Annotated in this window: 56 protein-coding genes (1 of these 56 running past the window's edge); 33 read left to right on the top strand and 23 right to left on the bottom strand. The window is 71.4% G+C overall.

Going from position 1 to position 55,385, the window contains the following annotated elements; all coding sequences use genetic code 11:
• The 4 genes in view from ACFXOM_RS01080 to ACFXOM_RS01065 are tightly spaced (at most 12 nt apart) and all read left to right on the top strand, a layout consistent with a single transcriptional unit that may run on beyond the window.
• Window positions 1–332 carry the 3' end of an ABC transporter permease gene (locus ACFXOM_RS01080; protein ID WP_384932033.1) on the top strand. It extends 592 nt beyond the left edge of the window, so 332 of the gene's 924 nt are visible here — the last part of the coding sequence; the start codon falls outside the window, past its left edge; the stop codon is at window positions 330–332.
• The gene (locus ACFXOM_RS01075; protein ID WP_384932030.1) at window positions 325–1,329 is read left to right on the top strand and encodes an ABC transporter permease; all 1,005 of its coding nucleotides are present in this window, start codon (window positions 325–327) and stop codon (window positions 1,327–1,329) included. The genes ACFXOM_RS01080 and ACFXOM_RS01075 overlap by 8 nt, the downstream gene beginning before the upstream one ends.
• A 12-nt stretch (window positions 1,330–1,341) precedes the next feature.
• Window positions 1,342–2,316, top strand: a complete 975-nt coding sequence (locus ACFXOM_RS01070) for an ABC transporter ATP-binding protein (protein WP_384932027.1) — start codon at window positions 1,342–1,344, stop codon at window positions 2,314–2,316.
• Complete coding sequence (locus tag ACFXOM_RS01065) at window positions 2,309–3,373, top strand: ABC transporter ATP-binding protein (RefSeq protein ID WP_384932024.1); 1,065 nt, start codon at window positions 2,309–2,311, stop codon at window positions 3,371–3,373. The genes ACFXOM_RS01070 and ACFXOM_RS01065 overlap by 8 nt, the downstream gene beginning before the upstream one ends.
• Here the strand turns inward: ACFXOM_RS01065 and ACFXOM_RS01060 are convergent.
• Window positions 3,370–3,978 carry a GNAT family N-acetyltransferase gene (locus ACFXOM_RS01060; protein ID WP_384932021.1) on the bottom strand — a complete coding sequence of 203 codons (609 nt, stop codon included), beginning with the start codon at window positions 3,976–3,978 and terminating at the stop codon, window positions 3,370–3,372. The two genes, ACFXOM_RS01065 and ACFXOM_RS01060, sit on opposite strands and share 4 nt — an antisense overlap.
• Window positions 3,968–6,034, bottom strand: coding sequence for a penicillin acylase family protein (locus ACFXOM_RS01055; RefSeq protein WP_384932103.1), 2,067 nt, complete (start codon window positions 6,032–6,034; stop codon window positions 3,968–3,970). Before ACFXOM_RS01055 ends, ACFXOM_RS01060 begins: the two co-directional genes overlap by 11 nt.
• Before the next feature lie 79 nt (window positions 6,035–6,113).
• On the opposite strand from ACFXOM_RS01055, the gene ACFXOM_RS01050 reads away from it, so the two are divergent.
• Together ACFXOM_RS01050 and ACFXOM_RS01045 are read left to right on the top strand one after the other, a co-directional pair.
• A complete protein-coding gene (locus ACFXOM_RS01050) occupies window positions 6,114–6,857 on the top strand; it encodes a siderophore-interacting protein (protein ID WP_384932100.1) in 744 nt (247 codons plus the stop codon).
• Window positions 6,858–7,050: 193 nt separating this feature from the next.
• On the top strand, window positions 7,051–8,061 hold the full coding sequence (locus ACFXOM_RS01045) for a hypothetical protein (RefSeq protein ID WP_384932018.1): 1,011 nt from the start codon (window positions 7,051–7,053) through the stop codon (window positions 8,059–8,061).
• Between the two features lie 166 nt (window positions 8,062–8,227).
• Here ACFXOM_RS01045 and ACFXOM_RS01040 read toward each other — a convergent pair whose 3' ends face one another.
• The gene (locus tag ACFXOM_RS01040) at window positions 8,228–10,384 is read right to left on the bottom strand and encodes a prolyl oligopeptidase family serine peptidase (RefSeq protein WP_384932015.1); all 2,157 of its coding nucleotides are present in this window, start codon (window positions 10,382–10,384) and stop codon (window positions 8,228–8,230) included.
• 200 nt (window positions 10,385–10,584) lie between these two features.
• Here ACFXOM_RS01040 and ACFXOM_RS01035 point away from each other — a divergent pair, with 200 nt between their 5' ends.
• From ACFXOM_RS01035 to ACFXOM_RS01015, 5 genes are all read left to right on the top strand, one after another.
• Complete coding sequence (locus ACFXOM_RS01035; protein WP_093652482.1) at window positions 10,585–10,779, top strand: DUF2304 family protein; 195 nt, start codon at window positions 10,585–10,587, stop codon at window positions 10,777–10,779.
• A 24-nt stretch (window positions 10,780–10,803) separates the two neighbouring features.
• Window positions 10,804–11,703 carry an N-acetyl-1-D-myo-inositol-2-amino-2-deoxy-alpha-D-glucopyranoside deacetylase gene (gene mshB, locus ACFXOM_RS01030; RefSeq protein WP_384932012.1) on the top strand — a complete coding sequence of 300 codons (900 nt, stop codon included), beginning with the start codon at window positions 10,804–10,806 and terminating at the stop codon, window positions 11,701–11,703.
• Window positions 11,700–12,101 (top strand): DUF6113 family protein, encoded by a 402-nt coding sequence (locus ACFXOM_RS01025; RefSeq protein WP_384932009.1) that lies wholly within the window; start codon window positions 11,700–11,702, stop codon window positions 12,099–12,101. The genes mshB and ACFXOM_RS01025 overlap by 4 nt, the downstream gene beginning before the upstream one ends.
• Window positions 12,102–12,278: 177 nt before the next feature.
• Window positions 12,279–14,390, top strand: a complete 2,112-nt coding sequence (locus ACFXOM_RS01020; RefSeq protein WP_384948470.1) for a hypothetical protein — start codon at window positions 12,279–12,281, stop codon at window positions 14,388–14,390.
• A 128-nt stretch (window positions 14,391–14,518) separates the two neighbouring features.
• Window positions 14,519–15,478 (top strand): NADP-dependent oxidoreductase, encoded by a 960-nt coding sequence (locus tag ACFXOM_RS01015; RefSeq protein ID WP_384948467.1) that lies wholly within the window; start codon window positions 14,519–14,521, stop codon window positions 15,476–15,478.
• A 181-nt stretch (window positions 15,479–15,659) separates the two neighbouring features.
• Here the strand turns inward: ACFXOM_RS01015 and ACFXOM_RS01010 are convergent, their stop codons facing one another.
• Both ACFXOM_RS01010 and ACFXOM_RS01005 read right to left on the bottom strand, forming a co-directional pair.
• Window positions 15,660–16,508: a transglutaminase-like domain-containing protein gene (locus tag ACFXOM_RS01010; protein ID WP_384932001.1), complete on the bottom strand. Its 849-nt coding sequence runs from the start codon at window positions 16,506–16,508 to the stop codon at window positions 15,660–15,662.
• A 17-nt stretch (window positions 16,509–16,525) separates the two neighbouring features.
• Window positions 16,526–17,557, bottom strand: coding sequence for a GNAT family N-acetyltransferase (locus ACFXOM_RS01005; RefSeq protein WP_384931999.1), 1,032 nt, complete (start codon window positions 17,555–17,557; stop codon window positions 16,526–16,528).
• 139 nt (window positions 17,558–17,696) lie between these two features.
• Between ACFXOM_RS01005 and fdxA the strand changes: the two genes are divergently transcribed.
• Both fdxA and ACFXOM_RS00995 read left to right on the top strand, forming a co-directional pair.
• Entirely contained in the window at window positions 17,697–18,017 is a 321-nt protein-coding gene (gene fdxA, locus ACFXOM_RS01000) for a ferredoxin (protein WP_010474859.1), read from the top strand.
• A gap of 77 nt (window positions 18,018–18,094) precedes the next feature.
• A complete protein-coding gene (locus ACFXOM_RS00995; RefSeq protein ID WP_385036694.1) occupies window positions 18,095–19,189 on the top strand; it encodes a bifunctional succinyldiaminopimelate transaminase/glutamate-prephenate aminotransferase in 1,095 nt (364 codons plus the stop codon).
• A 94-nt stretch (window positions 19,190–19,283) separates the two neighbouring features.
• Here ACFXOM_RS00995 and ACFXOM_RS00990 read toward each other — a convergent pair whose 3' ends face one another.
• The gene (locus ACFXOM_RS00990) at window positions 19,284–19,895 is read right to left on the bottom strand and encodes an ATP-binding protein (protein WP_384931994.1); all 612 of its coding nucleotides are present in this window, start codon (window positions 19,893–19,895) and stop codon (window positions 19,284–19,286) included.
• Between the two features lie 380 nt (window positions 19,896–20,275).
• Window positions 20,276–21,211, bottom strand: a complete 936-nt coding sequence (locus ACFXOM_RS00985; protein ID WP_385036692.1) for a hypothetical protein — start codon at window positions 21,209–21,211, stop codon at window positions 20,276–20,278.
• 123 nt (window positions 21,212–21,334) lie between these two features.
• On the opposite strand from ACFXOM_RS00985, the gene dapE reads away from it, so the two are divergent.
• Both dapE and ACFXOM_RS00975 read left to right on the top strand, forming a co-directional pair.
• Window positions 21,335–22,423, top strand: coding sequence for a succinyl-diaminopimelate desuccinylase (gene dapE, locus ACFXOM_RS00980; RefSeq protein WP_384948464.1), 1,089 nt, complete (start codon window positions 21,335–21,337; stop codon window positions 22,421–22,423).
• Window positions 22,424–22,492: 69 nt separating this feature from the next.
• Window positions 22,493–23,275: a TIGR00730 family Rossman fold protein gene (locus ACFXOM_RS00975; RefSeq protein WP_384931985.1), complete on the top strand. Its 783-nt coding sequence runs from the start codon at window positions 22,493–22,495 to the stop codon at window positions 23,273–23,275.
• 23 nt (window positions 23,276–23,298) lie between these two features.
• Here ACFXOM_RS00975 and folP read toward each other — a convergent pair whose 3' ends face one another.
• The gene (gene folP / locus ACFXOM_RS00970) at window positions 23,299–24,171 is read right to left on the bottom strand and encodes a dihydropteroate synthase (protein WP_384931983.1); all 873 of its coding nucleotides are present in this window, start codon (window positions 24,169–24,171) and stop codon (window positions 23,299–23,301) included.
• 104 nt (window positions 24,172–24,275) lie between these two features.
• Here folP and ACFXOM_RS00965 point away from each other — a divergent pair, with 104 nt between their 5' ends.
• Both ACFXOM_RS00965 and ACFXOM_RS00960 read left to right on the top strand, forming a co-directional pair.
• Complete coding sequence (locus ACFXOM_RS00965) at window positions 24,276–24,695, top strand: hypothetical protein (RefSeq protein ID WP_384948462.1); 420 nt, start codon at window positions 24,276–24,278, stop codon at window positions 24,693–24,695.
• On the top strand, window positions 24,692–25,273 hold the full coding sequence (locus tag ACFXOM_RS00960; RefSeq protein WP_385036869.1) for a DNA-3-methyladenine glycosylase I: 582 nt from the start codon (window positions 24,692–24,694) through the stop codon (window positions 25,271–25,273). The genes ACFXOM_RS00965 and ACFXOM_RS00960 overlap by 4 nt, the downstream gene beginning before the upstream one ends.
• Before the next feature lie 27 nt (window positions 25,274–25,300).
• Here the strand turns inward: ACFXOM_RS00960 and ACFXOM_RS00955 are convergent, their stop codons facing one another.
• The gene (locus tag ACFXOM_RS00955) at window positions 25,301–26,101 is read right to left on the bottom strand and encodes an enoyl-CoA hydratase/isomerase family protein (RefSeq protein ID WP_384948460.1); all 801 of its coding nucleotides are present in this window, start codon (window positions 26,099–26,101) and stop codon (window positions 25,301–25,303) included.
• Window positions 26,102–26,436: 335 nt separating this feature from the next.
• Here ACFXOM_RS00955 and ACFXOM_RS00950 point away from each other — a divergent pair, with 335 nt between their 5' ends.
• A complete protein-coding gene (locus ACFXOM_RS00950) occupies window positions 26,437–26,604 on the top strand; it encodes a DUF3117 domain-containing protein (RefSeq protein ID WP_003966491.1) in 168 nt (55 codons plus the stop codon).
• 83 nt (window positions 26,605–26,687) lie between these two features.
• Here ACFXOM_RS00950 and ACFXOM_RS00945 read toward each other — a convergent pair whose 3' ends face one another.
• Complete coding sequence (locus tag ACFXOM_RS00945) at window positions 26,688–27,389, bottom strand: O-methyltransferase (protein WP_384932095.1); 702 nt, start codon at window positions 27,387–27,389, stop codon at window positions 26,688–26,690.
• Window positions 27,390–27,493: 104 nt separating this feature from the next.
• On the opposite strand from ACFXOM_RS00945, the gene sigE reads away from it, so the two are divergent.
• The 5 genes from sigE to ACFXOM_RS00920 all read left to right on the top strand — a co-directional run bounded on the left by sigE (window position 27,494) and on the right by ACFXOM_RS00920 (window position 32,526).
• Window positions 27,494–28,255 carry an RNA polymerase sigma factor SigE gene (gene sigE, locus ACFXOM_RS00940; protein ID WP_384931974.1) on the top strand — a complete coding sequence of 254 codons (762 nt, stop codon included), beginning with the start codon at window positions 27,494–27,496 and terminating at the stop codon, window positions 28,253–28,255.
• Window positions 28,252–29,103, top strand: a complete 852-nt coding sequence (locus ACFXOM_RS00935; RefSeq protein WP_384931972.1) for an anti-sigma factor family protein — start codon at window positions 28,252–28,254, stop codon at window positions 29,101–29,103. The genes sigE and ACFXOM_RS00935 overlap by 4 nt, the downstream gene beginning before the upstream one ends.
• 189 nt (window positions 29,104–29,292) lie before the next feature.
• Window positions 29,293–31,161, top strand: a complete 1,869-nt coding sequence (locus ACFXOM_RS00930) for a trypsin-like peptidase domain-containing protein (RefSeq protein ID WP_384931969.1) — start codon at window positions 29,293–29,295, stop codon at window positions 31,159–31,161.
• 108 nt (window positions 31,162–31,269) lie between these two features.
• Window positions 31,270–31,731, top strand: a complete 462-nt coding sequence (locus tag ACFXOM_RS00925; RefSeq protein WP_384931966.1) for a sec-independent translocase — start codon at window positions 31,270–31,272, stop codon at window positions 31,729–31,731.
• 138 nt (window positions 31,732–31,869) lie between these two features.
• On the top strand, window positions 31,870–32,526 hold the full coding sequence (locus ACFXOM_RS00920) for a hypothetical protein (protein WP_384931963.1): 657 nt from the start codon (window positions 31,870–31,872) through the stop codon (window positions 32,524–32,526).
• 72 nt (window positions 32,527–32,598) lie between these two features.
• Here ACFXOM_RS00920 and ACFXOM_RS00915 read toward each other — a convergent pair whose 3' ends face one another.
• The 3 genes from ACFXOM_RS00915 to ACFXOM_RS00905 are packed head-to-tail and all read right to left on the bottom strand — an operon-like array spanning window position 32,599 to window position 35,642.
• Window positions 32,599–33,732: an Mrp/NBP35 family ATP-binding protein gene (locus ACFXOM_RS00915; RefSeq protein WP_384931961.1), complete on the bottom strand. Its 1,134-nt coding sequence runs from the start codon at window positions 33,730–33,732 to the stop codon at window positions 32,599–32,601.
• A gap of 43 nt (window positions 33,733–33,775) precedes the next feature.
• On the bottom strand, window positions 33,776–34,381 hold the full coding sequence (locus ACFXOM_RS00910) for a DUF1003 domain-containing protein (RefSeq protein WP_385036690.1): 606 nt from the start codon (window positions 34,379–34,381) through the stop codon (window positions 33,776–33,778).
• Complete coding sequence (locus ACFXOM_RS00905) at window positions 34,374–35,642, bottom strand: magnesium transporter MgtE N-terminal domain-containing protein (RefSeq protein ID WP_385036688.1); 1,269 nt, start codon at window positions 35,640–35,642, stop codon at window positions 34,374–34,376. The genes ACFXOM_RS00910 and ACFXOM_RS00905 overlap by 8 nt, the downstream gene beginning before the upstream one ends.
• A gap of 192 nt (window positions 35,643–35,834) precedes the next feature.
• Here ACFXOM_RS00905 and ACFXOM_RS00900 point away from each other — a divergent pair, with 192 nt between their 5' ends.
• The gene (locus ACFXOM_RS00900) at window positions 35,835–36,614 is read left to right on the top strand and encodes a hypothetical protein (RefSeq protein WP_384931955.1); all 780 of its coding nucleotides are present in this window, start codon (window positions 35,835–35,837) and stop codon (window positions 36,612–36,614) included.
• A gap of 35 nt (window positions 36,615–36,649) precedes the next feature.
• Here ACFXOM_RS00900 and ACFXOM_RS00895 read toward each other — a convergent pair whose 3' ends face one another.
• Entirely contained in the window at window positions 36,650–37,240 is a 591-nt protein-coding gene (locus tag ACFXOM_RS00895) for a hypothetical protein (RefSeq protein ID WP_384931954.1), read from the bottom strand.
• A gap of 13 nt (window positions 37,241–37,253) precedes the next feature.
• Complete coding sequence (locus ACFXOM_RS00890; protein ID WP_385036686.1) at window positions 37,254–38,369, bottom strand: magnesium and cobalt transport protein CorA; 1,116 nt, start codon at window positions 38,367–38,369, stop codon at window positions 37,254–37,256.
• A 451-nt stretch (window positions 38,370–38,820) separates the two neighbouring features.
• Between ACFXOM_RS00890 and ACFXOM_RS00885 the strand changes: the two genes are divergently transcribed.
• Window positions 38,821–39,405, top strand: a complete 585-nt coding sequence (locus ACFXOM_RS00885; protein ID WP_384931948.1) for a suppressor of fused domain protein — start codon at window positions 38,821–38,823, stop codon at window positions 39,403–39,405.
• A 121-nt stretch (window positions 39,406–39,526) separates the two neighbouring features.
• On the opposite strand, the gene ACFXOM_RS00880 is transcribed toward ACFXOM_RS00885, so the two are convergent.
• Window positions 39,527–40,777, bottom strand: a complete 1,251-nt coding sequence (locus ACFXOM_RS00880; protein WP_385036684.1) for an MFS transporter — start codon at window positions 40,775–40,777, stop codon at window positions 39,527–39,529.
• Between the two features lie 172 nt (window positions 40,778–40,949).
• Here ACFXOM_RS00880 and ACFXOM_RS00875 point away from each other — a divergent pair, with 172 nt between their 5' ends.
• From ACFXOM_RS00875 to ACFXOM_RS00865, 3 genes are all read left to right on the top strand, one after another.
• Window positions 40,950–41,588, top strand: a complete 639-nt coding sequence (locus ACFXOM_RS00875; protein WP_384931943.1) for a DUF6758 family protein — start codon at window positions 40,950–40,952, stop codon at window positions 41,586–41,588.
• A 240-nt stretch (window positions 41,589–41,828) separates the two neighbouring features.
• Window positions 41,829–42,695 (top strand): PHP domain-containing protein, encoded by an 867-nt coding sequence (locus ACFXOM_RS00870; RefSeq protein ID WP_385036683.1) that lies wholly within the window; start codon window positions 41,829–41,831, stop codon window positions 42,693–42,695.
• 111 nt (window positions 42,696–42,806) lie between these two features.
• Entirely contained in the window at window positions 42,807–43,412 is a 606-nt protein-coding gene (locus ACFXOM_RS00865) for a MarC family protein (RefSeq protein ID WP_384948482.1), read from the top strand.
• Window positions 43,413–43,476: 64 nt separating this feature from the next.
• Here ACFXOM_RS00865 and ACFXOM_RS00860 read toward each other — a convergent pair whose 3' ends face one another.
• A complete protein-coding gene (locus ACFXOM_RS00860) occupies window positions 43,477–43,629 on the bottom strand; it encodes a hypothetical protein (RefSeq protein WP_384931934.1) in 153 nt (50 codons plus the stop codon).
• A gap of 138 nt (window positions 43,630–43,767) precedes the next feature.
• Here ACFXOM_RS00860 and ACFXOM_RS00855 point away from each other — a divergent pair, with 138 nt between their 5' ends.
• Window positions 43,768–44,664 (top strand): NYN domain-containing protein, encoded by an 897-nt coding sequence (locus ACFXOM_RS00855; protein WP_384931931.1) that lies wholly within the window; start codon window positions 43,768–43,770, stop codon window positions 44,662–44,664.
• On the opposite strand, the gene ACFXOM_RS00850 is transcribed toward ACFXOM_RS00855, so the two are convergent.
• Both ACFXOM_RS00850 and ACFXOM_RS00845 read right to left on the bottom strand, forming a co-directional pair.
• A complete protein-coding gene (locus tag ACFXOM_RS00850; protein ID WP_384931928.1) occupies window positions 44,655–45,500 on the bottom strand; it encodes an alpha/beta fold hydrolase in 846 nt (281 codons plus the stop codon). The two genes, ACFXOM_RS00855 and ACFXOM_RS00850, sit on opposite strands and share 10 nt — an antisense overlap.
• A 111-nt stretch (window positions 45,501–45,611) precedes the next feature.
• Window positions 45,612–47,204: a DEAD/DEAH box helicase gene (locus tag ACFXOM_RS00845; protein WP_385036681.1), complete on the bottom strand. Its 1,593-nt coding sequence runs from the start codon at window positions 47,202–47,204 to the stop codon at window positions 45,612–45,614.
• A 457-nt stretch (window positions 47,205–47,661) separates the two neighbouring features.
• Here ACFXOM_RS00845 and ACFXOM_RS00840 point away from each other — a divergent pair, with 457 nt between their 5' ends.
• Window positions 47,662–48,411, top strand: coding sequence for a ferritin-like fold-containing protein (locus ACFXOM_RS00840; protein WP_384931923.1), 750 nt, complete (start codon window positions 47,662–47,664; stop codon window positions 48,409–48,411).
• A gap of 49 nt (window positions 48,412–48,460) precedes the next feature.
• Here ACFXOM_RS00840 and ACFXOM_RS00835 read toward each other — a convergent pair whose 3' ends face one another.
• The 4 genes from ACFXOM_RS00835 to ACFXOM_RS00820 all read right to left on the bottom strand — a co-directional run bounded on the left by ACFXOM_RS00835 (window position 48,461) and on the right by ACFXOM_RS00820 (window position 50,321).
• Complete coding sequence (locus ACFXOM_RS00835; protein ID WP_384931921.1) at window positions 48,461–48,730, bottom strand: hypothetical protein; 270 nt, start codon at window positions 48,728–48,730, stop codon at window positions 48,461–48,463.
• Window positions 48,731–48,902: 172 nt separating this feature from the next.
• Window positions 48,903–49,130 carry a DUF3107 domain-containing protein gene (locus tag ACFXOM_RS00830; RefSeq protein ID WP_384931918.1) on the bottom strand — a complete coding sequence of 76 codons (228 nt, stop codon included), beginning with the start codon at window positions 49,128–49,130 and terminating at the stop codon, window positions 48,903–48,905.
• A 119-nt stretch (window positions 49,131–49,249) separates the two neighbouring features.
• Complete coding sequence (locus tag ACFXOM_RS00825; RefSeq protein ID WP_384931915.1) at window positions 49,250–49,915, bottom strand: TetR/AcrR family transcriptional regulator; 666 nt, start codon at window positions 49,913–49,915, stop codon at window positions 49,250–49,252.
• A gap of 163 nt (window positions 49,916–50,078) precedes the next feature.
• Entirely contained in the window at window positions 50,079–50,321 is a 243-nt protein-coding gene (locus tag ACFXOM_RS00820) for a hypothetical protein (RefSeq protein ID WP_384931912.1), read from the bottom strand.
• A 141-nt stretch (window positions 50,322–50,462) separates the two neighbouring features.
• On the opposite strand from ACFXOM_RS00820, the gene ACFXOM_RS00815 reads away from it, so the two are divergent.
• The 3 genes from ACFXOM_RS00815 (at window position 50,463) to htpG (ending at window position 54,879) form a co-directional block, all read left to right on the top strand.
• The gene (locus ACFXOM_RS00815) at window positions 50,463–51,422 is read left to right on the top strand and encodes an alpha/beta fold hydrolase (protein ID WP_385036679.1); all 960 of its coding nucleotides are present in this window, start codon (window positions 50,463–50,465) and stop codon (window positions 51,420–51,422) included.
• A gap of 8 nt (window positions 51,423–51,430) precedes the next feature.
• Window positions 51,431–52,717 (top strand): DUF3152 domain-containing protein, encoded by a 1,287-nt coding sequence (locus tag ACFXOM_RS00810; protein WP_384931906.1) that lies wholly within the window; start codon window positions 51,431–51,433, stop codon window positions 52,715–52,717.
• Window positions 52,718–52,977: 260 nt separating this feature from the next.
• The gene (gene htpG, locus ACFXOM_RS00805; protein WP_385036677.1) at window positions 52,978–54,879 is read left to right on the top strand and encodes a molecular chaperone HtpG; all 1,902 of its coding nucleotides are present in this window, start codon (window positions 52,978–52,980) and stop codon (window positions 54,877–54,879) included.
• The last annotated feature ends 506 nt before the right edge of the window (window positions 54,880–55,385 follow it).

Here is a 55,385-nt window from a genome sequence, read left to right as displayed (position 1 = left end):
CCGAGAACCGGCGAGCCGACTACGTCCGTACGGCCATCGCCAAGGGCCTGCCCCGCCGCCGCGTCGTCGGACGCCACCTGCTGCGCAACTCGCTGATCCCGGTGGTCACCTTCATCGGAGCGGACATCGGCGCCCTCATGGGCGGCGCCATCGTCACCGAGCGGATCTTCAACATCCATGGCGTCGGCTACCAGCTCTACCAGGGCATCCTGCGCCAGAACACCCAGACCGTGGTCGGCTTCGTCACGGTGCTGGTGCTGGTGTTCCTGGTGGTGAACCTGTTGGTCGACCTGCTGTACGCCGTACTCGACCCGAGGATCCGCTATGCCTGAGCCGCAGTACGACGACGGGGGTGCCATCGCTTCGACCGGGGCGGGCGGCACGATGGACCTGGCCACCGGCGAGGGGGTAACGCTCGAAAAGCTCCCGGGCGGTCCCGCGGGGCCCGGTCCTTCCGGGTTCGGTGAGCCTCCCGTCCCCGGCAGGCCCCGCAGCCTCTGGTCCGACGCCTGGCACGACCTGCGCCGCAACCCGGTCTTCATCGTCTCCGCAGTGGTGATCCTCTTCCTCGTGGTCATCTCCGTCTGGCCCTCGCTGATCACCTCGGGCGACCCGCTCGACTGCAACCTCGCCAAGGCCCAGCAGGGCCCCCAGCCCGGCCACCCCTTCGGATTCGACGGGCAGGGTTGCGACGTCTACACCAGGACCGTCCACGGCGCGCGTACCTCCATGACCGTGGGTGTCTGCGCCACCCTCGGGGTGGCGCTCCTCGGCTCCGTCCTCGGCGGGCTCGCCGGGTTCTCCGGACGGGCGTCGGATGCGCTGCTGTCACGGCTCACCGACGTCTTCTTCGCCATCCCGGTCGTCCTCGGCGGACTGGTGCTGTTGTCCGTCGTCACCAGCAACACGGTCTGGCCGGTGATCGGATTCATGGTGCTGCTGGGCTGGCCGCAGATCTCCCGCATCGCCCGCGGCTCGGTGATCACCGCCAAGCAGAACGACTACGTCCAGGCCGCCCGGGCCCTCGGAGCATCGCCGGCGCGGCTCCTCCTGCGGCACATCGCGCCGAACGCGGTGGCGCCCGTGATCGTCGTGGCGACCATCGCGCTCGGCACGTACATCTCCCTGGAGGCCACCCTCTCCTACCTCGGGGTCGGGCTGCGTCCGCCGTCGGTGTCCTGGGGCATCGACATCTCCGCCGCGTCCCCGTACATCCGAAACGCCCCGCACATGTTGCTCTGGCCGGCCGGTGCGCTGGCCGTCACCGTGCTCGCGTTCATCATGCTCGGCGACGCGGTCCGCGACGCCCTCGACCCCAAGCTGCGCTGAGGAGCCGCCGGCATGCTGCTCGAAGTACGTGACCTGCACGTGGAGTTCCGCACCCGTGACGGGGTCGCCAAGGCCGTCAACGGCGTCTCGTACTCCGTCGACGTGGGCGAGACCCTCGCGGTGCTCGGCGAGTCGGGCTCGGGGAAGTCCGTCACCGCCCAGGCCGTCATGGGCATCCTGGACGTCCCCCCGGGCCGGATCACCGGCGGCGAGGTTCTCTTCAAGGGCCAGGACCTGCTGAAACTCAAGGAGAACCAGCGGCGGAAGGTCCGCGGGTCCGGGATGGCGATGATCTTCCAGGACGCGTTGTCCTCGCTCAACCCCGTCCTGACCGTCGGGGAACAGCTGGGCGAGATGTTCACCGTGCACCGGGGCATGTCACGGAAGGACGCCCGCGCGAAGGCCGTCGAACTGATGGACCGGGTGCGCATCCCGGCCGCAGGCCAGCGGGTGGGGCAGTACCCGCACCAGTTCTCGGGGGGCATGCGTCAGCGCATCATGATCGCCATGGCGCTGGCGCTCGAACCGGACCTGGTCATCGCGGACGAGCCCACGACTGCCCTGGACGTGACGGTCCAGGCGCAGGTGATGGACCTCCTCGCCGAGCTCAGGCGCGAACTGGGCATGGGCCTCGTCCTCATCACCCACGACCTCGGCGTGGTCGCCGACGTCGCCGACCGGATCGCCGTTATGTACGCGGGGCGCGTCGTGGAGAGCGCACCCGTCCACGACATCTACAAGGCGCCGGCGCACCCCTACACCCGCGGTCTGCTCGACTCCATCCCGAGGCTGGACCAGAAGGGCCGGGACCTGTACGCGATCAAGGGCCTGCCGCCGAACCTGACGGCCGTCCCCTCCGGCTGCGCCTTCCACCCGCGCTGTCCGATGGCGAGGGACGTGTGCACGACCGAGGTGCCGGAGCCGCTCGAGGTGGACGAGCAGCGGAGGAGCGCCTGCTTCTTCTGGAGGGAGTGCCTGCGTGGCTGAGCCGATCATCGAAGTGCGCGGGTTGTACCAGCACTATCCGCTCACCCGCGGCATCCTCTTCAGGAAGCAGGTGGGCGAGGTCAAGGCCGTCGACGGGGTCGACCTCGACCTGTTCCCCGGCGAGACCCTCGGGATCGTGGGCGAGTCAGGCTGCGGGAAGTCCACCCTGGCAAGGCTGTTGGTCAATCTGGAGCGGCCGACGGCCGGAGCGATCCGCTTCAAGGGCGAGGACATCACCAAGCTGTCCGGCCGTGCGATGAAGGCCGTTCGCCGCAACATCCAGATGGTGTTCCAGGACCCGTACACCTCGCTGAATCCGCGGATGACGGTCGGTGACATCATCGGTGAGCCCTTCGAGATCCACCCCGAGGCGGCGCCGAAGGGCGACCGGCGCCGCAAGGTGCAGGAGCTGCTGGACGTCGTCGGCCTCAACCCGGAGTACATCAACCGGTACCCGCACCAGTTCTCCGGCGGCCAGCGCCAGCGCATCGGCATCGCCCGCGGGCTCGCGCTGCGACCGGAGGTCATCGTCGCGGACGAGCCCGTTTCCGCGCTCGACGTCTCCGTCCAGGCGCAGGTCGTCAACCTGATGGACCGGCTGCAGCAGGAGTTCGGCCTCGCCTACGTGTTCATCGCGCACGACCTGTCGATCGTCCGTCACATCTCCGACCGGGTCGGCGTGATGTACCTGGGGCGGATCGTGGAGATCGGCGGAGAGGCCGAGATCTATGACCATCCGACGCACCCCTACACCCAGGCGCTGCTGTCGGCCGTCCCGGTGCCGGACCCGGAGGCCCGCGAGCACCGGGAGCGGATCGTCCTGCCCGGAGACGTGCCTTCTCCGGCGGACGTCCCGTCGGGCTGCCGGTTCCGCACCCGCTGCTGGAAGGCGCAGGAGCGGTGCGCGCTCGAGGTGCCCGAGCTGGCGGTTCCGGCGGAGTTCCGGCTCACCGCAGGTCCGGTGAAGCACGATTCGGCGTGCCATTTCGCGGAGGAGAGACACGTGGTGCCGAACGGACCGGGCGGGGGCGGCCCCGCCCGGTCCGCCACCGGCTAGCTCGCTTCGCCCGGCTTCCGGTGGAGGAAGGCCAGCCGAGCCTTCTTCTCCGCCAGGAACACCTCCGGCAGGTCGACCTCCGGCAGGACGACCTCGGGCCCCAGCTCGAAGCCCGTCCTGGCCAGCCGTTCGACCGCTTTCGCATTGCGGACGTCCGGCTCGGCGACCACCCGGCGCACCGCCGGGTCGGCCAGGAGGAAGTCGACGAGGACGGAGAGCATGGCGCCGGTGAAGCCCGGCCGGGGCGTGCCGCCCGGGGGACCGGTCATCAGGTGGACCCCGATGTCGCCGGGTTGGACGTCGTAGCACTCGCTCACCCGGTCGGCCCGGGGTTCGTACGTCTGGAAGAGCATCGCGGGCCGGTCCCCGACGAGGATGAGGAACGCGTGGTGGGTGGTGAGGGAGTCCAGGTGCTCGTAGATTTCCCGGACCTGGGCGGGACTCGCGTCGCCCATGCCCCAGAAACGGGCCCGTTCCTCGGTCACCCAGGAGTGGACGACGCCGGTGTCGTGCTGCGGGACCAGGCGCCGGATCCACACCCGCCCGATGCCGTCGACGGTCTGTTCGTGCAGGACCTCCGCACGCTCGGTGGATTCAGCGGTCATGTCGCTCCTCTGTGCGGTGTTCGGGGGTGAGTCGGTCGAAGTCGGTGATGACGGGGACGAATCCGCCACGCAGCCACAGCGGCAGCTGGTCGCGGTGGTGGGGGTCGCCGGGGATCCCCCGCGCGCCCAGCGGTACGACCCACAGACTGTCCTCGCGCCGGGCGAGGTCCCACACGTAGCGGGCCGCGGGCCCCCGCGCGCTGTGGTCCGTGACGCCGGGCACGCTGGAGGTGGCCAGCACGCAGTCGTGGTCGCCGGACAGCCCCGGCCACTCCTCGTCCGTGCCGGCCAGCGCCTGCCAGGGGGCGAGTCGGTGGAGTTCGCCCCAGGTGCGCTGTGGGTCGTCGGCGCGCGCGACCTCTTCGAGGGCCGCGCGGACGACGTCTGCGCGGTCGATGCCCGTCAGGCGGCGGGTGGTCAGCAGGGTTTCCAGCGCGTAGGCGACCTTCACGGGCAGGTACAGCCAGGGGAGGAACACGTCGGGGTGGTCGAACGGTCCTTGGAGCGGGGCCAGCTCGGGGTGGGAAGCCAGTCGGCGCACCACCGCGGAACGCACGGCCGCGAAGCGGGCGGCAACCGTGCTGTCCGCCGCCATCCGTCGGTCCCAGGAGAGGAGTTCCCCGCGCAGCAGTCCAGCGCGGGCCGAGAGGCCGTCCAGCCCGGCGGCCAGTGCGAGGAGCGGCTCCGCGGAAGCCAGGTACGTGTCGGTGTGCACGGCGGCCATCCGGGGCGCGGTCCACACCGCGGACGCCTCCAGCAGTTCGGCGATGCGCTCGGCCCGGTGGGGCGGTGCGAACTCGACGCCGAGCGGTGTGGCGATGCCGCGGGCGTTCGCCATGACGGCGAGGTCGCCGACCTCTGCCCGGGGCATTTCGTGCCACCCTCGCCACGCGTGTTCGCGCTTCCACGCGGGCACCACCCGGAGCCGGTTGTCCCCGTGCCGTACGGGGACCCGTCCGGCGACCCGGTGCAGCAGACCGCCCTCGGTGTCCGCCGCGTGGACCACGTTGACCGGCTCGACCCAGGAGTCGAGAGCTCGGTCCACGTCCCCGGTGGTGCGGGCCCGTAGGAGGGCGGGCAGGGCCTCGAACCCCGCCTCGCCGGTCACCCGCGGCGGGTAGCGCAGGCTGACGGCACCAGCCGGATCGTCGGCACCGCCGATGACCACCGGGCCGCGGTCGGTCTCGACCACCTCGATCTCGACCGGTTCGCCGCCCGCCACCTCGATGGTCTCGTGGTGGAGCGCGACGGGGCGCCAGCCGTCCGGGCCGAGCGCCTCGACCGCGTCGCCGGTGCGCCGCAGCCGCTCGCGGTACAGGTCCTGGTAGTCGGCCATGGCGTTGGTGATGGCCCAGGCGACCGAGCCGGTGTGGCCGAAGTGGGCGAGGCCGGGAACGCCGGGTACGGCGAGGCCGACGACGTCGAAGTCCGGGCAGACCAGGTGGACCTGCTGGTAGACGCCGGGATCCTCGATGAAGCGGTGCGGGTCGCCCGCGATGAGCGGCGCCCCCGTGGCGGTGCGACCGCCGCCCACGAGCCAGCCGTTGCTGCCCGCCGTGCCCGGGCCGTCGGTGGCGAAGAGGGCGACCTCCTCGCTGCCGAGCCGGGTGGCCACCTCCTCACGCCAGAGCTTGGTGGGGAACCCGGCGAACAGGATGTGGGTGGAGAGCCAGATCCCCAGGGGGACCCACGGCTCCCAATGACCGGCCGTGAGCCCGGTCGCGGTGAACTCGGGGGCCGCGCCGCCGCCGTCCGCGAGCCCGGCGCCCACCCCGTCCGCGTAGGCCCGCACCCACTGGGCCGTGTCCGGGTCGAGTGCGTCGTAGCAGCGCCGGGCGGTGTCGGCCAGCCGGGCCTGCCGTGCGAAGCGGTCCCAGGCCGTGGCCTGCGCACCCAGGAAGGCTGCGGTGGTGCCCTGCACGCGGTGGCGTTCGACCTCGATCTGCCAGCCCCGGTCGACGGCGGCGTTGTGCCCCTGGGCGTAGGCCAGTTCCCGTGCACTGGAGGCACGCAGATGAGGGATGCCCCAGGCGTCCCGGTAGACCTCGGTCGTCACTGTCGTTCCCACTCCCCTGCGCATACTTCTTTAGGTTAGGCTGTCCTAACTTTAGCGGGTGTACGGGGAAGGGGCAGCGGTGGGGCACGGCTGGGAGGGCGTCGTCCTCACCTTGATGCGGGGCAAGGACTTCACCTTCACCGTGACGGCTGTGGAGCAGGTGACCGAGCGGTTCCGCCGGGTGCGCCTCACCGACGGGGGCATGCTCGGCGTCACCGGGGTGCACCCCACCATGTGGGTGCGGCTCTGGTTCGACGACGCGGGCAAGCCGCACCAACGTGCCTACACCCTGGTCGACCCCGACCCCGTGGCCGGTACCTTCGGTCTGGAGTTCGCCCTGCACGACGGTTGCGCCAGCGACTGGGCGCGTACGGCCGTGCCGGGCGACACCATCGACGCCACCGTCCAGGGCACCGGCTTCGCCACCCCCGACCCGCTGCCGTCGCGGCTGTTCGTGATCGGCGACCCCGCCTCGCTGCCCGCCGTCAACTCCCTGCTGGAAGCGCTGCCCGCCGTTCCCGCCATCATCTGGTTGGAGACCCCGCACGCGTCGGACGCGGACCTTCCCGTACGAGCCGGTGCAGCGCACCACGACCTGCGCAGGGTGCCACGGACCGACGGCGGCGCGCGGCTCGTCGAGGAGGTGCGGGCGGCGCTGCCCGGGCTGCTCGGCGAGGACCGGGCGGGGGTCTTCGTCTGGATCGCCTGCGACACGGGGACGACACGGACCCTTGCCGCGTACGTGCGCAGGGAGCTCGGCATCCCGAAGGGGCGGGTCAGTGCACGTGGCTACTGGCGCCCCGACACTGCCAAAACCCGCTAAGTGCACATCAACTTCATTAACTTCCAGGCAACTTGGCCGAAGCGTCACCGATATACGAACGCGTCACGCTGAACCGCGTACGGCCGTGCGGGTGCCGTAGACCGGCCGGAGGGCGCCATGCGCTCCGGCCGGTCGCTCCCGGGCCCCACCCCCGCCTTGTCCCGGTGGCGGGTGCAGGTGGAGGATCACCCGCGTGCATCTCACACGGGGAGCGAGGGGCGCCGGTGCCGGTTTCTGCGCCGTCCTCGCGGCGTTGACCGCGGCGTGGATCGTCAGGGACCTCCTGACCGTCGAACAGCCCCTGGACCTGTGGTGGTTCTGGACCGGCGACGGCCGCACGACGGGCGGCACACACCGCCTCGCGACCAGCCTCCAGGATCCCGTCCTGGCCGTCGGGTACGCCGTCACGGCCGCCACCGCCCTGCGCTCCGGGCACGCGGCCGCCGCGCTCGCCGCCGCCGGGGTCGTCACTCTCGCCCTGCGGCTGCCCGGTCTCTGGTTGCTCAGCGCGCAGTGGGAGGCCCCCGGGGGCGCCGGAGGGCTCCGCACGCCGGCACTGGTCACCGTCGTGGCGACGTTGGCTCTCGCCGTGGGGCTCGTCCTGGTGGCGGCGGGACGTCCTCCGTACGGTTCCGTGCCCGGCAGCTCCCCGCCGTCCTCCCCGTCCGGGCCCGCCTCCGTGACCGTGTCCCTCCTGCTCGCCGCCGCTGCGGCGGTCCGGACGGCCTGGGAGGCGCACTGGGCCACGCAGATCCCGGCGGACTCCTACGCGGACCGTTTCACCGGCGGCGCCGGCACGGCGCTCCCCCTGCTGGGCATACCGCCCGGCTGGCTCGATGCGGTGATGGTGCTGGTGTTGCTGACCGCCGCCGGTGGGCTGCTCCTGCGCACCGCAAGCGGACGGCCGTACGCGCTGATCGCTGCGGGACTGCTGGCCGCGAGCGGCATCGCCGGATGCGCCCTGGCGGCCCGATACGCCCTGGTGAGCGGTTTTGCCTCGTCGCCCCTGCGCGACCAGCTCGCCGTCACCAGCTGGTTGTTCGACCTCGTGGCCGGAGCGGTGGTGCTGGTGCTGACGGGGCGAGGAGTCGCGGGCGAAACGGCGGGCGCGACGTTGACGGAACGGGGACAGGACGGCGGTGGCGACGCCCCGGACCTCGGTCTCCCACCGCCACCGGCTACCTCCCCGCCGCCGGGCGGGTAGACCTTCCGGGAGCCGCCACCCGTTCGGCCGCCCCGCCGCTCGACCGGTCCGGTCGCACCACCGCCCGTTCGGCTCCGCGTCCGCGGTCCGTCCGCGGTCCGTCCGCCGCCTGTTGCCGTCCCCTGCGCGCCCAGTCCGCCGCCGGCCGCCACCGTGCCGACCGCGCTCAGCGACCCGTCGAGGGCAACCCGTTCCCCGCGTTCCCGGCCAGCGAGCGCCTCAGGAAGTCCACCTGGAGGAGTAGGAGGTTCTCCGCGATCTGCTCCTGCGGGGTCATGTGGGTGACGCCGGTCAACGGCAACACCTCGTGGGGGCGACCCTCGGCCAGCAAGGCCGATGACAGCCGGAGGCTGTGGGCCACCACCACGTTGTCGTCCGCGAGGCCGTGGATGAGGAGCAGGGGCCTCGCCGGCTCCGCCGGGTCGACCAGCCCGTCCCCGGTGGCGAGCGAGTTCGCGGCGTACACCTCGGGGCGTTCACCGGGGTCGCCCAAGTAGCGCTCGGTGTAGTGGGTGTCGTACAGCCGCCAGTCCGTGACGGGGGCCCCGGCGACAGCCGCGTGGAACACGTCGGGTCGGCGCAGCACCGCGAGCGCCGCGAGGTAGCCGCCGTACGACCAGCCGCGGACGGCCACCCGCCCGAGGTCCAGCGGGAAGCGGTCGGCTAGGGCGTGCAGGGCGTCGATCTGGTCGTCGAGCGAGACCAGCAGGTTGTCCTTGATCGCCTTCTCCCAGGCGGGGGAGCGACCCGGGGATCCGCGACCGTCCGCGACCACGACCGCGAAGCCCTGATCGGCGAACCACTGGGACGTGAGGTGTGCCTGGCAAGAGGCGACCACGCGCTGTCCGTGCGGTCCCCCGTACGGGTCAAGTAGGACGGGGAGCGGACCGTCGGACTCCCGGTAGGCGTTCGGAAGCAGCACGGCGCACGGGATGCGTCGTGCGCCCCCTTCGGTGAGGCGTACCCGGCAGGAGAGCGACGGTTCCTGGGCGAAGGAGGTGATCGTGGCGAACGGTTTGCCGCCCCGGAGCACCTGCACCAGCGTGCCTGCGGCCTCAGGACGGGCGGTCACGAGCACCGTCACCTCCCCCGAGCGCACCGCTGAGTGCACCCCTGCGCCCTCGGAAACGCGCTCCACACCCAGTTCGTTGACCCGGTACACGTGGATCTCGCCGGTCTCCGGCCGCGCGGCCCCCTCGCCCGCCGACGCCGAGACCAGCACGTCAGAAGGGCCGACGTCCAGCACGGCCCGCACCTGCAAGGCGGTTCCCGTCAACGGCCGGTCCCCGACGGCCAGCACGCGTGCCCCACCCTCGTCGGCGACCCGCACCAGCCGTCCGTCCGGAGCCCATGCGGGTACCCCGGCCACCAGCTCGGTCCACACCGGGTCCTCGTCGACGTGGACCGTGCGTGTCGCACCACTCCCCGGGTCCACCGCGAGGTACACGAGCGTGCGCTGGTCGCGCGACTGGACCAGCAGCAGCGGGGCCCCCGCGGACGACCAGTGCACCCGCGCCAGGTACGGATACCGCTCGCGGTCCCAGACGACCTCGGTGCGCGACCCGTCCAGACCCGTCAGCGCCAGCCCGACGACGGCGTTCGCGGTGCCGGCCGCCGGGTACGCCACCTCGGCAGGGGGCTGTTCCGGGTGGGCCGGATCCGCGATCCACCAGCGCCGCACGGGGGAGTCGTCGACCCGCGCCACCAGCAGCCGGTCCGACGCCGGGGACCACCAGAAGCCGCGCGAGCGCCCCATCTCCTCGGCCGCCACGAACTCCGCGACGCCGTACGCCACGTGCTCGTCCTCCGGCTCGGCCAGAGCGCGGTCGCCGTCCCCCTCCGCCCCGATCACCCGCAGGGCGCCGTGCGACGCGTAGGCGACGAAGCGTCCGTCGGGCGACGGACGGGGGTCGATCACCGGCCCGGCGGCGGGTAGTTCACGGGCCGTCCCGGCCCGCAGCTCAGCCGTGAACAAGCGCCCGGAGAGCGCGAACGCCGCCAGTTCCGCCTCTTGGTCCACGGCGTACCCGACGATGCCGCCCGATCCCTCCCGGCTGCGCTCCCGGCGCGCCCGCTCCTCGGCGGGCAGCTCTTCCGCAGCGCCGCCCAGCAGCACTTCCGGATCGGCGGCCAGTCGCTCGCGGGCGCCGTCGGCGAGGTCCAGCACCCAGAGCCGGTGCGCCCGTTCCGTTCCCGAGGAGGTCCTGAGGAACACCACACGTGAGCCGTCCGGAGACACCGTGAACGCGCGGGGGACGCCGAGGGTGAAGCGCTGGGTCCTGGCGTACTGGCGAGGGAAGGAGAGCTGCTGGCGCTTGGTCATGCGACCGAACCTAGCCGAGTGACCGCCTCGTTTCCCCGGCGCCGGACCCTCTCGCCGTCCGGTGTGCGCCCCCGTGTGCTGCCGTGCACCGATCGATGCGTGGGTACGGATAGTTATGATCCGTAGCGCAAGGTGGGTATGCACTCCCTGGCACATGCACGCTGCCCGTTCCGACCGAACTTCTGTGGAGGTGAACCGCCGTGGCACTCTCGATTTCGGCGGTGGTGCTGCTGGCGATCGTCGTCTTCCTGCTGGTCCGGAAATCCGGACTCAAAGCCGGACACGCGGCGGTTTGCATGCTCCTCGGGTTCTACCTCGCCAGCTCGTCCATCGCGCCCACGATCACCGAGTTGACCACGAACGTGGCAGGCATGATCGGGGGCCTCAAGTTCTGACCCCGGGCCTCGTAGGCTGGGGTCATGACGGATCTCCCTGCCCGTCGTCTGCTCCTGGTGCACGCGCACCCCGACGACGAGTCGATCAACAATGGCGCCACCATGGCCCGGTACGCCGCGGAGGGTGCCCGGGTCACCCTGGTGACCTGCACCCTCGGCGAGGAGGGGGAGGTCATCCCGCCCGAGCTGGCGCACCTGGCCGCCGACCGCGAGGACGGCCTCGGTGCGCACCGCCTCGGTGAACTGGCTGCCGCGATGGCGGAGCTGGGGGTCGGTGACCACCGCTTCCTCGGCGGCCCCGGGCGCTTCCGCGACTCGGGGATGATGGGCGTTCCGCAGAACCACCGCCCCGGCGCCTTCTGGAATGCGGACGTGGACGAGGCCGCTCCGTACCTCGTCGAGGTGATCCGTTCGGTGCGGCCGCAGGTCCTCGTGACCTACGACCCGAACGGCGGCTACGGCCACCCCGACCACATCCAGGCGCACCGCGTCGCCATGCGCGCCGTCGGCCTCGCCGCGGAGTCTGCGTTCCGTCGCGATCTGGGGGCCCCGCACGCCATCGCCAAGGTCTACTGGAACAGGGTGCCGCGCTCGGTCGCCGAGCAGGGATTCGCCCGTCTGCGCGCCGCGGGCGTCGACTTCCCCGGCATCGCGGATATCGACGACATCCCCGGCGTGGTGGACGACACGGAGATCACCGCGGAGATCGACGGCACCGCCTATGCGGCGCGCAAGGCGGCCGCGATGCGGGCGCATGCCACCCAAATCGCCGTGGACGGTGCGTTCTTCGCACTCTCCAACGATCTCGGGCAGCCGCTGTTCAGCACCGAGTACTACCAGTTGGTGCGTGGCCGCACGGGCGCGCCCGAAGGCGAGCGCGAGCACGACCTGTTCGCCGGAACGACCCAGGAGGCAGTGAGATGAGCGAGCCAGGAGCCTGGCTGGCAAGGCCCCCGAAGCCGGGGCGCGTCGCCGCCTACGCCGGCCTCGTCGTCCTCGGGTTCCCCGTGGGGGCGGCCGGCTCACTGGTCCAAGCCGCCTGGTTCCCTGCCGGGTTGCTGCTCGCGCTGCTCGGTACGGCAGGCCTGTTCTACGGCGGGTTGCGCGCCACGGGGACCCAGCTCGGCGTCGTGGCACCGGCCGTCGGCTGGCTCGCCGCGGTGCTCCTGCTCAGTGCCGGGCGCCCGGAGGGCGACGGACTCTTCGCCGGCGGGCTCGGTGAGATCGTGTTCCTGCTCGGAGGGGTGGTTGTGGCTGTGATGTGTGCCACCATGGCGCGGCTGCCGCAACCGGGTGGGCCCTCCGGTCGACTTGGTACGTGACGTGTCCCATCTGAGGGCGAAATGCCCACGCTCGTCGGAGCGGCCGGGGAGCCTCGCATCCCGTGGTCGCCGGATGCGTCTCGGCGGGGGCCAGTATGGTGGTGCGCGCCGCCGAGCCGCCCGCAGCAGTGAGAAGCCAGTAAGAACGGGCGGCGGAGCCAACCGGGAGAACCTGCTTTGAGCCGTGAAACTGACAGTTCGTCCTCCGGCCCCCAGGGGGGCGGCGGAGCCGCGTACCCTTCGGGGACACCGCCGTACGGATCCCGCCAGTATCCGTCGCTGCACCCGACGCAGGACGCTCCGGAGGAACGGACCGAACCTGCGCAGACGCCGGACGAGCCCAAGACCGAGACGACGCTGACGACCCGGATCCGCATCAACATCCCGGGGTCCCGGCCCATCCCGCCCGTCGTCATGCGGACGCCGTTGGGCGACGTCGACAAGAAGACGACGGGTGAGAGCGCCGCCGAGCGCACCGGGAGCACGCCCCGTCCGCCGGTGGCGCCCCAGCGCACCTCCGCGGGCGCCGGACGGGAAGCGGCCCACCAGACGGAGGCGACCGAGAAGCCGGCCGAGGAGAAGACCAGCGACTGGTTCGCTCCCCGCAAACCGGTGGCGTCCACACCCTCGCCGTCAGCGACGCCACCCTCCGGCTCCCCGCCGTCTCCGGGCCGGGGGCACCTGCCCGGCCAGACGACGGGCTCCGACGACACGGGGGCGCACCGCGTTCCCGGCATCGGCGACACGGGGACGCATCCCATGCCCGCTGCTGCCGGGAGCCCCCAGGCGCCCGGCGCCCCGCGCTTCACGGATCCGTCCGCCGGTCCGGGGCACCGCCCCCGCAGTGGGCTCGATGACCTCGCGTCGGACGCGGCCGCCCCGGGGCGGGCCACGCCTCCGTCCGGGCCGAGTGCCCCGGGCGAGACCGCACCCACCGGCCCCACCGCCGGGCCGGTCACCGGCGGCTCGCCGTTCGCCCCGGGCGCCGGCGGCGCTCCGCGGATGAGTGACGACACCGCCGTGCTCACCCCACAGCCGCCCGCTCCCGAGCCCGGCCCGGCCGGTCCTCCCGGTCCCATCGGAAACGTTTCCGGTGACACCCTGAACAGCGGCATCCCCGTCGTGCCGCCGCAGCAGCGTTCGCCGTTCGCGCCGGCCGGTCCCGACGCCACGGGCACGCCCTGGCCGGCCGGTCCCGCGGGCGCCGACTTCTCCGATCCGGACTTCCCCGTCCCCGGCCCGGCCACGTCACGGCGTACGACACCGAGTTCCTCCGCGTCCGCCCCGGCCGACTCCGCCGCTCCGGCGGCCTCGGCGGCGCCCTCCTCGGGGCCGGTGAAGAAGGGCCGCTCCAAGCTCGTCCTCGCTGCGGCGGGCGTGCTCGTCCTGCTCGGTGTCGCGTACGGCGCCGGGCTGCTGCTCAACCACTCCGACGTGCCCAAGGGCACCACCGTGCTCGGTGTCGACATCGGCGGCGGCACCAAGGAGGAGGCCGTGTCCAAGCTGGATGCCGCCCTCGGCAAGCGTGCCCACGCCCCCCTGCAGCTGACGATCGGGGGACAGAAGACGCAACTCGCGCCGGACAAGGCGGGCCTCTCGCTGGACAGCCAGGCGACCGTGCGTGCCGCCGCGGGCAGTGACTACAACCCGGTTTCGGTGATCGGTTCGCTCCTGGGCGGCGAGCGCGTCGCCCAGCCGGTCATCCCCGTCGACGAGGAGAAGCTGGGTGTCGCCCTGAGCGACTTGGCCGGTGCTTCCGGTTCGGCCAGTGAGGGCACGATCAGGTTCGAGCCGGGCAAGGCCGTGCCCGTTCCGGGTAAGTCGGGCAAGGCGTTGGACGTCCAGCAGTCGATGATCTCCGTCCGGGACGCCTACCGAGCCCAGGTCGAGACCGGCCGGATCAACAACGTCGAACTGCCCGTAGCCACCCGCGAGCCGACGATCACCCAGACCGAGCTGGACCGGGCGATGAAGGAGTTCGCCGAGCCCGCCATGTCCGGTCTGATCACGATCAAGGCAGGCAGCAAGGAGATCCAGTTCGGCCCTTCACGGTCCCTTCCGAAGATTCTTTCGATGAAGGCGATCAACGGGCGGCTGGTCGAGGTCTACGACAAGAAGGCCATCGACGAACTCCTGGACGGCGTCTTCGACGGCATCATGATCACCAAGGGTGACGGGGCGAAGCACGAGGTGTCCGCGGACGACGTCGCCTCGGCGATGCAGAAGGCGCTGCTCGGCAAGACCCCCACCGAGCGAACCGAGACGATCGCGCTCGACCCGCAGGGCTGATCCCGCCCTGCTCCTGCTCCCGGGAGCCCCGGTCCTCGTCGCGGACCGGGGCTCCCGGGGATTCTGCCCAAGGGGTGACCGGCAGCCGCGGGCCGACTGAGGGTGGCGTCCACGGGAACGCTCATCCCATGACCACCACGATGCACGCCGTACGCGCCCACACCCGGGGCGGCCCGGACCACCTCGCCTACGAGTCGGCACCCCGCCCTGAACCATCGGACGGCGAGGTGCTCGTGGCGGTGCGCGCCGCGTCCGTCACCGCAGGCGAGCTCGATTGGGACGCGACCTGGACCGACAGCTTCGACGGGACCGGGCGCGACCGCACGCCCACCGTCCCCGCGCACGAAGTGTCGGGCGTGGTGGCGGCCGTCGGCAGCGGGGTGAGCGATCTCGATGTCGGCGACGAGGTCTACGGCCTGATCCCGTTCACCCGCGACGGTGCAGCCGCCGAATACGTCACGGTGCCCGCGGACGTGCTCGCCGCCAAGCCCGCCGGACTGGACCACGAGCGAACGGCGGCCGTCCCGCTCGCCGCGCTCACGGCCTGGCAGGCGCTCATGCGGCACGCGGCCCTCCAGCCCGGACAGCACATCCTGATCCAGGGCGGCGCGGGGGGCGTCGGCACCTTCGCGGTACAACTCGCCGCGGCGCTGGGCGCACGGGTCACGGCCACCGCATCGGCGCGCGACAAGGACTTCCTCACCGGGCTCGGGGCGCACACGGTCATCGACTACCGCACCGAACGGTTCGAGGACCAGGTGCACGACGTCGACGTGGTCCTCGACCTGGTCGGCGGTGACACCCTGGACCGCTCATGGGCGACGCTGCGCCCGGGAGGACTCCTGATCAGCGTCGTGCGGCCACCGGACCCGGAGATGGCCGCGAAGCGAGGGGTGCGGGCCCTCTTCTTCATCGTGGAGCCCGACCGGGCGGGCCTCGTGGCGATCAACGAGCTGATCGAGGGGGGCAGCCTGACGCCGGTCGTGGACCGCGTGGTGCCGCTCGCCGAGGCGCGGGCCGCCTACGAGGCACTGGCGACGGACCACCCGCGCGGCAAGGTCGTCCTGCGCGTGTGGCCGAGCGGATGAAGCCGCCCCGCGCGGCCGTCGGGGGCCCGTGACGCCGTCGCGCGGTTCCGCGGCGGGCGTGGTGCCGACGGGCGGTGCGCGGCGCCTGCCCCTCGAGCCCCGGGGCGACGGAGTCGGGTGGTGGAGCCGACCCGGCTCCGTGCGGCCCCTCAGGCTCAGCTCCCCAGCCCTTCGCCACTGCTCAGTTCAGCATCGAACGGGCGGCGTGCGCCCGGCGCCGGACGGAGGCTGCCGTCGCCGGCTCCACCGCCGAGACGACGTCCGCGTACGCGTCCAACTCCGCTGCGCCCGCGAGGAAGTCGCCGCGTTGGACGAGGAGTTGGGCGTGCTCGTAGCGCAGGCGGGCCGGGTGTGAGGGAAGGAGGAGGGAGAGCTCCACCGCCCAGAGGGCGACGTCCGTGCGTTCGGGGCGGGCCGCGGACCAGGCGCGGATGTTGTTGAGGATGCGCAGGACGATCTCCAACGGGTTCGCCGGGACGAGCATCGAGGGGTCGAGCGGTGAGCCCGTCGCCCCGGCGACCAGGAGTTCCGCGTCCGCCCCCGTCAACAGACGGCCTCCCCCGAAGGGGTCCGCCAGGACGGGGCCCTCCCCGGCGGCCACGTCGCCGAAGCCGACGACGAAATGGCCGGGCAGGGCGACGCCGTAGACCGGGGCACCGGCCCGGCGGGCCACCTCGATCCAGATGACCGAGAGCAGGATGGGCAGCCCCCTGCGCCGGCGCAGCACCTCGTGCAGCAGCGAGGACTCGAGCCGCTGGTAGCAGCCGGGGGTGCCGTGGAATCCGCAGCGCTCGCCGAGGAGTCCCGACAGGGCGGCCACCCAGTTGTACGGGCCGGTGAGCCCGTACGGCAGCAGCCCCGCCAGCCGGTCCAGCTCGATCTGGGCGGCGTCCAGCCCCGCCTCGTCCAGTTGGGGATCGGCCTCCGCGCCGACCAGCAGGCACAGCGTCGCGAGGTCCGGCCGCTCGGAGCGGGCCTCCTCGGCGAAGCGCTGCCGCCGGCGCATGGCCTCGGGGTGTGGCGGTTGCATATGCGTCTCGTACCCGCTCAGGAAGATCGGGAGTATCGGAAGTGGTGGTAGAGGTGATGGGGCGCGAACCCCATGCCCTCGTACAGGGTCCGGGCGCCGCCGTTGCCGGATTCGACCTGTAGCCACGCCGCCGAGGCGCCCTCCTCCAGGGCGCGCCGGGCGAGCGCGGTCATCACGGCCGTCGCCAGTCCCTGCCTGCGGTGCGCGGGACCCACCTCCACCGCCATGAAACCGGCCCAGCGCCCGTCGACCACGCAGCGCCCGATCGCCGCCGGAATCCCGGGGCCGCCGGGGTCGTCCGACGCCCCGGACTCGGCCGGTACCGTCGCGAACCACACCGACGGGCCGCTGCTCAGGACCTCCACCACATGGGGGCCCGGCACCCCGGACCGCCGGTAGCGCCCGAGCCACGCCTCGTCGACCGAGCGCCCCAGGTGCACCTGCGCAACGTCCGCGTCCAGGTCGGCGACCGCCGCGAGCCCGCCGATCCGCAGCTCCGCCGACACCTCGCGCTCCCAGCCGCGCCGCTCCAATTCCGCGCAGAGCACTTCCTGGGTGCCTTCGGCCCCGGTCGCGGTCTGCACGTAGGCCGGCAGACCGCGCTGCGCGTACCAGGACCTGATCCGTGCCAGCGCCTCGTCCAGTGGCATTCCGGGGTCGCCCACCGCCAGCACCGAATTCGCCCGTCGGGTGAAGCCCGACGAGGCTCGCAGCACCCAGTCCCCGAGCGGTTCGCTCTCCACCGGTTGCCAGGCACGGGCGGCCACCCGGGCGAGCTCCTCGAACGACGCCGCGGGACCCCGCCGGCGCGCCGGTGCGGCCGGTACGACCTTGCCCGCGACCAGCGAGGCTTCCGGGATGTGGACGACCTCCCCCGTCCTTCGTGTGATGATCAGCACAGCGTGGTCCCATGATGTGAGAACGCCGACCGTGTCCGTGAACGCTCCCGTGCCGGCCCCCGGCTCGGCGCGCCGCCGCACGGATACGCGTTTTCCCACGTCAGAAGGGGTGATGCGGACCTCCAGGCGTCCGCCCGCGGCGAATTCCACAGCTCAGTGCTCCCCTCCTGTTCGGATCATCCCCCGGAACGGAGATACTAGGTGCGGGCATCGACGACGCCGCGCTCCCGCGCAGCCCCGCGGCGAGCCGCAGATCGGACGCCGCGCCCTACGGAGGAGGAACGACAGCGTGACCTACGTCATCGCGCAGCCTTGTGTCGACGTCAAGGACAAGGCGTGCATCGAGGAGTGCCCCGTCGACTGCATCTACGAGGGCCAGCGGTCCTTGTACATCCACCCGGACGAATGCGTCGACTGTGGTGCCTGTGAGCCGGTCTGCCCGGTCGAGGCGATCTTCTACGAGGACGACACCCCCGAGGAGTGGAAGGACTACTACAAGGCGAACGTCGAGTTCTTCGACGAGCTCGGTTCGCCCGGCGGCGCCTCCAAGCTGGGCCTGATCGAGCGCGACCATCCCTTCATCGCCGCACTGCCGCCGCAGAACGGCTGATCGAGCGACTCCGGTCCCGTACGGTGCGTCCGCCGTACGGGACCGTGGCGTTTCGTCCGCACGAGAAAGTGAGCACCGTGTCCGCAGTCTCTGCTCGTCTCCCCGTCTTCCCCTGGGACAAGCTGGAGCCGTACAAGGCGACCGCCGCCGCCCACCCGGACGGCATCGTCGACCTCTCCGTCGGTACACCGGTCGACCCCGTTCCCCCGCTGATCCAGCAGGCGCTGGTGGCGGCCGCGGACTCTCCCGGCTATCCGACGGTGTGGGGGACGTCCGCCCTGCGCGACGCGCTGGTCGGCTGGTGCGAGCGGCGGCTCGGCGCGGTGTCGTTCACGCACACCCACGTCCTTCCCGTGGTGGGGTCCAAGGAACTGGTGGCCTGGCTACCGACCCAGTTGGGCCTGGGGGCCGGCGACCGGGTCGCGTACCCACGGCTCGCCTACCCCACCTATGAGGTCGGGGCCCGCCTGTGCGGTGCGACGCCCGTGGTGTACGACGACCCGACCCAGCTCGACCCCTCCGGTCTGAAGCTCCTCTGGCTGAACTCGCCGTCCAACCCGACCGGCCAGGTCCTCGCCAAGGAGGAGCTGGTCCGCATCGTCTCCTGGGCGCGGCGGCACGGCGTGCTGGTGTTCAGCGACGAGTGCTACCTGGAGCTGGGCTGGGAGGCCGAGCCGGTCTCCGTGCTGCACCCCGACGTCTGCGGCGGATCGTACGAAGGAATCGTCGCGGTCCACTCGCTGTCCAAGCGCTCCAACCTGGCCGGCTACCGTGCCGCGTTCGTCGCGGGTGACCCTGCCGTACTCGGCGAACTGCTCCGGATCCGCAAGCACGGCGGGATGATGACGCCCGCACCGGTCCAGGCAGCCACGGTCGCCGCCCTCGGCGACGACGCGCACGTGGCGGAGCAACGGTCCCGGTATGCGGCACGGCGCGCGGCGCTGCGGGACGCGTTGCTGGCGCACGGCTTCCGGATCGAGCACAGCGAGGCGAGCCTGTACCTGTGGGCGACCCGCGACGAACCCTGCTGGGACACCGTGGCGTACCTGGCGGAGCGGGGCGTCCTGGTCGCCCCGGGGGACTTCTACGGCGAGGCGGGTGCACGGTTCGTGCGGGTGGCCTTCACCGCGACCGACGAGCGGGTGCAAGCGGCGGTGAAGCGGCTCGCCTGAGGCCCTGGTCGGCGGCGGCTGCCTCCGGACTTCGGAGCGCGCGAGGGCCCCGGGAAACCACAGGCGGCTTCCCGGAGCCCTTTCCGTGCGCGGGTCAGGCCGGCAGGCCGTGCGCGGGCAGGTCCGTCACCGGGAGGATGTGCATCGGAGCCGTGAGCGAAGGCATGTCCGTGGCGGGCAGGGGGGCCGCCGGCACCGTGGTCGGCGGCAGGGAAGTCGCCGGCAGCGTGGTGGCCGGGACCTGTCCGGTGGGCAGCGTGTCGGTCGGGAGTGATCCGGCGGGCAGGGTGGCGCCCGCGTCATGGACCTCGCCGGCCAAGGCCTCGGCGGAGGGCAGGCCCTGCGAGGCCGCGGTCTGCGTCGTCCGGCCGAGGGCGTGCGCGGCGTTCCCCGCGGCCTGTCCGCCCATCTGCTGCGCGGTCGGTGCACCCGTCCTCGCGGCCTGGCCGAGGGGTGCGGCGGCCGGGAGTGTCGTGCCGACCACCCTGCCGCCGGTCTCGTTCGCCAGACCGGCCGCCTGGTGCGCGGTTCCGTCCGTGGCGTCGCCGACCGCGACGCCGTCGACCGTGCTCAGGCTGCCGCCCAGGTCCTGGGTGGGGCCGAGCTCTACGGCGTTGGCGGAGCCGGCCGCACCGACCACGGGAGCTGCACCCGCTGCGACGAGCAGCGCGGCACGGGCGATCCTGCGGGTCAGGGGGAGGGACATGGTGCTCCTTCGACGAGATGACGTTGGGGGTGGCTGTGTTGACCATCCGGTGACCGGACGCCATGACAACCGCTGCTGGGCCCGGGAAGGTTGCGGTGTACCGAGGTAAAGAGTTCGCAATGCATCGCATAATCAGCCACGGACAAAAACGGGCGAACAATGCGGGCACGGACAGTGTGCTGAACCGTCACTTCCCTTTTGACGCAACGGAATTGATGGAAGTCGTCGAACGGGTGCGAACAAGCCGGGGAAACATCGCCGTGAGCGCGTCGGGTAACTCGGAGGAATGACGCACCGGACTATTGCGCGACGGTAAATTCGAGCGCGGCTTGCGGCGCCTTGACCCCAACGGGTCGTGCGGGACGCGTCCCGCACGTGACCTAGCGGGCGAGACGGATCCGTACAGCCTCCGAGTCCGCGTCGGACGCCCGCCAGCCCTCGTCGGCCTCGTCCACGCTCCACACCCTGCCACCGTACGAGACTTCGATGATCCGCAGCTCTGCTGCCTTGGCCACTGCCCAGTGCGCCAGCTCCCAGCCCCGGCGGTCCCCGTCGCCGGACCCCGCAGCGCTGGTCGCCGTCACCGGAACCGTCAATTCCGCCGACTGGGGCGCGCCCGTGCGACCCGTGCTGCGGGCCGGGGGCAGCACCCCGGACCCGAAGGAGCGCACCAGCTCGGCCCGCACCTTCGCAGGATCGCCCGGACGCCCCTTCACCTGGCGCGCGGTGCACGTCAAGGAGGCCGAAGCCCGACCGGTCAGGGCCGCGGACAGCAGCGAGGCGTCCGGCTCGTGCTTCGCGTACGCCTGCGGGAAGCCGCTTCGCTGGACGCGCTGGGCCGCCACGGTCAACGGGAGCCGCGAGTAGCCGGGCACCTTGGCCAGGTGGTCGTAGAACTTGCCCGCTGCGAAAACGGGATCGAGGATCTCCTGCGTGGTGCCCCACCCCTGCGAGGGGCGCTGCTGGAAGAGCCCGATCGAGTCCCGGTCACCGTGGTTGATGTTGCGGAGGGCCGACTCCTGCAGGGCAGTCGCCAGGGCGATGGTCACGGCGCGCTCCGGCATCCCGCGGGTGGTCCCCACCGCCGAGATCGTGGCGGCATTGGCGGCCATCTCCGGGCTGAGCTCGAAGGACGTGCCCGAACCGGAAGCACTGCCCGCGTCCGCACCGTCGACCGAGCGCACCACGCAACGCGGTGCGTCGCTCCCGCTCACGTACTGCACGACCACGTACGCGACCAGCGCCAGGAGCACGGCGAACGCCGCCGCGGTACGGAGGAGGCGGCCGCGACGGACGGTGGGGACGGTCTCGGTCACGCGCCCACGGTACTGGAGCGCCAGATCGCCCCGGTCCGACCCCTCCACCCCGCAGGCCCCCGGTACCGGGTGTTCATCCCCTGGCACCGGGAGCACCGCGCCACGGGCGCTAGGGTCGGAGCCATGTCGGAAACCGCGCTTGACCTCACCCTGGACGCCCCGGCGCTCACCGCACGACTGGTCGACTTCCCGTCGGTCAGCGGCGACGAGAAGCCCCTCGCCGACGCGATCGAGCAGGCGCTGCGCGCCCTCCCGCACCTCACCGTGGACCGGCACGGCAACAACGTCGTCGCCCGTACCCGGCTGGGCCGTGCCGAGCGGGTCATCCTGGCGGGCCACATCGACACCGTCCCGATCGCCGACAACGTCCCCTCCCGGCTGGACGACGACGGCATCCTCTGGGGCTGCGGCACCTCGGACATGAAGTCCGGAGTCGCGGTCCAACTGCGGATTGCCGCCACCGTCCCCGAGCCCAACCGTGATCTCACCTTCGTCTTCTACGACAACGAAGAGGTCGCCGCACACCTCAACGGCCTCGGGCACCTGGCCGACGCCCACCCCGACTGGCTGGAGGGCGACTTCGCCGTGCTCCTGGAGCCCTCGGACGCCCAGGTCGAGGGGGGTTGCCAGGGCACGCTGCGCGTCCACCTGCGGACGACGGGAGAGCGGGCGCACTCCGCACGCAGTTGGATGGGGTCGAACGCCGTCCACGCCGTCGCACCGATCCTCGACCGGCTCGCCGCGTACGAGCCGCGCCGCCCGGTGATCGACGGACTGGAGTACCGCGAGGGCCTCAACGCCGTGGGGATCGAGGGCGGCGTCGCCACCAATGTGATCCCCGACGCGTGCACCGTGGTGATCAACTACCGGTACGCGCCGGACCGCAGCGAGGAGGAGGCGATCGCCCACGTCCGCGAGGTCTTCGCGGACTGCCCGGTCAGCGAGTTCCTCGTCGACGACCACTCGGGGGCCGCCCTGCCGGGGCTGGGCCACCCGGCCGCCGCCGCGTTCATGGCGGCAGTCGGCGGCACCCCGCAGCCCAAGTTCGGCTGGACCGACGTCTCCCGTTTCGGTTCCCTCGGCATCCCCGCGGTGAACTACGGGCCGGGCGACGCCCTGTACGCCCACAAGCGGGACGAGCACGTCGCGGTAGGGAAGATCACCCACTGTGAGCAGCGGCTTCGCGATTGGCTCACTGGCCGACCATCGTAATTTCGTCGTTCTTCACGTTCGTGGACCTACCCTGACCTGGAACGTGCACCGCAGCGGAGGGAGCAGGCCATGGACATTCCCGAGGAAGCACAGCGGCCGGAGGAGCAGCGACTGGGGCCGGTGGTGCGCCGCAGGGGCCAGATCCAGCCGGGCACGACCGATCAGCGGTTGCTGGACACAGAAGGCGATTCCGAGTGGGTGCACACCGATCCGTGGCGGGTCATGCGCATCCAGTCGGAGTTCGTCGAAGGCTTCGGGGCCCTCGCCGAACTGCCCAGTGCCGTCAGCGTCTTCGGCTCCGCCAGGACGGAACCCGGTTCGTACGAGTACGAGGTGGGCGAGCGGCTCGGCCGGGCCCTCGGCGAGGCCGGTTTCGCGGTGATCACCGGCGGGGGCCCGGGTGCGATGGAGGCCGCGAACAAGGGCGCCCGGGAGGCCAGGGGCGTTTCGGTCGGCCTCGGGATCGAGCTGCCCTTCGAGCAGGGGCTCAACCCGCACGTGGACATCGGTGTGAACTTCCGCTACTTCTTCGTCCGCAAGACGATGTTCGTGAAGTACGCGCAGGGCTTCGTGGTCATGCCCGGCGGCTTCGGCACCCTGGACGAGCTCTTCGAGGCGCTCACGCTCGTCCAGACCCGCAAGGTGACCCGCTTCCCCATCGTGCTCTTCGGCTCGGCCTACTGGTCGGGGCTGGTCGACTGGCTCAGGGACACCGTGGTCGCCCAGGGCAAGGCGTCCGCGCGGGACCTGCTGCTCTTCCACGTCACGGACGACGTGGAGGAGGCGGTCGCCCTGGTCACGAAGGAGACGGGACCGCCGGCGCCGGGCCCCTACGAGGGCTACGAGGCCTGAAGCCCGCCCGTGCGGTCCGGCCGTCAGGCCAGGCCCCGGCGGGCGACCGCCGGGGGCCGACGGCCCGCGATCGACGCGACCATGTCCAACACCTGTCGCGTTTCGACGACCTCGTGCACCCGGTAGACCCGGGCACCGAGCCAAGCCGACACGGCGGTCGTCGCGAGCGTACCGATCACCCGTTCCTTCACCGGCCGGTCGAGGGTCTCTCCGACGAAGTCCTTGTTCGACAGCGAGACCAGGACCGGCCAGCCCGTCTCGACCATCTCGCCGAGCCGTCGGGTCGCCTCCAGGGAGTGCCGGGTGTTCTTGCCGAAGTCGTGGCCGGGGTCGATGAGGATCCCGTCCCGGCGGACGCCGAGCTCCACGGCCCGCTCGGCAAGCCCGGTCGTCACCCTCAGGATGTCCTCCACCACGTCCTCGTACGCGATCCGGTGCGGACGGGTACGCGGCTCGGCGCCACCCGCGTGCGTGCACACCAGCCCCGCCCCGTAGCGGGCGGCCACCCCGGCGAGCTCGGGGTCCACCCCGCCCCAGGCATCGTTCAGGAGGTCCGCACCCGCCTCGCACACGGCGGCGCCGACGTCGTGCCGCCAGGTGTCGACGCTGATCACCACATCGGGGAAGCGCCTGCGCACCTCGGCCACGAAGCCGACCGTACGGCGCGCCTCCTCCTCGGCGGTGACCTCCTCGCCGGGGCCCGCCTTCACGCCACCGATGTCGATGATGGCCGCACCCTCCGCCACGGCGTGCTCGACGCGGGCGAGCGCAGGCTCGTCGCGGAACGTGGCGCCCTGGTCGTAGAAGGAGTCCGGGGTCCGGTTGACGATCGCCATGACCACCGGTTCGTGCGCCTCGAACTCACGCCGCCCCAGCCGCAGGGTTCCGCTGCCCATCCGGTGTTTCCTCCTCGCGATCGGGTCGCCTGCGACCTTAACCGTCAGCGGCGCATGGCACGATCGGCAGCGGACGGTTTCCTGCTCCGGGGAGAGGCGCGCTTGTGTTCTGGTTCTTGCTGATCGCGATGGTCGTGGTGGTCGCCGCGGTCACCCTCGCGGTGGTCGGCGGCGGTGACGGCGCCGTCCTGCCGGAAGCGGCCCCCGAGCAGACGGTGGACCCCCTGCCGCCGGACCGCCCGGTGGGCCGCGCCGACGTCGAGGCGGTCCGCCTCCCGGTGGTCGCCCGCGGCTACCGGATGGTGGACGTCGACGACGTGTTGGGTCGGCTCGGGGCCGAGCTCGCGGAGCGGGACGCACGGATCGCCGAGCTGGAGTCGGCGCTCGCCGGTCAGCAGGCGGCAGCGGTCAGTCCGCCCGAGCTGTTCGACGAGCCTGCCGCGGGCGGCGCGCCGCGGGCGGACCGGCCCGGGCGCGAGGGCTTCTTCGACAAGAAGCCCGAGCAGGAAGAGGAGCAGGACTGATGGGCGGTGCCGTCGCCGGCCCGGACGGGCGGTTGCGCTGCCCGTGGGGCCTGTCCACCGACGACTACGTGGCCTACCACGACGACGAGTGGGGACGACCGGTCCACGGGGACGACGCCCTGTTCGAGCGGCTGTCCCTCGAAGCGTTCCAGTCGGGGCTCTCCTGGATCACGATCCTGCGCCGTCGTGAGGGATTCCGGCGGGCCTTCGCCGGTTTCGAGATCGCGGCCGTGGCCGCCTTCACCGATGCCGACCGGGAGCGTCTCCTGGCCGACCCCGGGATCATCAGGAACCGGGCCAAGGTCGAGGCCACCCTGGCCAACGCCCGGGTGCTCGCGGAATGGCGGGACGGTGAGCTCGACTCCCTGGTCTGGTCGTACGCAACCGATCCGGCCGACCGCCCGGCACCACGCACCGTCGCCGACGTTCCCGCGATCACGGACGAGTCGACCGCGCTCTCCAAGGCGCTCAAGAAACGCGGGTTGCGGTTCATCGGCCCGACGACGGCCTACGCCCTGATGCAGGCGTGCGGTCTGGTCGACGACCACCTCGCGGACTGCGTGGCCCGCCGGGCATGACCCCCGGCGGGCTGCCGCCGAGCTGCGCTACCGGCCCAGGTACGTCGGCTTCTCCTTGGCGATGAAGGACCGGACGGCGATGGCGTGGTCCTCGGAGGCACCGGCCCTGGTCTGCAACTCGTCCTCCTTGCGCAGGGTCTCGCCCAGCGAGTGTTCGGCGCCGTACGCGAGGGATTCCTTGATCGCGGCGTACGCGAGGGTCGGCCCTTCCGCCAGGGCACGGGCCACCGAAAGTGCTTCGGCGGCCAGGTCGTCGGCCGGCACGAGCCTGTTCACGATGCCCAGGTCGTGGGCCTCCTGGGCGCTGATGGAGCGGGGGAAGAGCAGCAGGTCGGCGGCGCGGCTCGCACCGACCAGCCGGGGCAGCGTCCAGGAGACGCCGGAGTCGGCGGTGAGCGCGACGCCCGCGAAGGAGGTCGTGAACGTCGCGGACTCCGCGACCACCCGGTAGTCAGCGGCCAGGGCGAAGCCCATCCCGGCACCGGCGGCGACCCCGTTCACACCGGCCACCACCGGCTTCGGCATGCTGGTGATGGCCTCCACGATCGGGTTGTAGTGATCGCGAACGGTGCTCATCGTGTGTGTGGTGCCCGATTCCTTGTCGGACATCAGCAGGGAGACGTGCTCTTTCAGGTCCTGGCCCACGCAGAACGCACGACCGGTCGCCGTCAGCAGCACCGCCCGTACGGCCGGATCCGCGGCAGCGGAGTGCAGCGCGTCCCGGAGGGCGACCTTGGCCTCGACGTTCAGCGCGTTCATGGCCTCCGGCCGGTTCAGCGTGATCGTCGCGAGTCCGTCGCCCACCTCGTACAGCACGGTGTCGGCCATGTCAGGGTCCCCTTTGCGCATCGGCTGTGATGTCGAGCCCAGCATGGCGGAGATCGCGGAGGGGGGACATACGGCCTGGTATGTGAGCTGCGTCAAAGAACTCGGCTCCCCGAGCCGTCGGCCGGGAGCGGGGCGAGGGCGAAGTATCGCAGGCGGATCGGCGAATTGAGTGGTTTTGCGAGAGCGCGTTGCGTAAGCGATGCCGACTCATGTTGGTCATCGGGTCCCGCGATGCGGGATAATGGCTGGGAAGCAATGTGTTCGATGCCGGTGACGCGTGCCCATCCAGGGGGCCGTCGGCTGACGATGAGCTGGTTTCAGGAAGGGGAACGAGCATGGCGGCCATGAAGCCGCGGACGGGCGACGGCCCGCTCGAGGTGACCAAGGAGGGGCGGGGCATCGTCATGCGCGTTCCGCTCGAAGGCGGCGGTCGGCTTGTCGTCGAGCTGACTCCGGACGAGGCCGACGCGCTCGGCGACGCCCTCAAGAAGGTCGTCGGCTGACCCGACGTCCGCAGTTTTTCACTTTTTCACTGCCCCGGTACGACATCGTGCCGGGGCAGTGTCGTTCAGCAGGCGGTGGCGCCTCAGCCGCGGCGCACCGCGCAGAGGAGCCCGTCGCCGACCGGCAGCAGGGACGGCAGCAATTCCCGGCTCTCGCGTACCGTCCGAAGCAGCTCCCGCACCCGCAGCACCTCGCCCGGCTGCACTGCCGAATCGACCGTCCGCCCGTCGGCGAAGACCCCCTCGAAGCACACGAGGCCGCCGGGCCGCAGCAGACGCAACGATTCAGCTAGGTATTCCAACGACTCCATCCGGTCGCCGTCGCAGAAGACCAGGTCGTATCCGCCGTCCGCGAGCCGCGGCAGGACGTCGAGCGCGCGGCCGGGGATGAAGCGTGCCCGGTTCCCCGCGAAACCGGCGGCCCTGAAGGCCTGCTTGGCGAACTGCTGCCGATCCGGCTCGGGGTCCACCGTGGTCAGGACGCCGTCGGGTCGCATCCCCTGCAGCAGGTAGATCCCGGACACGCCGGTGCCGGTGCCGATCTCGGCGACCGCCTTGGCGTCCGCCGTTGCGGCCAGCAGGCGCAGCGCAGCGCCGGTAACCGGCGACACCGAGGGCAGCCCTGCTTCCCGGGACCGCTCACGGGCCCAGCGCAGTGCTTCGTCCTCGGCGACAAAGGCGTCGGTGAACGCCCAGCTCGTCTGCCGGTTGGCGGAAATGACCCTCTCCTGTCCCCGTAGTGGCGCACCCGTGACTGTATCCGCTGCGCCCGGGAACCCGCAGATGGGACCGGGCGTTGAGAAGGGGCGGGGGGAGAGGTGTGGAGGATCGACACCCGTACCCAAATTCGCGTAAAGATTCTTATCCGGAGCTAACGGGCGAGGTGGCTATGGTAGGGGCTCCACTGGACACCACCAGAGCCGACAGGGGAGGTGCGGCTGCGCCTGTGGATCGGAGAGGGGTGCTGAGGCGCCTCCTCGGGTCGGCGGGCGAGCCGAAATCCGTGACCGACACCGCTGACGCCCGTTCTCTCCAGACCGACTCCGTTCCCACCGCGACCTTCGCACCGGATGCGGAATCCCAGGTATGGACCCCTCCGTCGTGGGAGGACATCGTCAGTACGCACAGCGCACGGGTCTACCGCCTCGCCTACCGTCTGACGGGCAACCAGCACGACGCCGAGGACCTCACCCAGGAGGTCTTCGTCCGGGTCTTCCGGTCCCTCTCGACCTACACGCCGGGGACGTTCGAGGGGTGGCTGCACCGGATCACGACGAACCTGTTCCTGGACATGGTCCGGCGCAAGCAGCGCATCCGCTTCGACGCGCTCGGCGACGACGCGGCCGAGCGGCTGCCCAGCCGTGAGCCGTCCCCGCAGCAGGTCTTCCACGACACCCACTTCGACGCCGACGTCCAGCAGGCGCTGGACACCCTCGCGCCGGAGTTCCGCGCCGCCGTCGTGCTGTGCGACATCGAGGGTCTGTCCTACGAGGAGATCGCGGCCACGCTCGGCGTCAAGCTCGGCACGGTCCGCAGCCGCATCCACCGCGGTCGTTCCCACCTGCGCAAGTCCCTGCAGCACCGTTCGCCCGAGGCGAGGGCGGAGCAGCGTGCGCTCGCAGGCGTGACCGGGGAGGGCGGGACGGCGTGAGCAGCACGAGTCCGACGCCCGCTGAGCAGCACCTGGGGGACCGGCTTGCGGCTCTGGTGGACGGCGAGCTGAAACACGACGCGCGCGAGCGCGTCCTGGCACATCTGGCCACCTGTCCCAAGTGCAAGGCCGAGGCCGACGCCCAGCGCCGACTGAAGAGCGTCTTCGCCACGGTCGCCCCGCCGCCGCCGTCCGAGGGCCTGCTCGCGCGGCTGCAGGGGCTGCCGGGCGGCCCGCCCGGAGGTGATGACGACCCGCGGGGAGGTCCCTTCGGCCGGGGGCCGCTCACGGACGGTGTCTTCGACATGACCCCGGAAGGTGTGGGCTACGCCCCGGGTGGCCACGGACTCCCCGGTGGATCGGGCTCCGGCTTCCGTATCCATGACGTGGGGCGCCAGGAAGCCGAGCGGTCACCGTGGCGGGGTCGCAGGTTCGCGTTCGCCGCCGCAAGCGCGGTGTCGTTCGCGGCGATCGCCCTCGGCGGGAGCGTGCCGGTGGCCACCACCGGCGATGTCTCGGCCCGCGGGGACGGTCGCAGCAACAACGTCACGCCCGTCCGCAGCGTTCCCGCGGGCAGTGCTGCGGAGACCGCCCGTCGCCGTGGCGGGACGACGGCCCTCCCCACGGCCCAGAGCGCCCTGTCGGTGACACCGCAGAACCTGGTGCAGGCGCCTTCCCACCAGTACCTGGTGCCGACCCTGCTCAGCGCCCGGTCCGCCGCACCGCTGATACGCCCCACCTCCGGGCCTACGGGGCCTGCTCGCCGGATCGCCTCGGCGCCGGACCCGGGCGCGTCCGTGTCGGCCTTCCCGCTGTCCCACAGGTCCCCGGCTCCCGGCCGGCGCTGAGCCTTCGGGGCGCGACGCCCAGCCGACCGTGCCCGTGCACCTGCCGGGCCCGGTGGGCGTCCCGTCCCGGTCCCCGAGGCGAGGGCGACGGTGGCCGGGCAACCTATGGGACGCCACTCGTAAACCTGGTTGAATCCAGGGGAGGTGTGCCCGGCGGGGGCGCAAGGACCGGCCAGTTGCGGGGAGAGCATGGAGAACGGGAAGCCGACGGGCCCGAAGCCGAAGTGGTGGAGCCGGCCGGGCCGTGCGACGCCGTCGGAGCCCGACGTGCTCGCGGCGGAGGCGCCGGTGGACGGGACGGTGGAGCCGGCACCCGCCGCAGCCGTCGACGACCGGCCCGAGTACCCCCTGGCGGCCCCCGCCATCCCCTCCAGCCCGTCGAGCGGCCGCCCCGACGGCCCGGAGGGCGAGGAGCGGCGGAGTGCCGGCATCCCGGCGGCGCGGTCCGGCGATGCGCCGACGGACGACGGCGCCTTCCTGCGGTCGGAGGCCGGCGGCGGGGCCCAGCAGGCCGTTCCGGCGGGACCTGACCCCGGCATCCCGGCCGCCGACCGGCAGCCGGTGAGCCCGGACGGCACCGCCCCGGCGCCCGAGACGGCGGCGTTCCCGCCCCGGACCCACCCGGCGGCCCCCGGCCACGCCGCTGCCCCCGCCCCCACTGCCATGCAGCCCCTGCACCAGCCCGACGAGTTCCGGACGCCGCCGTACGGCGGCCCCGGGCCGTGGGCCCCCGCGCCGCCGGTCCAGCGGCCCGTCGGCGCCACGCCCGCGCAGGGCACCCGCGTGCCGGAGCAGCATCCGACGGCGGCCGATGGATACGCCGCCACGCCCCCGGCTGCCGCCCCGGCACCCGTTCCCGTGCAGTGGACCCAGTACGACCCGTGGAGCACTCCGGGGGCGACCGGGGCGACGCTCACCCGGTCAGGGGAGCCGCCCAGGAAGAACGGCCGTCGTGGCATGGCGCTCGCCGGTGCGCTGGCCTTCGCGCTGGTCACCGCGGTCCTCGGCGGCGCGGTCGGTGCGTACGTCGAACGCAACGGCGGGATCACCTCCGTCGAGCTGCCGCAGTCGGGTCCCGAGGACGCGGGCCGGGCCCCCGACAGCGTCGCGGGGATCGCCGCCAGCGCCTTGCCGAGCGTGGTGACCCTGCACGTCAGCGGGAGCAGCGCCCAGGGCACCGGCACCGGATTCGTCCTGGACGCCCAGGGCCACATCCTCACCAACAACCACGTCGTCTCCCCCGCCGGCAGCAACGGCGACATCTCCATCACCTTCAGTGGCGGCGAGACCGCCCGGGCCACCCTGGTGGGCAAGGACAGCGGCTACGACCTCGCCGTCGTCAAGGTCACCGGCGTCTCCGGCCTCAAGCCGCTGCCCCTCGGCAACTCCGACAACGTGCGCGTCGGTGACCCGGTCGTCGCCATCGGCGCGCCCTTCGACCTCCAGAACACCGTGACCGCGGGAATCATCAGCGCCAAGGAGCGCCCGATCACCGCCGGCGGGGAGAAGGGCGACGGCAGCGACGTCTCCTACGTCGACGCGCTGCAGACCGACGCGCCGATCAACCCGGGGAACTCCGGCGGTCCCCTGGTGGACTCGAAGGCCCGGGTCATCGGCATCAACAGTGCCATCCGCGCCGCCGACACCGGGGCCGGCCCGGAGGGCAGCTCCGGTCAGGCGGGGTCCATCGGCCTCGGCTTCGCCATCCCCATCAACCAGGGCAAGCGGGTCGCCGAGGAGCTCATCAACACCGGGAAGGCCACGCATCCGGTGATCGGCGTCAGCCTCGACATGAAGTACACGGGCGACGGCGCGCGGGTCGGGGAGAAGGGCAAGGACGGCACGCCGTCCGTGACCGTCGGCGGCCCCGCGGCCAAGGCCGGCGTCCGCGCCGGGGACGTCATCACCAAGGTCGACGGCCAGCGGGTGCACAGTGGGGAGGAACTCATCGTCAAGATCCGGGCGCACCGTCCAGCGGACCGGCTGGAGCTCACCTTGGTCCGCAACGGGAAAGAGCAGACGAAGACGCTGACGCTCGGTTCGTCCACGGGCACCTGACGGACACCCCGGCGGTACCGTCACGACGGATACCCCGGGTACCGTTGACCGGGTCCCGTGCATGCCGGTGCGACGGGCGCGGAGCACGAGAACACGAGGAGCTGCAAGGTGTTCAATGACATAGGCGCACTGGAGCTGGTGACGCTCGTGGTCCTCGCCGTGCTCGTCTTCGGCCCGGACAAGCTCCCCAAGGTCATCCAGGACGTCTCGCGTTTCATCCGCAAGATCCGGGAGTTCTCCGACAGCGCGAAGAACGACATCCGCAACGAGCTGGGACCTGAATTCAAGGACTTCGAGTTCGAGGACCTCAATCCCAAGGCGTTCATCCGCAAGCAGCTGAACGAGAACGACGACCTCAAGGAGATCCGCAGCAGCTTCGACCTCAAGAACGATCTCAACGAGGTCGCCGACGCGGTGAACGGGAAGGAGCCCGTCGGTGGGGTCCCGGCCGCCGTCGGTGGCGTCGCAGGCCACGGCAGCGGTCTGCCGGGCGGTGGTCCCGACCTGCTGAAGAAGCGCGAGAACCTCCAGCAGGGGGAGCGCCCGCCGTTCGACGCGGACGCCACCTGAGCGCAACCGAGTGCTCCCCGTCGGCGTCGACACCTGCGAGCCGCCGCGGGTAGCTATCCTCCATCTGTCCGGAATCGAGGGACGCCCGCGGGGGGCGGGCCGCTCCGGACCGTGGCGACCAAGGAGGCGGCCGGGTAGATGGAGACGACGAGTCGGGTAGGGGCGCACAGCGGGCCCACTGCCGAGGAGGTGCCCGCGGCCCGGCGTACGGTCGACGAGTACCTGCGCGCGCCGTTCCCCTGGTACGGGTTGGACGAGGCGTTCACCGGCCGGCGCTGGCTCATGCAGGTCGGCGCCGATGCGGACGGCACCGTACAGCACGGTTCCATGGGCCATGGTGACGAGCCGTCGATAAAGTCCGATGCGGGCGGCGCCGAGAAGGAGCGCTTCGCGGTGGTCGTGACGGTCGCCGCGAGCCCGGTGCGGCGCAGCGGCGACGGCACCGGCGTGATCGAGGCCACGACGGTGTCCTCGGCCGCGTGGCTCGCCGGGTCTGGACTGCTGGCGTACACCTGGCCCGCGCAACTGGACCACTCGCTCCGGGACGACTGGCTGGAGCAGCAGACCGAGACCGCCTTCGAGCTGGCCGACGACCTGTCCGGCTCAGCGTGGTCGACGCTGTCGTTGCCGGTCGACGGGGTGCCGATGCCGTTCCACTACCGCGAGTCCGAGTTCGGATGGGTACTCGCCGGGTCCGCGCCCAACGTGGTGCACATCGGTGCGTACGGTCGCGGGTTGAGCGCGTACGGCCTGGGCTTCTCGGCGGTGCGTGACCTCGGCGCGTACGCGTCCTGAAGACACCCGTGAGGGGCGTCCCCCCGGGGGGACGCCCCTCACGGGTGTCTGCGTGCCGGCGGGCGGCGCGTCTCAGAACTTGTTGCGCGGCGTGATGCCGAGCGACAGGCCCGAGAGGCCCCGCTGGCGGCCGCCGAGCTTCCCGGCGATGGCGCGCAGCGCGGAGCCCGCGGGGGAGTCGGGGTCCGTGATGACGACGGGCTTCCCCTCGTCACCACCCTCGCGGAGCCGGACGTCGATCGGGATCTGGCCCAGCACCGGCACCGTGGCGCCCGTGGTCCTCGTCAGCCCCTCGGCGACCTGCTGGCCGCCACCCGTTCCGAAGACGTCGACCATCTCGTCGCAGTGCGGACACGGCAGGCCCGACATGTTCTCGACGACACCGACGATCTTCTGATGGGTCTGGACGGCGATGGAGCCGGCCCGCTCGGCGACCTCGGCGGCCGCCTGCTGCGGGGTGGTGACCACGAGGATCTCCGCGTTCGGTACGAGCTGGGCGACGGAGATCGCGATGTCGCCGGTGCCGGGCGGGAGATCGAGCAGGAGGACGTCGAGGTCGCCCCAGTAGACGTCGGCGAGGAACTGTTGCAATGCGCGGTGGAGCATCGGACCGCGCCACACCACCGGGGCGTTGCCCGGGGTGAACATGCCGATGGAGATGACCTTCACACCATTGGCCGACGGCGGCATGATCATGTTCTCGACCTGGGTGGGCCGGCCGTCCGCACCGAGCATCCTGGGGACCGAGTGCCCGTAGATGTCGGCGTCCACGACACCCACCTTGAGACCGTCGGCGGCCATCGCAGCTGCCAGGTTCACGGTCACCGAGGACTTCCCGACTCCGCCCTTGCCGGACGCCACGGCGTACACGCGGGTCAGCGAGCCGGGCTTGGCGAACGGCACCTCGCGCTCGGCGGTGGTGCCGCGCAGCGACGCCGCGAGTTCCCGGCGTTGCTCGTCGCTCATCACGTCCAAGGACACGTCGACGCGGGTCACGCCCTCGATGCCGGAGACCGCGTCCGTCACACGCTGGGTGATGGTGTCGCGCATCGGGCACCCGGAGACGGTGAGGTAGACCGTGACGGCAACCGCGCCGTCGGATCCGATCTCCACTGACTTGACCATGCCGAGATCGGTGATCGGCTTGTTGATCTCGGGGTCGTTCACCGTCGCCAGTGCTTCGCGCACCGCGTCTTCCGTAACCATACGGACGATGGTACGGCGCTGGATCCCGCCCCGGGGGTCCCCGTCATCGGTCGCCTTCGTCACGTCCGCGTGAGTGTTCGGACGGGAATACCTGCTGCCGGGCGTGCGGCCGGTCGGCCAGCTCCTTCAGCAGGTCCTCGAACTCCGAGCGGATCCAGTCACGGGTCGCGACCTCCCCGAGGCCCATCCGCAGCGCCGCGATCTCCCGGGTCAGATACTCGGTGTCCGCGATCGAGCGCTCGTTCTGCGCCCGGTCCTGCTCCAGATTGACCCGGTCGCGGTCGTCCTGGCGGTTCTGGGCCAGCAGGATCAGCGGCGCCGCGTACGAGGCCTGCAACGACAGCGCGAGCGTCAGGAAGATGAACGGGTACTCGTCGAAGCGCAGCGGCGACGGGGCGAAGATGTTCCACAGCACCCAGACGATGATCGTCAGGGTCATCCAGACGATGAACCTGCCGGTGCCGAGGAAACGGGCAATCTTCTCGGAGAGCCGGCCGAAGGCCTCCGGGTCGTACTCCGGCAGCAGCCGCCGGCGGGGTGCGCGCGGCATGTCGAGGCGCACCCGGGGCCGTGGCCGGCTCTCCACCACACTGCGTTCCTTGCCCTCGGAGCGTTCACCGCGATCGACGGGGCCGTAGTCGCTACCCATGGGCCGAACCCGTCCCCTCGAACTCGGCCTCGCGCCAGTCGTTCGGCAGCAGGTGGTCGAGGACGTCGTCGACGGTCACCGCGCCGAGCAACGACCCGCTGTCGTCCACCACCGGCGCAGCGACCATGTTGTACGCCGCCAGGTAGCTGGTGACGGCGGGCAGCGGGGTGTCCGGCGCCAGCGGTGGCAGGTCGCTGTCGACGATCGAGCTGACCAGGGTGAACGGCGGATCCCGCAGCAGCCGCTGGAAGTGGACCGTGCCCAGGTACTTCCCGGTGGGGGTCTCGTCCGGCGGACGGCACACGTACACCTGGGCCGCGAGCGCGGGCGAGAGGTCTTGCTGCCGCACCCGGGCGAGGGCGTCCGCGACGGTCGCGTCCGGCCGCAGCACGATCGGTTCCGTGGTCATCAGCCCGCCGGCGGTGCGCTCCTCGTAGGACATCAGGCGGCGCACGTCGGCCGCGTCGTCCGGCCGCATGAGCGTCAGCAGCCGTTCCTTGTCGTCCTCCGGTAGCCCGGACAGCAGATCGGCCGCGTCATCGGGGTCCATGGCCTCCAAGACATCCGCAGCGCGCTCCTCCTTGAGCTTGCCGAGGATCTCCACCTGTTCGTCCTCGGGGAGTTCCTCCAGGACGTCGGCGAGCCGGTCGTCGTCCAGGGCGGCGGCGACCTCGGCCCGCCGCTTGGGGGAGAGGTGGTGCAGCGCGTTGGCGAGGTCGGCGGGGCGCAGCCGTTCGAAGGTGGCCACCAAGCTCTCCGCGCCCTGACCGTCCTCCTCCAGGGAGAAGCCGGTGACGGCCGACCACTCGACGGTCAGTGTCTCGCCCTTGCGCCGCAGGGCCCCGCCCTTGCCCCGGCGGACGAAAGCCTTGTCGATCTCCCAGTCGCGGCGGGCCGGCAGCTGACGCACGGACACGTCGAGGACGGTGGCCTCCTCACCGGTTTCCACGAGGCGGACGCGTCGGTCCAGCAGCTCACCGAGGACGAGCCGTTCTGTCGGCCGCTGCTCGAAACGCCTCATGTTCACCACACCCGTGGTGATGACCTGACCGGACTCGACGCCCGTGATCCGGGTCATCGGGAGGAAGATACGGCGGCGTCCGTGCACCTCGACGACCATGCCGATGAGCCGGGGCGGACGGCGGCCGACGCGGAGGATGGCCACGAGGTCGCGGACGCGGCCCACCGGGTCGCCGTTGGGGTCGAATACCGGGACGCCCGCGAGGTGCGAGACGAAGATCCGGGGGGCGCCTGCCGCCATGCTCCGCCTCCTCGATGTCGCGCGGGAACCCGCTCATGCCCGGAAATGCCGCTGTTCAACGGCTTCAGGCTAGCCCGTACCGTTCCATGGTGCTGCCGCGGGGAATCCCGGACGGCTCCCCTCAGGACCCGCCCACGGCCCCGGGTACGCTGCGGTCTTGCCACCCCCACGCGTACGAGAGGCAGTGTGCCTGTGACCGCTCTCCCCCCGGCCGCCGCCGCCCGGGCCCGTCGGGCCGCACTCCCCTTCGCCCTGTCCGCGGTGCTGGTTGCGGTCCTGGCCGGATGCGCGGAGGACCCCGACGAAGGGACGAACGGCGTGGGCAAGCTGGAGGCGCCCGCGATCGAGGCGAAGGCCAAGGCGGCGGCCGACGGGGCGGACGCCGTGCGACTCGCCGGCACGCTGGTCTCCAAGGGCGGCTCGTACAAGCTCAACATGCAGCTCAAGAAGGCCGGCGGGACCGGCTCGGTCACCTCCAAGAACTCCACGTTCGAACTGCTGCGGATCGGTGACGCGCTCTACCTCAAGGCCGACGCGCGCTTCTGGAGCCATCCGGCCCCGGACGGCAAGGGGACGTCGGCGTCGCCCGGCAAGGACGACCTCACGGCCGCCGACAAGCTCGACGACAAGTACGTGAAGGTCCCCCAGGACGACCCGTCGTACAAGCAGTTGCGTGGCTTCACCGACAAGAACGTGCTGCTGGAGGGATTGCTCGGGCTGCACGGGACGCTCAGCAAGGGCAGCCGGGACACCATCGGCGGAGTGCGCACCATCGAGATCATGGGGGGCGGTGGCGACGGCGGCACGCTCGACATCGCGCTGGAGGGGACGCCCTACCCGCTGCGGCTCGCCCGGGCGGGCGGCGCGGGCGCCCTCACCCTGACCGACTGGGGCAAGGACTTCGAGCTGGCGGCGCCGGCCAAGGAGGAGACGGTCGACTACGGTCGCCAGCTGCCCCGCGGGGATGACTGAGCGGACTGTGGAGTCCCGGCGGCGGCCGGCCGGAATCAGCTGCGCTTGCGGCCCCTTCGCAACAGCCGGGGGAGCGCTGCCGGGACCGGACGCCGCGTCGTCGCCGGGGTGGCCGCAGGGACCGCCGAGAGCGACCCCTGTGGGTGCTCCGTGGAAGCCTCGCGCGGTTCCAGCCGCAGCACCCGGCACTCCCGGGCCCAGCGCTCGGTCATCTGCTCGCCGTCCGGGGCGTTGAGCCGTTTGCCCTTCAGTTCGGCGACGGCGGACTCCCACGACTCCGATCCGGGAGCCAGCTCGGTCACCGCCGCAGTCCAGGACACCAGTCGGCCACCCTTGTCCTTGCTGCGCACGGTGACCTCGGCGGTGCCGCCGTCGACCAGTCCGGGCAGCGCCTGCTCGCCGGGACCGTCGCCGACGACGTGCAGGGCGCCCTCGTGCCACGCGTGCCACAGCGGACGGGTCCCGTCCCCGGTCGCTGCCGCCGATGCGGGACGGCGTCCCTGCGAGGGCCGGGCGGGCGCGGTGCCACGGACCCAGACCAAGCCGGACTTCTTGGTGGCCTCCTCGACGAGGGCCTGGCGGATCAGCGGGGTGTCACCGGCGGGACGAGGAGAAGCGTCGTTCATGCCCCGCAGCCTATTAGAGCCAGCCGTTGCGCTTCAGCGTGCGGTGGATCGTGAGACACATCCCCACGATTCCCGCGAGCACCATCGGATAGCCGTAACGCCAGTGGAGCTCGGGCATGTGGTCGAAGTTCATTCCGTAGATCCCGCAGACCGCCGTCGGAACGGCGATGATCGCGGCCCACGAGGTGATCTTGCGCATGTCCTCGTTCTGCGCGACCGTCGCCTGGGCCAGGTTCGCCTGGAGGATCGAGTTCAGCAGCTCGTCGAAGCCGACGACCTGTTCCTGCACCCGGGCCAGGTGGTCGGCGACGTCGCGGAAGTACTTCTGGATGTCCGGGTCGACCAGCCGCGTGGGGCGCTCGCTCAGCAGTTGCATGGGCCGCAGCAGCGGGGTCACGGCCCGCTTGAACTCGAGCACCTTGCGCTTGAGCTGGTAGATGCGGCCGGTGTCCGTGCCTCGGGTGCTGCCCTTCGCGGGGGCCGAGAAGACGTCGATCTCGATCTCGTCGATGTCGACCTGGACGGCGTCCGCGACCGCGATGTAGCCGTCGACGACGTGGTCCGCGATGGCGTGGAGGACGGCGGAAGGGCCCTTGGCGAGCAGTTCCGGTTCGTCCTGCAGCCGGTGGCGGAGGTTGCGCAGCGAGCCCTGCCCGCCGTGCCGCACGGTGATCACGAAGTCGGCCCCGGTGAAGCACATCACCTCGCCGGTCTCCACGACCTCGCTGGTGGCGGTCAGTTCGGTGTGGTCGACGTAGTGGATGGTCTTGAAGACGGTGAACAGCGTCTCGTCGTACCGCTCGAGCTTGGGCCGCTGGTGGGCGTGCACGGCGTCCTCGACCGCGAGCGGGTGCAGGCCGAATTCCGCGGCGATGCCGGAGAACTCCTCCTCGGTCGGCTCGTGCAGGCCGATCCAGGCGAAGCCACCGCCCTCGCGCACGCGCAGCATCGCCTCGCGCGGCGTGAGGCAGCCTTCCTCCTTCAGCCGGCGGCCGTCCCGGTAGACGGCGCAATCGACGACGGCGCTGGAGGCCGAAGGGTCGCGGGTCGTGTCGTACGAGCAGTAGGCGCTGTCGGTCCTGCGCAGCGACGGGCGGACGGCTTCGCGCAGGTCACGGATCATCGACATGGCAGGCTCCTTCACGGAGAGGCCGCCGGTGCGGGGCGTGGCGCAGCCCGGAATGGGGACGTTATATCGATACGTCCGCAAAGCGGGCGGCACCGCGGGACGCGGTGACGGCGTTCGCTACAGACAGTCAGGCAGAGGGATGACGTGCTCTTCCGTCATGCGCGGTGCCGTGGAACTGACGGTGTGGAGGACCCTCAGCGAACCGTAGGAAGGAGATGCGCGGAAGAGCGGTTGGTACTGCACGGTCGACTTCGATCCATCGCAGCCCCACCTCCTCCGGCCGGTCCCCCGTAGGGGATGTCGTGTCGATCGGGACCCGGGAGTGGCACCTTCAGCCGCTGCTGAGGAGCCCCGTCTCCGTGTTTTGCCCCGAACAGGCGGCCAAGCCTATCAGCCGACTGAGGGTCAATCTCTTTCTTTGCCCGCTCCTGAGGCGATCTATGCTCGCTGGATGGGAGAAATTCTTGCTCTGGTCGAGGCCCGGTTGCGTACCGCGCTCGGTGAGCCCGACGCGCGCGCCGCGGTCACCTTTCTCGGTACGGACCGGATCGAGGTGCTGCGGTTCGTCGACGGTGACGTCGTCAGGTACGCGACGCTCGGCATGTCCGCCCAGCCGATGACCGATCCCAAGGACCTGCTCGCCGACCCGGTCAAGGGGCCGCGAGCGGAGCTTCTGCTGTCGGTGCGCGCGGGGCTCGCGGACACCGACAAGGTGCTCCGCCCGCTCGCCGTTGTTGCTTCGTCCCCGCAGGTGGAGGGCGTGGTCGTGGCGCCGGGCAACTCCGTGGACCTCGGTGGGCCGCTGTGGCCGTCGGCGCCGTTCTCCTCGGTCCTGGTCGCCGAACCGGGAGGGCTGGTCGAGGACCTCGTCCTGGACGAGCCGATGGATCCGGTCCACTTCCTCCCCGTGCTCCCCATGACGCCGAACGAGGCCGCCTGGAAGCGGGTGCACGGTGCGGCCAAGCTCCAGGAGCGATGGCTGACGCACGGTACGGACCTTCGCGATCCGCTGCGCAGGTCCGTACCGCTGACGTGATGTCACCGGACGTGAAGTGACCTATCTCATGGCCGCGTTGACCGACGTCGTTCCTGCGCCGCAGGATCGAGCGCGCCGCGCGGCCTGTTCGGCGGGTCGGTGGCCGTTCGGCTGCGTCGCCTCAGTCGGCGAAGACCGCCGCCGCGTCCGGCACGGCGCGGACCGGTCCAGGCTGTGCCGCCTCGTGGGCGAGCGACGTCCGCCGCACCCAGATGACGGCCGCGCCGGCGACCGCCGCGACGCCCGCGACCACGAAGGGCATGCGGACGTCGCTCCACTCCTCGATCTTCGGCGCGAGAAAAGGGGCGGCGGCCGCGGCGAACCAGCGGACGAAGTTGTAGCCCGCACTGGCCACCGGGCGCGGGGCGTCCGAGACGCCGAGCGCGAGCTCCGTGAAGACCGTGTTGTTCACTCCGATGAAGGCTCCGGACGCCACCGTGCAGGCGACGGCGGTGACGTGGTCGCCGTAGCCGAGTACCACCACGTCCGCCGCCAGCAGCACCAGCGAGCCCCCCAGTACCACGAGCGAGCCGTACCGCCGCTGTAGCCGCGGTGCGACGAGCACCGAGAAGACCGCGAGCAGGACGCCCCAGGCGAAGAAGACCGCTCCCGATCGGTACGGCGTCATGTCCAGGACGAACGGGGTGAAGGCCAGCACGGTGAAGAACGCGTAGTTGTAGAAGAACGCCGAGGCGGCGGCGGACGCAAGTCCGCCGTGTCCGAGGGCCTTCAGCGGGTCGAGCAGCGATGTCTTCCGTACGGGCTTCGGCTGTTCGCCGAGGAAGACGGCGATGCACAGGAAGCCGACGGCCATCAGTGCTGCGGTGCCGAAGAACGGGTAGCGCCAACTGGCATCGCCGAGCAGGGCCCCCAGCAGCGGTCCGCAGGCCATGCCCAGACCGAGTGCCGATTCGTACAGCAGGATCGCCGCAGCGCTCCCGCCTGCTGCCGCGCCGACGATGACGGCGAGTGAGGTGGAGACGAAGAGCGCGTTCCCGAGGCCCCAGCCCGCCCGGAAGCCGACGAGTTCGCCGACCGAGTCGGACGCGCCGGAGAGCGCGGCGAAGACGACGACCAGGGCGAGCCCGGCGAGCAGCGTCCTACGGCCGCCGATGCGGCTCGAGACGAATCCGGTGACCAGCATCGCCACCGCGGTGATCAGGAAGTACGAGGTGAAGAGCAACGAGACCTGACTCGGCGTGGCCTCGAGGCCCCTGGCGATGGACGGCAGGATCGGGTCGACCAGTCCGATGCCCATGAAGGCCACGACGGCCGCGCCGGCCGTGGCCCAGACGGCCTTCGGCTGGCGCCCGATGCTCCCGACCGTTCCTGCCCGGCCGGTCTCCCCGTCGAACGGATCCTCTCCGCGCATGGAAGCTCCTCCCCTGCTCCGACAAGGTAGTTGTGACATGCAAAGACTAAGTTAGAGAGGCTAATGAATGCAAGATGCATCTAATTTTCCCTGGTGAGGCCGGGTGAAACCGCCGTGCCGGACACGTGATCGTCCTTGACGGGACGCCGAGCGGGTAGGACCGTTGAGCGCTATGAGGGGCGAACCCAGTTGCCCGAAGTGTGGTGGCCGGGTCAGGGCGCCCGGACTCTTCGCCGACACCTGGCAGTGCGACGTGCACGGTTCCGTGCACCCGCTGCAACCCGTGATCCCGCCGAGCGTCGAGGCCCTCAGCGTGGTCGTGGCGCGTGCCAAGGTCCCCGTCTGGATGCCCTGGCCACTCCCCGTCGGCTGGCTCTTCACCGGGGTCGCCTACGCCGGCGACGACCGCAGTGGCGGCCGTGCCACCGCGGTCGCCTGCTCGGGGCCCGGCCCGTTGGGTGGCGTGGGGGAATTGCTGCTCGTGGCCGAGGAGCTCGGGGTCGGCCTCGGCGCCCGCTACGCGGGGATCGACGGGCCCGACCCGGGGCCGCACATGACCGTCGACACGTCACCACAGGCCAAGGTCCTCGCCGCCGGGCGCCCCACACCGCTGTGGCACGTGGACGACGCCCCGGAGGACCGGGCGGTCTTCGCGGGCGAGGCGCGGGGGCTGTGGCTGTGGGCCATCGTCTGGCCCGAGTCGACGGGGCTGTTGATGTACGACGAGTTGATACTGACGGATCTGCGGGAAGCAGGCTCCGAGGTGGAACTGCTGCCGTGCGGGGCCCTGTCGCCGCGCCTGTTGTCCTGAGGCCGATCCCGTGCGGTGAGCGTGGCGTGGCGACACCGGCCGATCGCTCCGGGGCTCGCGACGGTGTGGGGCACCGTCCTGGTGGCGCGGTGCCCGGAGCCTCGCCGGTACCCGCGTTCCGCCGATCCGCCGGCGCCGCACGTGACCGCGCTCACGTGCCGCGCAGTTCCGGGCCGTAGGGCCGGCCCCGCTACGATGGAGCGTCACCCCGTCCGTCCGCGAGCCCCGGAGCCCCGTGCCGTGCGCATCGACCTGCACACCCACTCCACGGCATCCGACGGTACGGACACCCCGGCCGAGCTGGTCCGCAAGGCGGCCGATGCCGGACTGGACGTCGTCGCGCTGACCGACCACGACACCGTGGGTGGTCACGCCGAGGCGATCGCGGCCCTCCCCGACGGCCTCACCCTGGTCACCGGCGCCGAGCTCTCCTGCCGTCTGGACGGAGTGAGCCTGCACCTCCTGGCGTACCTCTTCGACCCCGAGGAATCCGAGCTCGCCCGCGAGCGCGAGCTGGTGCGGGACGACCGGGTGCCGCGCGCGCGGGCCATGGTGGCCAAGCTCCGGGAGCTGGGCGTACCGATCGAGTGGTCGCGGGTGGCGGCCATCGCGGGGGACGGATCGGTGGGTCGACCGCACGTCGCCTCCGCACTCGTCGAGCTCGGCGTGGTGCCCGACGTCTCTGCGGCCTTCACCCCCGAGTGGCTCGCGGACGGCGGTCGGGCGTACGTCGCGAAGCACGAACTCGACCCGTTCACGGCCGTCCGACTGGTCAAGGCCGCCGGCGGCGTCACGGTCTTCGCCCATCCCGCGGCGATCAAGCGGGGGAGGACCGTGCCCGAGACGGCGATAGCCGAACTCGCCGCGAGCGGCCTCGACGGCATCGAGGTCGACCACATGGACCACGACGAGCCGACCCGGGCCCGGTTGCGCGGGCTCGCCGGCGAGCTCGGCCTGCTGGCCACCGGATCCAGCGACTACCACGGCAGCCGCAAGACCTGCCGCCTCGGTCAGTTCACGACCGACCCGGAGGTCTACGGGGAGATCACCCGCCGTGCGACCGGCGCGTTCCCCGTCCCGGGCACGGGTGGAGCGCCCCGCCGCTAGCCCCGTCACACGCATTCCCCCGCGGTACGTCCCGTGCCGGACGCTCCTGTGCGCGCCGCGACGTCCGCGGCCCCGACACCCCGACACCCCGACACCCTGCAAGGCCTCACCGTGTTCGACTTCGCCGTCTTCGGCTCCCTGTTCCTCACCCTCTTTGTGATCATGGATCCCCCCGGGATCACCCCGATCTTCCTCGCCCTCACCTCGGGCCGCCCCGCCAAGGTCCAGCGCCGGATGGCCTGGCAGGCAGTCGCCGTGGCCCTCGGAGTGATCACCGTCTTCGGAATCCTCGGCCAGCAGATCCTCGCGTACCTGCACGTCTCGGTACCGGCGCTGATGATCGCCGGTGGCCTCCTGCTGCTGTTGATCGCGCTCGATCTGCTGACCGGCAAGACCGACGAGCCCAAGCAGACGAAGGACGTCAACGTGGCGCTCGTCCCGCTGGGTATGCCGCTGCTGGCCGGCCCCGGGGCGATCGTCTCGGTCATCCTGGCGGTGCAGCACGCGCAGGGAGCCGCGGCGCAGGTCGCGGTGTGGGTCGCGATCGTCGCGATGCACGTTGTCCTGTGGCTGACGATGCGCTACTCGCTCCTGATCATCCGTGTGATCAAGGACGGCGGCGTTGTCCTGGTGACCCGGCTCGCCGGCATGATGCTCTCGGCCATCGCCGTCCAGCAGATCATCAACGGCATCACGCAGGTGATCCAGGGCTCCTGACCGCCCCGGTCAACACGACGCCCCCGTACGGAGCGTTCCGTACGGGGGCGTGCTGCTTCCGCGCTCAGGCAGCGGAGGTCTCGGCCGGTCGGATGTAGATGCGCTGGCCGATCGCGGCGGCCTGTTGCACCATCCGGTTGACGGAGGCGGCGTCCACGACGGTGCTGTCCACGGCGTTGCCGTCGATGTCGTCGAGTCGCATGATCTCGAAGCGCATGAAAGGGCTCCCCTCGGTCCGGCTGGCTGTCAAGGTGTTCAACGGGATGCTCGGTACAAACATTCCCTACGCTAAGGAAATTTTTTGGATGGCTAACTACTGGCGAGTACGTCACGGCCCGCTCACAATGAGGTCGACATGAACGACTCAGAGCTCACCGAGATCAGCGCCCGTCTGGAGCGCACCAACGAGCTGCTCCGGCGCATGCTCGCCGAGGTCGCGAAGACCCCGTCCACACATGCCATCTTCGTCGACGCCGGTTACGTCTATGCTGCGGCGGGGTTGCTTGTTGCGGGCACCGAAGACCGGCGCTCCTTCGACCTCGACGCCGAAGGGCTCATCGAAGCGTTCATCGACACGGCCCGCACGATCTTCGCCGACAGCCGGCTGCTGCGGGTGTACTGGTACGACGGGGCACGGCGCCGCATCCACACCCCCGAGCAGCAGTCCATAGCAGAGCTGCCCGACGTCAAGGTGCGGCTGGGCAACCTGAACGCCAACAACCAGCAGAAGGGCGTCGACTCCCTGATCCGCTCGGACCTGGAGTCCCTGGCCCGCCACCGGGCGATCAGCGACGCGGCACTCGTCGGCGGGGACGAGGACCTCGTCCCCGCCGTGGAGGCGGCCCAGGGCTACGGCGCCCGCGTCCACCTGTGGGGGATCGAGGCGGCCGAGGGGCGCAACCAGGCCGAACCCCTGCTGTGGGAGGTCGACAGCCAGCGCACCTTCGACCTCGAGTTCTGCCGTCCCTATGTGACGCGGCGGCCCGTGACCACCTACGAGGACGACAGCCCTCCGCCGTCCCGTGAGGACGTCCGCTTCGTCGGCGCCCAGATCGCCGCCACCTGGCTGGTCGAGCGCGGCGGTGAGCAGATGCTGGAGCTGATGCCCGGCCACCCCTATCTACCGGGGTCGGTGGACCAGGACCTGCTCATCGAGGCCGAGAAGCTGCTGGGCCACTCGCTGCGCGGCTATGCCCACCTGCGCCGGGCCCTGCGGGACGGGTTCTGGCAGCACCTCCAGGGTCAGTTCTGATCCCAGAAGGCGACCAGCGCCGCAGCGGTCTCCACCGGGCGGTCGGTGTTCGGCGAGTGCTCCGCGCCGTCGACGACCGTGCGGTGCGCGCCCAGCCGCACCGCCATCTCGTCGAGCAGCGGCACCGGCCAGGTGTCGTCCCGCTCACCGGACAGCACGTGCGTGGGCAGCGGACCCAGCGCGGCGAGTTCGTCCACGCGATCCGGTTCCACGGTCAGCTGGCGGCCCGTGGCCAGCAACTGCGCCGGGTTGTGCCGTATCCAGCGGCGCCGCAGGGACTCACCGTCGTGGTCGGCCTCCTCCGGCGGGTCGAACGCTCGCATCGCCTCCCACACCTGCCCCATGTCCATCACCGCGAGGGCATCGCCCAACAGCTCGACCTTGTGCCGCTGATCCGGGGCGATCCTGGCCGGTCCGGAGGACATCAGGGTGAGCGACAGGAAGGGACGGGCATCGAGGAGCACCGCGGCGCGGGCGACCTGACCGCCCATCGAATGCCCGACGAGGTGGACCGGGCCGTCGCCGACGGCCGCCGCCTGGGCGAGCACGTCCCTCGCCAACTCGGACTGCGCGTAGGCCGCCTGGTCGTCCGGGCCGCTGCTCTCGTACTGCCCCCGCCCGTCGACCGCGACGGCCCGGAAGCCGGCCGAGGCGAGCGGTTCCAGCATCGCGATGAAGTCCTCCTTGCTGCCGGTGTACCCGGGCAGGAGCATCGCGGTTCCGCGGGGCGCGGCCCCGGAGGGGGTCGCGTCCAGAACGGCGAACTCTCCGCGGGCAGTGCGGAGCATGCGGCTCCGGGCGCAGGCTGGGGGAATGAAGGTGGGCGGCCGACTCATGGGACGAGGCTAACGGTCGCCCACGTCCGGCGGCCCGTGCGGGTGCCGTTGACGAACACAACGACTGGAGCCCGTCACCCCGGGCGGGGGTGACGGGCCCTCAGCGCAGGATCACGCCTCCGGCTGGGCGGTCTTGGCGCGGGTGCGGCGGCGGGGCTTGGTGGGCTCCTCCGTTGCGACCTCGGCTGCGGCCTCGCTCTTGGGTGCGGCGGCGCGGGTGCGGCGTCGGCGGGGCTTGGCGGGCTCGTCCTGAGCGGTGTCCTGCGGGGCCGGCTCGGTCTCGACTGCCGTCGTGGTCTCGACTGCGGTCGCGGTGTCGGCGACGCCCGCCCGGGTGCGGCGACGACGACGCGGGGCGCGCGTCTCCTCCACCGTCCCCACGGCCTGCTCGGCCGCGGTCTCGCCCTCGGCCACGGGGGCCCCACCGCGGGTGCGGCGTCGCTGGCGCGGCGTACGCGTACGGGCCGGCGGCTCCTCCGTCTTGCCGCGCGCGGACCGGGCACCACGGCCGCCCGGCTCGCCGAGGTCCTCCAGCTCCTCCGCGTCGAGGCCCGCACGGGTGCGCTCGGCACGCGGGAGGACGCCCTTGGTGCCCTCGGGGATCCCCAGCTCCTCGAAGAGGTGGGCGGACGTCGAGTAGGTCTCGACCGGGTCGTTGAAGTCCAGGTCAAGCGCCTTGTTGATCAGCTGCCAGCGCGGGATGTCGTCCCAGTCGACCAGCGTCACCGCCGTGCCGGACGCCCCTGCGCGGCCGGTACGGCCGATGCGGTGGAGGTACGTCTTCTCGTCCTCGGGCGACTGGTAGTTGATCACGTGCGTGACGCCCTCGACGTCGATGCCGCGCGCCGCGACATCGGTGCAGACGAGCACGTCCACCTTGCCGTTGCGGAACGCACGGAGCGCCTGCTCACGCGCCCCCTGGCCGAGGTCGCCGTGGACCGCGCCCGAGGCGAAGCCGCGGCGGGCGAGCTGGTCCGCGATGTCAGCGGCCGTACGCTTGGTGCGACAGAAGATCATCGCCAGACCGCGGTCCTCGGCCTGCAGCATCCTCGCGACCATCTCGGGCTTGTCCATCGAGTGCGCCCGGTACACGCGCTGGGTGATGTTCGCGACGGTCGCGCCCTGGTCGTCGGGTGCCGTCGCACGGATGTGGGTGGGCTGCGACATGTAGCGGCGGGCGAGACCGATCACCGCACCCGGCATGGTGGCCGAGAACAGCATGGTCTGGCGCCTCACCGGGAGAAGCTGGATGATCTTCTCGACGTCCGGCAGGAAGCCCAGGTCGAGCATCTCGTCCGCCTCGTCGAGGACGAGGGCCTTGACGTGGGACAGGTTCAGCTTCTTCTGGCCGGCGAGGTCCAGCAGACGGCCGGGCGTGCCCACCACGACGTCCACGCCCTTCTTGAGGGCCTCGACCTGCGGTTCGTACGCACGACCGCCGTAGATCGCGAGCACGCGGACGTTGCGCACCTTGCCGGCGGTCAGCAGGTCATTGGTGACCTGGGTGCACAGCTCGCGGGTGGGGACGACCACGAGCGCCTGCGGCGCGTCCGTCAGCTGCTCGGGCGTGGCGCGGCCGGCCTCGACGTCCGCGGGCACGGTGACGCGCTCCAGCAGCGGAAGACCGAAGCCGAGGGTCTTGCCGGTGCCGGTCTTGGCCTGGCCGATGACGTCGGTGCCGGAGAGGGCGACCGGGAGGGTCATCTCCTGGATCGGGAAGGGACTGGTGATGCCGACGGCTTCGAGGGCCTCGGCGGTCTCGGGAAGGATCCCGAGCTCTCGGAAAGTTTTGGCCTGCGTAGTCAGGGTGTTGCCTCTTCTGTGAGACGCGGCGCGAGGCGAACGCTGGGGGTCTTACCACACCTGGGTACTGGACCGGCCGTGGATTGGCCGGAAGGCGCGGGACCACTGCCGTCGCTCGAGCGCTCGTGCCGCTGAGGGCCCCTCTCGTGGCAAAGCGCACGGAGGGCTGTCGGGTCGGAGCCGATCGGGCCACCGACCGGGCATCCTCATTCAGAGGGCCCGCCGAGATATCCGGCAGGCTTAATACCACTGTACCCCGGATTCGCGCATCTGTGTTGGCCGAATTCCCGGGAACCGTGTCGCGGCAGGTGCTGACCAGGCACTTCCGCGGTGCGACCGGCGGGCTATTGTGCGCTCCATGGAGACGCCTGACAACGCCACCCCGCCCACCGCCGACGCAGCCGAAGAACTCACCGGGATCGCCGCCCAGGACTGGGCGGCGGCCTCCGCCGAACCCCAGTACCGCGCTGCCGTAGTGGACCTCCTCGGAGCCCTCGCCTACGGGGAGCTGGCCGCCTTCGAGAGGCTCGCCGAGGACGCGAAGCTGGCACCCACGCTGGCCGACAAGGCGGAGCTGGCGAAGATGGCCTCCGCCGAGTTCCACCACTTCGAGCAGCTGCGGGACCGGCTGGCCGCGATTGGCGAGGAGCCGACCAAGGCCATGGAGCCGTTCGCGGCGGCCCTGGACGAGTTCCACCGCCAGACCGCACCGTCCGACTGGCTCGAGGGCCTCGTCAAGGCCTACGTCGGCGACTCGATCGCCAGCGACTTCTACCGGGAGGTCGCGGTACGGCTGGACTCCGACACCCGTGACCTGGTGCTCTCGGTGCTCGACGACACGGGCCACGGCAACTTCGCCGTGGAGAAGGTGCGCGCCGCCATCGAGGCGGAGCCACGGGTGGGCGGTCGGCTCGCGCTCTGGGCCCGCCGGCTTATGGGGGAGGCGTTGTCCCAGGCCCAGCGGGTCGTCGCGGAGCGGGACGCACTGTCCACCATGCTCGTCGGCGGGGTCGCGGACGGCTTCGACCTCGCGGCGGTCGGTGAGATGTTCACCCGCATCACCAAGGCGCACACGAGGCGGATGGCCGCCCTGGGGCTGGCGGCGTGACGGACGGCGGGTCGGCGGGCCCGCACGGGGCTACCGGCCGGCGGTGAGCTCAGACGACGGCTGATCGGCGCAGTCGCCGGGGTGTGGGGCGGACCAGCAACGACAGCGTGACCGCTCCGACGGCGAGGGCGCCGATCAACGTGCCGAGCGCATGGCCGGGGCCGAGCGCGGCGTTCGTCAGACCGGCGCCGAAGAGGGCACCCAGCGCACCGGTCGCATACACGAGGCGGGTGGCCGGGAGGCGGTCCGGAAACCGTCGCGCGGCTGCCCAGGCCATTGCGCATCCGAGCAGGACGGAGCCGAGTGCTTCCAGGATCACCACGGATCACCTCACGGACGCCGGGCGGGCAAATCGGGTCGTAGCCCGTCCTACCCGGAGCCACCCGGGTGCAACCCTGGCCACAGCAGGTGCCGGTGGCACGGCCGTACGCACGTGGAAGGGCCCGGCAGCGCAACTCTTGCCATGCTGCCGGGCCCTTCCACGTGCGTCGTCAGACGGTGCCGAAGCCCACGCGGCGCGTGGCCGGCTCGCCGATCTCGACGTACGCGATGCGGTCCGCCGGTACCAGCACCTTGCGGCCCTTGTCGTCCGTCAGGGCGAGCAGCGCCGCCTTGCCCGCCAACGCGTCGGCAACCGCGCGCTCGACGTCCTCGGCGGTCTGGCCGCACTCCAGAACGATCTCCCGGGGCGCGTGCTGCACGCCGATCTTGACCTCCACGGCTATGTCCCTCCGAACGGTCAGCGATGCGCGGTCACCCGCGCGGTACGCAGCACACATTAGCCCGGTGAGGGGACGTCACACGGTCCCACCGTGCACGCCAGCAGCGAACACAGCGCTCAGCGGCCCTCGCCACCGCCCTCGCCCTGGCCCTCGCCCGAGTGCAGCGGGAAACCGGCGATGCCCCGCCACGCCAGCGACGTGAGCAGCTGCACCGCCTTCTCCCGCGGGATCACGGACCCGCTGGAGAGCCAGTACCTGGCCACCACCTGCGACACCCCGCCCAGCCCGACGGCGAGCAGCATGGACTCGTCGCTGGACAGCCCGGTGTCCTCCTCGATCACCTCGGAGATCGCCTCAGCGCACTGGAGGGAGACCCGCTCGACCCGCTCGCGCACCGCCGGCTCGTTCGTCAGGTCCGACTCGAAGACCAGGCGGAACGCACCACCCTCGTCCTCCACGTACGCGAAGTACGCGTCCATGGTCGCGGCGACCCTGAGCTTGTTGTCCGTCGTCGAGGCCAGCGCCGTGCGCACGGCCTGCAGCAGCGACTCGCAGTGCTGGTCCAGGAGCGCCAGGTACAGCTCCAGCTTCCCGGGGAAGTGCTGGTACAGCACCGGCTTGCTGACACCGGCGCGCTCGGCGATGTCGTCCATCGCCGCCGAGTGGTAGCCCTGCGCGACAAACACCTCTTGGGCCGCGCCCAGGAGCTGATTGCGTCGGGCACGGCGCGGCAGGCGCGTGCCCCTCGGGCGCGCCGCCTCTGTCTGCTCGATGGCTGTCACGCCGCCTCCCACGTTCGATGTCACAAGCACAGTGTTGCGTGCGCGTCCTGTGCACTCGCGCCCGCCATCGTACTTTCGGGTAACCGAGGAGTGCGCGGTGCGAGCGCAGAATTTCACGTACCGGACGCCTGCGGTAGCCGGGGGACCTGCAGATGCGAACAATTCAGCGATAGTCGTCCTCGTCGAGGGCTACCACGCGCGCCTGCTCCACCGCGTCCGCCTCGTTCGCCGCGGTCGGATTGATACGGGTGAGCGGCTCGTCGCTGCGCTGTTGCAGCTCGGTGTGCTGCTCCGCGGCGTCTGCCTCCGGAGTCTCCTCGTCGAGCTCGTCCAGTTCCTCGAGCACGATGGACCGGCCCTGGTCGTCTTCTGCGAACGTCTCCGGGTCGGTCGGGTCGACAGCCATTTTGATCCCTTCCGTGTACAGCACGGGACCTGGGGGCGACTACCCCTATGGAGAGCCTAGAAGCAAGCAGGGCCCGACGCTATGCGATCTGTGACCGCGAACACAGGAAACGTCGCGTGATCGTCTCGTAACATTGCCCCCATGTCTTCGACCGAGCTGCCGGGAACCCGCGCTGCCGCACTGGCCCCGCGGATCCGTGCCGTGCGGGTCGCCGAGGGCGAGGAGCTGCGTTCCGTCGCGCTTCCCGGTCTGACGCTCACCGTGCGTGCCCGGCCCCCGGCGAGCTCCGGACTGCCGCCGGCCCTCTTCGTCCACGGGCTCGGCGGCTCCTCGCAGAACTGGACGGCGCTGATGCGCCACCTCGAGGACACGGTGGACGGGGAAGCCGTCGACCTGCCCGGCTTCGGGGACTCGCCGCCGCCCGACGACGGCGACTACTCGGTCACCGCCCACGCGCGGGCCGTCATCAGACTGCTCGACGCGCGCGGGCGCGGCCCGGTCCACCTGATCGCGAACTCGCTGGGCGGAGCCGTCAGCACGCGCGTCGCCGCCGTGCGCCCCGACCTGGTGCGCACCCTCACCCTGGTCTCCCCGGCCCTCCCCGAGCTCCGCGCACAGCGCAGCGCCTGGCCCACCGCCGCGATGGCCCTGCCGGGTGCCGCGCCGTTGCTGCGGCGACTGACGAAGGACTGGACGCCCGAGATGCGGGTGCGCGGGGTGCTGGCCCTCTGTTACGGAGATCCGGGCCGCGTCACCGACCAGGCCTTCCTGCACGCCGTGGAAGAGATGGAGCGGCGTCTCGAGCTGCCGTACTTCTGGGACGCGATGACGCGTTCGGCGCGCGGAGTCGTCGATGCGTACACGCTCGGCGGGCAGCACGGGCTGTGGCGGCAGGCCGAGCGGGTGCTCGCGCCCACCCTGCTGGTCTACGGGGGCCGCGACCAACTCGTCGCGTACCGGATGGCGGGCAAGGCTGCCGCGGCGTTCCGCGCATCACGGTTGCTGACTCTTCCGGACGCCGGGCACGTCGCCATGATGGAGTACCCGGAGACGGTCGCCGAGGCCGTACGGGATTTGGTCGACGACATTGGCAGGAGCTGATCGGGCGCGTGGGACGACACAGCCGCAAGGGCCCCGCACCCAGGGCCTCCGATACCGGGAGCGCCACCGCCGACGCCACGGCAGCGGCCGGTCCCGGTCCGGGCACCGGTCGCCGGCGCCGCCCCGCCGCGGGCACGGACCAGCACGCGAGCGCCTCCGGGTACGGCACCCCGGCACACGGCGTTCCGCAGGTCCGCGGCGGGCATCCCGAGCAGCACGAAGCGGGCGGGGGGTGGGGCGTTCAGCGGACCACACAGCGCTACGGGGACTGGCAGGGTGCCCCGCACGGCAACGCCGCCACCACCACCGACCCGCGCCCGCCGGTTGCGCAGCCCTCGCGCCAGGGCCCGCCGATCGGTGCCGGGGCCAGGATCCCCGGTCCGCGGCGCGAGTTCGTCGAAGCCTTCGACAAGACCACCGGCGAACGGGGGCGGCGTGAGGGCGAGGACACGGAGTCCGCGCCGTCAGGCGAAGCCTCCGGAAGGACGGGCAAGGGCCGTACGATCACCGGGATCGCGGCCGCCGCCGTGACCACCGTGCTCGCGGTGGTCGTGGCCGGGCAGGTCACCGGCACCGATACCGATGCACCCGCCGAGCAAGCCGCGGGCGAGGCGGACCGGGGAACCGACGGCGGCACCGCGTCACGTTCCGACCAGCGGGGCGTCCCGCCCCGGCCGGCTCCGGCCGCGCCACTCACGTACGCCCAGTTGATGACCCGGCAGTTCCCCTTGAACCCCAAGCTCAAAGGTCCCGGCACGTTCGACGCCGTTGCGGGTTTCGACAAGGCTCCCGGTAAGGGCAGGAAAGTCCGCTACCGGGTGGACGTGGAGCAGGGCCTCGGCCTGGACGGGAAGCTGTTCGCGCAGGCCGTTCAGCAGACGCTCAACGACGAGCGGAGCTGGGCGCACGGCGGCGCGATGACCTTCGAACGGATCTCCTCGGGAGAGCCCGAGTTCGTGATCACCCTGGCCAGTCCCGCGACCACCCACATCTGGTGCGCGAAGTCCGAACTGGACACCAGCGTCGACAACGTGTCCTGTAACTCCGCCGACACCGAGCGCGTGATGATCAACGCGTACCGCTGGGCGCAGGGAGCGGCGAGCTACGGGGCCAAGCAGATGCTCCCGTACCGCCAGATGCTCATCAACCACGAGGTCGGACACCGTCTCGGGCACGGCCACGTGAACTGCAGGACGGCCGGCGCGCTCGCCCCCGTGATGCAGCAGCAGACCAAGTCGCTCAACATCGACGGCATCAAGTGCCGCATCAATCCGTGGGCGCACCCCGGCGATTGAGTCGTGACCACCTCGGTGGGCGGGGCCGTCTCCCGACCGGCCGAGCGTTGGGTCTGCGGTGCGTACGGCTCCGGCAGTCGCCCGCGGCGGGGAGGGACGCGACCCGCCGGCGCCGGGGCGCCTTCCGCGCTGCGGCAGGGGTTCCTGCCCTGCACGATCCTGGGGGTTTTCGTGCATCCGACGTCGGCTTTCTACGCTCTTATTAGAGTGACTGTGCCGATGACCGGCGATCAACGGACCAAGTGAGGTAATCGCGAACCATGCCGACAGAAACGTTTGAGTTCCAGGTAGAGGCCCGTCAGCTGCTCCAGTTGATGATCCACTCGATCTACTCGAACAAGGACGTCTTCCTCCGTGAGCTCGTCTCCAATGCCTCCGACGCGCTGGACAAGCTGCGTCTTGCCGCACTGCGGGACGACTCACTCGACGCCGACGTCTCCGACCTGCACGTCGAGATCGAGATCGATGAGGACGCCCGCACGCTCACGGTGCGAGACAACGGCATCGGGATGTCGTACGACGAGGTCGGGCAGCTCATCGGCACCATCGCCAACTCGGGTACGGCGGAATTCCTCCGTGAGTTGCGGGAGGCGAAGGACGCGGCCGGTGCAGAGGGACTGATCGGTCAGTTCGGCGTCGGCTTCTACTCCGGCTTCATGGTGGCGGACGAGGTCACCCTCGTGACGCGGCGCGCGGGCGAGGGGAAGGGCACCCGCTGGACGTCCCGAGGCGAGGGCACGTACACCCTGGAGGAGGTCGACGGCGCGCCGCAGGGCACCTCGGTCACGCTGCACCTCAAGCCGGCCGATGCCGACGACCAGATGCACGACTACACCTCGCCCTGGAAGATCAAGGAGATCGTCAAGCGTTACTCGGACTTCATCACCTGGCCGGTCAGGCTGGTCGGCCAGCCGGGGAACGAGGGGGAAGCGGCGGCCGAACCCGAGACGCTGAACTCGATGAAGGCGCTGTGGGCCCGTTCCCGCAGCGAGGTGTCCGAGGACGAGTACCACGAGCTGTACAAGCACATCAGCCACGACTGGCGCGACCCGCTGGAGACCGTCCAGCTGCAGGCCGAGGGGACCTTCGAGTACCAGGCCCTGCTGTTCATCCCGTCGCACGCCCCGCACGACCTGTTCACGCAGGACTTCAAGCGCGGGGTGCAGCTCTACGTGAAGCGCGTGTTCATCATGGACGACTGCGAAGAGCTGCTGCCGCCCTACCTCCGCTTCGTCAAGGGAGTGGTGGACGCGCAGGACCTCTCGCTGAACGTGTCCCGGGAGATCCTCCAGCAGGACCGGCACATCCGCATGATGCAGCGACGGCTGACGAAGAAGGTGCTGTCGTCGGTCAAGGGCATGTTGGCCGACGACGCCGAGCGCTACGCCACGTTCTGGCGGGAGTTCGGCGCGGTGGTGAAGGAGGGGCTGGTCACCGACGCCGACAACCGCGACGCCGTTCTCGCGGTGTCGTCGTTCGCGACCACGCACGACGAGGACGGCACGGTCACGCTGAAGCAGTACGTGGAGCGGATGCGCGACGGGCAGGAGGACATCTACTACATCACCGGCGAGTCCCGGCAGAGCATCGACAACTCCCCGCACATGGAGGCGTTCCGGGAGCGGGGCATCGAGGTCCTGCTGCTCACGGACCCCGTCGACGAGGTGTGGGTCGACGCGGTGGGCGAGTTCGAGGGCAAGCGGCTGCAGTCCATCGCCAAGGGCGAGATCGATCTCGGTGCGCACGAGGACGGGAAGTCCGAGGGCGAACGGGAGAAGCAGGCGGAGGAGTACGCGGGCCTGCTCGGTTGGATGAAGGAGCAGCTCGACGAGGACGTCAAGGAAGTACGCCTGTCGTCCCGCCTGACGGTGTCGCCGGCCTGCGTCGTCGCGGACGCCCACGACCTGACGCCCGCGTTGGAGAACATGTACCGGGCCATGGGGCAGGAGGTGCCGCGCAACAAGCGGATCCTCGAACTCAACCCCGACCACCAACTGGTGAAGGGACTGAACCAGGCGTACGGGGAGCGCGAGGACCGGTCCGGCCTCACCGAGACCGCCGAACTGCTCTACTCCCTGGCCCTGCTGGCCGAGGGTGGCAGGCCCGCCGACCCGGCGCGCTTCGTGAAGGTCGTGGCGGATCGCCTGGAGCGCACCCTCTGAGCCCCTCCGGCCCCGCGGCGCAGGAGTGACCCCCGGCCCGGGGCAGCTCCGGCACGCCCCGGGTCACGAGCCGCGCACGGTCGCGGGCGCCGGCACCGGGGTGGGGTCGGCGCCCTTCGGGGGGACGCGTGCGGGCAGGTGACCCGACCCCGCCGCAGGCGTCGCCGGCACCGGGCCGATGCGGCGCGGGCCGGGAGGCGTGCGCCCGCTCGCGCCGTCCCGTGGACCCCGCTGCACGGGGTGTGTCCCTCGCGCACGTGACGCGCCGGGGGCGTGCGAGCAGGCTCACGAGCCGCGGGTCGGAACCTCCCGCGGCTTGACGGAACGTAAGGGAACCCGCTTGTAGCGCGACCGAACGCTACGAGAGCGCGAAAGTTACGTGCATTCACCCCTTCCGGTGGGGGGGGGGGGGAACAACCACCACCCCCCCCCCCCCTCCCCCCCCGTCCCTTCCCCCCCCCCCCCCCCCACCCCCGAGGCACCTCCCCCCCCCCAAAAACCCGAGG

The sequence above is a fragment of the Streptomyces sp. NPDC059169 genome, assembly GCF_042755225.1.
Classification (GTDB): Bacteria; Actinomycetota; Actinomycetes; order Streptomycetales; family Streptomycetaceae; genus Streptomyces.
The sequence above is the reverse complement of the archived record's forward strand: the minus strand, read 5'-3'. Positions and strand labels throughout refer to the sequence as shown.

Bases quoted from the DNA above. Each gene is read 5' to 3' on its own strand.
- ACFXOM_RS01075 (WP_384932030.1), top strand. From the start codon at position 325: ATGCCTGAGCCGCAGTACGACGACGGGGGTGCCATCGCTTCGACCGGG.
- ACFXOM_RS01070 (WP_384932027.1), top strand. From the start codon at position 1,342: ATGCTGCTCGAAGTACGTGACCTGCACGTGGAGTTCCGCACCCGTGAC.
- ACFXOM_RS01060 (WP_384932021.1), bottom strand. From the start codon at position 3,978: ATGACCGCTGAATCCACCGAGCGTGCGGAGGTCCTGCACGAACAGACC.
- ACFXOM_RS01040 (WP_384932015.1), bottom strand. From the start codon at position 10,384: ATGACCAAGCGCCAGCAGCTCTCCTTCCCTCGCCAGTACGCCAGGACC.
- mshB (WP_384932012.1), top strand. From the start codon at position 10,804: ATGACGGATCTCCCTGCCCGTCGTCTGCTCCTGGTGCACGCGCACCCC.
- ACFXOM_RS01025 (WP_384932009.1), top strand. From the start codon at position 11,700: ATGAGCGAGCCAGGAGCCTGGCTGGCAAGGCCCCCGAAGCCGGGGCGC.
- ACFXOM_RS01015 (WP_384948467.1), top strand. From the start codon at position 14,519: ATGACCACCACGATGCACGCCGTACGCGCCCACACCCGGGGCGGCCCG.
- ACFXOM_RS01010 (WP_384932001.1), bottom strand. From the start codon at position 16,508: ATGCAACCGCCACACCCCGAGGCCATGCGCCGGCGGCAGCGCTTCGCC.
- ACFXOM_RS00990 (WP_384931994.1), bottom strand. From the start codon at position 19,895: ATGTCCCTCCCCCTGACCCGCAGGATCGCCCGTGCCGCGCTGCTCGTC.
- dapE (WP_384948464.1), top strand. From the start codon at position 21,335: ATGTCGGAAACCGCGCTTGACCTCACCCTGGACGCCCCGGCGCTCACC.
- ACFXOM_RS00975 (WP_384931985.1), top strand. From the start codon at position 22,493: ATGGACATTCCCGAGGAAGCACAGCGGCCGGAGGAGCAGCGACTGGGG.
- folP (WP_384931983.1), bottom strand. From the start codon at position 24,171: ATGGGCAGCGGAACCCTGCGGCTGGGGCGGCGTGAGTTCGAGGCGCAC.
- ACFXOM_RS00955 (WP_384948460.1), bottom strand. From the start codon at position 26,101: ATGGCCGACACCGTGCTGTACGAGGTGGGCGACGGACTCGCGACGATC.
- ACFXOM_RS00950 (WP_003966491.1), top strand. From the start codon at position 26,437: ATGGCGGCCATGAAGCCGCGGACGGGCGACGGCCCGCTCGAGGTGACC.
- sigE (WP_384931974.1), top strand. From the start codon at position 27,494: ATGGTAGGGGCTCCACTGGACACCACCAGAGCCGACAGGGGAGGTGCG.
- ACFXOM_RS00930 (WP_384931969.1), top strand. From the start codon at position 29,293: ATGGAGAACGGGAAGCCGACGGGCCCGAAGCCGAAGTGGTGGAGCCGG.
- ACFXOM_RS00920 (WP_384931963.1), top strand. From the start codon at position 31,870: ATGGAGACGACGAGTCGGGTAGGGGCGCACAGCGGGCCCACTGCCGAG.
- ACFXOM_RS00915 (WP_384931961.1), bottom strand. From the start codon at position 33,732: ATGGTTACGGAAGACGCGGTGCGCGAAGCACTGGCGACGGTGAACGAC.
- ACFXOM_RS00910 (WP_385036690.1), bottom strand. From the start codon at position 34,381: ATGGGTAGCGACTACGGCCCCGTCGATCGCGGTGAACGCTCCGAGGGC.
- ACFXOM_RS00905 (WP_385036688.1), bottom strand. From the start codon at position 35,642: ATGGCGGCAGGCGCCCCCCGGATCTTCGTCTCGCACCTCGCGGGCGTC.
- ACFXOM_RS00895 (WP_384931954.1), bottom strand. From the start codon at position 37,240: ATGAACGACGCTTCTCCTCGTCCCGCCGGTGACACCCCGCTGATCCGC.
- ACFXOM_RS00890 (WP_385036686.1), bottom strand. From the start codon at position 38,369: ATGTCGATGATCCGTGACCTGCGCGAAGCCGTCCGCCCGTCGCTGCGC.
- ACFXOM_RS00885 (WP_384931948.1), top strand. From the start codon at position 38,821: ATGGGAGAAATTCTTGCTCTGGTCGAGGCCCGGTTGCGTACCGCGCTC.
- ACFXOM_RS00880 (WP_385036684.1), bottom strand. From the start codon at position 40,777: ATGCGCGGAGAGGATCCGTTCGACGGGGAGACCGGCCGGGCAGGAACG.
- ACFXOM_RS00875 (WP_384931943.1), top strand. From the start codon at position 40,950: ATGAGGGGCGAACCCAGTTGCCCGAAGTGTGGTGGCCGGGTCAGGGCG.
- ACFXOM_RS00860 (WP_384931934.1), bottom strand. From the start codon at position 43,629: ATGCGCTTCGAGATCATGCGACTCGACGACATCGACGGCAACGCCGTG.
- ACFXOM_RS00855 (WP_384931931.1), top strand. From the start codon at position 43,768: ATGAACGACTCAGAGCTCACCGAGATCAGCGCCCGTCTGGAGCGCACC.
- ACFXOM_RS00850 (WP_384931928.1), bottom strand. From the start codon at position 45,500: ATGAGTCGGCCGCCCACCTTCATTCCCCCAGCCTGCGCCCGGAGCCGC.
- ACFXOM_RS00845 (WP_385036681.1), bottom strand. From the start codon at position 47,204: ATGACCCTCCCGGTCGCCCTCTCCGGCACCGACGTCATCGGCCAGGCC.
- ACFXOM_RS00840 (WP_384931923.1), top strand. From the start codon at position 47,662: ATGGAGACGCCTGACAACGCCACCCCGCCCACCGCCGACGCAGCCGAA.
- ACFXOM_RS00820 (WP_384931912.1), bottom strand. From the start codon at position 50,321: ATGGCTGTCGACCCGACCGACCCGGAGACGTTCGCAGAAGACGACCAG.
- ACFXOM_RS00815 (WP_385036679.1), top strand. From the start codon at position 50,463: ATGTCTTCGACCGAGCTGCCGGGAACCCGCGCTGCCGCACTGGCCCCG.
- htpG (WP_385036677.1), top strand. From the start codon at position 52,978: ATGCCGACAGAAACGTTTGAGTTCCAGGTAGAGGCCCGTCAGCTGCTC.